The sequence below is a fragment of the Dehalobacter sp. genome (assembly GCA_023667845.1).
Classification (GTDB): Bacteria; Bacillota; Desulfitobacteriia; order Desulfitobacteriales; family Syntrophobotulaceae; genus Dehalobacter.
The window spans coordinates 1-57671 of the sequence record JAMPIU010000199.1 but is presented as its reverse complement, the minus strand read 5'-3'; the positions used below and the strand labels follow the sequence as shown (position 1 = coordinate 57671).

53 protein-coding genes (1 of these 53 running past the window's edge) are annotated in these 57671 nt (G+C 43.0%); 41 read left to right on the top strand and 12 right to left on the bottom strand.

The window, feature by feature from the left end; translation table 11 throughout:
• From NC238_16225 to NC238_16190, 8 genes are all read left to right on the top strand, one after another.
• Positions 1-840 carry the 3' portion of a polysaccharide pyruvyl transferase family protein gene (locus tag NC238_16225; protein ID MCM1567455.1) on the top strand. It extends 321 nt beyond the left edge of the window, so only the last 840 of its 1161 coding nucleotides appear in the window; its start codon lies off the left edge, out of view; it ends in the stop codon at positions 838-840.
• A 1-nt stretch (position 841) separates the two neighbouring features.
• Complete coding sequence (locus NC238_16220; protein ID MCM1567454.1) at positions 842-1789, top strand: glycosyltransferase family 2 protein; 948 nt, start codon at positions 842-844, stop codon at positions 1787-1789.
• A gap of 8 nt (positions 1790-1797) precedes the next feature.
• The gene (locus NC238_16215) at positions 1798-2658 is read left to right on the top strand and encodes a polysaccharide pyruvyl transferase family protein (protein MCM1567453.1); all 861 of its coding nucleotides are present in this window, start codon (positions 1798-1800) and stop codon (positions 2656-2658) included.
• Positions 2659-2714: 56 nt separating this feature from the next.
• Positions 2715-3692 carry a hypothetical protein gene (locus NC238_16210; protein ID MCM1567452.1) on the top strand — a complete coding sequence of 326 codons (978 nt, stop codon included), beginning with the start codon at positions 2715-2717 and terminating at the stop codon, positions 3690-3692.
• A 42-nt stretch (positions 3693-3734) separates the two neighbouring features.
• Positions 3735-4730 carry a glycosyltransferase family 2 protein gene (locus tag NC238_16205; protein MCM1567451.1) on the top strand — a complete coding sequence of 332 codons (996 nt, stop codon included), beginning with the start codon at positions 3735-3737 and terminating at the stop codon, positions 4728-4730.
• A gap of 14 nt (positions 4731-4744) precedes the next feature.
• Positions 4745-5884: an acyltransferase gene (locus tag NC238_16200; protein MCM1567450.1), complete on the top strand. Its 1140-nt coding sequence runs from the start codon at positions 4745-4747 to the stop codon at positions 5882-5884.
• 728 nt (positions 5885-6612) lie between these two features.
• A complete protein-coding gene (locus NC238_16195; protein MCM1567449.1) occupies positions 6613-6972 on the top strand; it encodes a hypothetical protein in 360 nt (119 codons plus the stop codon).
• A 381-nt stretch (positions 6973-7353) separates the two neighbouring features.
• Positions 7354-8457 (top strand): glycosyltransferase family 4 protein, encoded by a 1104-nt coding sequence (locus NC238_16190; protein ID MCM1567448.1) that lies wholly within the window; start codon positions 7354-7356, stop codon positions 8455-8457.
• On the opposite strand, the gene NC238_16185 is transcribed toward NC238_16190, so the two are convergent.
• Both NC238_16185 and NC238_16180 read right to left on the bottom strand, forming a co-directional pair.
• Positions 8452-9501 (bottom strand): glycosyltransferase family 4 protein, encoded by a 1050-nt coding sequence (locus tag NC238_16185; GenBank protein MCM1567447.1) that lies wholly within the window; start codon positions 9499-9501, stop codon positions 8452-8454. The genes NC238_16190 and NC238_16185 overlap by 6 nt on opposite strands.
• Before the next feature lie 12 nt (positions 9502-9513).
• Positions 9514-11268, bottom strand: a complete 1755-nt coding sequence (locus tag NC238_16180; GenBank protein ID MCM1567446.1) for a hypothetical protein — start codon at positions 11266-11268, stop codon at positions 9514-9516.
• Between the two features lie 244 nt (positions 11269-11512).
• On the opposite strand from NC238_16180, the gene NC238_16175 reads away from it, so the two are divergent.
• Positions 11513-12751 (top strand): nucleotidyltransferase family protein, encoded by a 1239-nt coding sequence (locus NC238_16175; GenBank protein MCM1567445.1) that lies wholly within the window; start codon positions 11513-11515, stop codon positions 12749-12751.
• A 49-nt stretch (positions 12752-12800) separates the two neighbouring features.
• Here NC238_16175 and NC238_16170 read toward each other — a convergent pair whose 3' ends face one another.
• Entirely contained in the window at positions 12801-13031 is a 231-nt protein-coding gene (locus NC238_16170) for a hypothetical protein (GenBank protein MCM1567444.1), read from the bottom strand.
• A gap of 175 nt (positions 13032-13206) precedes the next feature.
• Positions 13207-15126, bottom strand: a complete 1920-nt coding sequence (locus NC238_16165) for an ABC transporter ATP-binding protein/permease (GenBank protein ID MCM1567443.1) — start codon at positions 15124-15126, stop codon at positions 13207-13209.
• Positions 15127-15422: 296 nt separating this feature from the next.
• On the opposite strand from NC238_16165, the gene scmD (NC238_16160) reads away from it, so the two are divergent.
• The 14 genes from scmD (NC238_16160) to NC238_16095 all read left to right on the top strand — a co-directional run bounded on the left by scmD (NC238_16160) (position 15423) and on the right by NC238_16095 (position 29833).
• Positions 15423-15695 (top strand): SynChlorMet cassette protein ScmD, encoded by a 273-nt coding sequence (gene scmD / locus NC238_16160; GenBank protein ID MCM1567442.1) that lies wholly within the window; start codon positions 15423-15425, stop codon positions 15693-15695.
• A 1-nt stretch (position 15696) separates the two neighbouring features.
• Positions 15697-16797 carry a SynChlorMet cassette radical SAM/SPASM protein ScmE gene (gene scmE, locus NC238_16155; GenBank protein MCM1567441.1) on the top strand — a complete coding sequence of 367 codons (1101 nt, stop codon included), beginning with the start codon at positions 15697-15699 and terminating at the stop codon, positions 16795-16797.
• Between the two features lie 14 nt (positions 16798-16811).
• The gene (gene scmF / locus NC238_16150) at positions 16812-17927 is read left to right on the top strand and encodes a SynChlorMet cassette radical SAM/SPASM protein ScmF (GenBank protein ID MCM1567440.1); all 1116 of its coding nucleotides are present in this window, start codon (positions 16812-16814) and stop codon (positions 17925-17927) included.
• A 983-nt stretch (positions 17928-18910) separates the two neighbouring features.
• A complete protein-coding gene (locus NC238_16145) occupies positions 18911-19096 on the top strand; it encodes a hypothetical protein (protein ID MCM1567439.1) in 186 nt (61 codons plus the stop codon).
• 203 nt (positions 19097-19299) lie between these two features.
• Positions 19300-20241 (top strand): SynChlorMet cassette protein ScmC, encoded by a 942-nt coding sequence (gene scmC / locus NC238_16140; GenBank protein ID MCM1567438.1) that lies wholly within the window; start codon positions 19300-19302, stop codon positions 20239-20241.
• Positions 20242-20288: 47 nt separating this feature from the next.
• Positions 20289-20978, top strand: a complete 690-nt coding sequence (locus NC238_16135) for a signal peptidase I (GenBank protein MCM1567437.1) — start codon at positions 20289-20291, stop codon at positions 20976-20978.
• 169 nt (positions 20979-21147) lie between these two features.
• The gene (locus NC238_16130) at positions 21148-21420 is read left to right on the top strand and encodes a hypothetical protein (protein MCM1567436.1); all 273 of its coding nucleotides are present in this window, start codon (positions 21148-21150) and stop codon (positions 21418-21420) included.
• A 48-nt stretch (positions 21421-21468) separates the two neighbouring features.
• The gene (locus NC238_16125; protein MCM1567435.1) at positions 21469-23862 is read left to right on the top strand and encodes a hypothetical protein; all 2394 of its coding nucleotides are present in this window, start codon (positions 21469-21471) and stop codon (positions 23860-23862) included.
• A gap of 5 nt (positions 23863-23867) precedes the next feature.
• Complete coding sequence (locus tag NC238_16120; GenBank protein MCM1567434.1) at positions 23868-24857, top strand: GldG family protein; 990 nt, start codon at positions 23868-23870, stop codon at positions 24855-24857.
• An 8-nt stretch (positions 24858-24865) separates the two neighbouring features.
• Positions 24866-25843 carry a MoxR family ATPase gene (locus NC238_16115; GenBank protein ID MCM1567433.1) on the top strand — a complete coding sequence of 326 codons (978 nt, stop codon included), beginning with the start codon at positions 24866-24868 and terminating at the stop codon, positions 25841-25843.
• A gap of 11 nt (positions 25844-25854) precedes the next feature.
• Positions 25855-27291 carry a DUF58 domain-containing protein gene (locus NC238_16110; protein ID MCM1567432.1) on the top strand — a complete coding sequence of 479 codons (1437 nt, stop codon included), beginning with the start codon at positions 25855-25857 and terminating at the stop codon, positions 27289-27291.
• Between the two features lie 49 nt (positions 27292-27340).
• On the top strand, positions 27341-28135 hold the full coding sequence (locus NC238_16105) for a hypothetical protein (GenBank protein ID MCM1567431.1): 795 nt from the start codon (positions 27341-27343) through the stop codon (positions 28133-28135).
• 2 nt (positions 28136-28137) lie between these two features.
• The gene (locus tag NC238_16100; GenBank protein MCM1567430.1) at positions 28138-29082 is read left to right on the top strand and encodes a DUF1616 domain-containing protein; all 945 of its coding nucleotides are present in this window, start codon (positions 28138-28140) and stop codon (positions 29080-29082) included.
• Positions 29083-29164: 82 nt separating this feature from the next.
• Complete coding sequence (locus NC238_16095) at positions 29165-29833, top strand: signal peptidase I (protein MCM1567429.1); 669 nt, start codon at positions 29165-29167, stop codon at positions 29831-29833.
• Between the two features lie 59 nt (positions 29834-29892).
• Here NC238_16095 and scmC (NC238_16090) read toward each other — a convergent pair whose 3' ends face one another.
• The 5 genes from scmC (NC238_16090) to scmD (NC238_16070) all read right to left on the bottom strand — a co-directional run bounded on the left by scmC (NC238_16090) (position 29893) and on the right by scmD (NC238_16070) (position 35067).
• Entirely contained in the window at positions 29893-30783 is an 891-nt protein-coding gene (scmC, locus tag NC238_16090) for a SynChlorMet cassette protein ScmC (protein MCM1567428.1), read from the bottom strand.
• 148 nt (positions 30784-30931) lie between these two features.
• Positions 30932-31792, bottom strand: a complete 861-nt coding sequence (gene scmC, locus NC238_16085) for a SynChlorMet cassette protein ScmC (GenBank protein ID MCM1567427.1) — start codon at positions 31790-31792, stop codon at positions 30932-30934.
• A 115-nt stretch (positions 31793-31907) separates the two neighbouring features.
• Positions 31908-33107 (bottom strand): hypothetical protein, encoded by a 1200-nt coding sequence (locus tag NC238_16080; GenBank protein MCM1567426.1) that lies wholly within the window; start codon positions 33105-33107, stop codon positions 31908-31910.
• Between the two features lie 493 nt (positions 33108-33600).
• On the bottom strand, positions 33601-34710 hold the full coding sequence (gene scmF / locus NC238_16075; GenBank protein ID MCM1567425.1) for a SynChlorMet cassette radical SAM/SPASM protein ScmF: 1110 nt from the start codon (positions 34708-34710) through the stop codon (positions 33601-33603).
• 81 nt (positions 34711-34791) lie between these two features.
• Complete coding sequence (gene scmD / locus NC238_16070) at positions 34792-35067, bottom strand: SynChlorMet cassette protein ScmD (protein ID MCM1567424.1); 276 nt, start codon at positions 35065-35067, stop codon at positions 34792-34794.
• A gap of 620 nt (positions 35068-35687) precedes the next feature.
• Between scmD (NC238_16070) and NC238_16065 the strand changes: the two genes are divergently transcribed.
• From NC238_16065 to NC238_15985, 17 genes are all read left to right on the top strand, one after another.
• The gene (locus NC238_16065) at positions 35688-35873 is read left to right on the top strand and encodes a hypothetical protein (GenBank protein ID MCM1567423.1); all 186 of its coding nucleotides are present in this window, start codon (positions 35688-35690) and stop codon (positions 35871-35873) included.
• Positions 35874-36421: 548 nt separating this feature from the next.
• Positions 36422-36901: a dTDP-4-dehydrorhamnose 3,5-epimerase family protein gene (locus tag NC238_16060; protein ID MCM1567422.1), complete on the top strand. Its 480-nt coding sequence runs from the start codon at positions 36422-36424 to the stop codon at positions 36899-36901.
• Positions 36902-36962: 61 nt separating this feature from the next.
• Positions 36963-37865 (top strand): dTDP-glucose 4,6-dehydratase, encoded by a 903-nt coding sequence (gene rfbB, locus NC238_16055; GenBank protein ID MCM1567421.1) that lies wholly within the window; start codon positions 36963-36965, stop codon positions 37863-37865.
• Positions 37862-38647, top strand: coding sequence for a dTDP-4-dehydrorhamnose reductase (gene rfbD / locus NC238_16050; protein ID MCM1567420.1), 786 nt, complete (start codon positions 37862-37864; stop codon positions 38645-38647). Before rfbB ends, rfbD begins: the two co-directional genes overlap by 4 nt.
• Complete coding sequence (locus NC238_16045) at positions 38648-39373, top strand: sugar phosphate nucleotidyltransferase (protein ID MCM1567419.1); 726 nt, start codon at positions 38648-38650, stop codon at positions 39371-39373. It begins immediately after the preceding gene.
• A gap of 45 nt (positions 39374-39418) precedes the next feature.
• On the top strand, positions 39419-39970 hold the full coding sequence (locus NC238_16040; GenBank protein ID MCM1567418.1) for a metal-dependent hydrolase: 552 nt from the start codon (positions 39419-39421) through the stop codon (positions 39968-39970).
• Positions 39971-40069: 99 nt separating this feature from the next.
• On the top strand, positions 40070-41053 hold the full coding sequence (locus tag NC238_16035; protein MCM1567417.1) for a ParB/RepB/Spo0J family partition protein: 984 nt from the start codon (positions 40070-40072) through the stop codon (positions 41051-41053).
• A 434-nt stretch (positions 41054-41487) separates the two neighbouring features.
• Entirely contained in the window at positions 41488-42210 is a 723-nt protein-coding gene (locus tag NC238_16030; GenBank protein ID MCM1567416.1) for a hypothetical protein, read from the top strand.
• A 5-nt stretch (positions 42211-42215) separates the two neighbouring features.
• The gene (locus tag NC238_16025; GenBank protein ID MCM1567415.1) at positions 42216-43301 is read left to right on the top strand and encodes a DegT/DnrJ/EryC1/StrS family aminotransferase; all 1086 of its coding nucleotides are present in this window, start codon (positions 42216-42218) and stop codon (positions 43299-43301) included.
• 1 nt (position 43302) lies between these two features.
• Positions 43303-44283, top strand: a complete 981-nt coding sequence (locus tag NC238_16020; GenBank protein ID MCM1567414.1) for a UDP-N-acetylglucosamine 3-dehydrogenase — start codon at positions 43303-43305, stop codon at positions 44281-44283.
• 20 nt (positions 44284-44303) lie between these two features.
• On the top strand, positions 44304-45866 hold the full coding sequence (locus NC238_16015; protein ID MCM1567413.1) for a glycosyltransferase: 1563 nt from the start codon (positions 44304-44306) through the stop codon (positions 45864-45866).
• Positions 45867-45894: 28 nt separating this feature from the next.
• Positions 45895-46680, top strand: a complete 786-nt coding sequence (locus NC238_16010) for a hypothetical protein (GenBank protein MCM1567412.1) — start codon at positions 45895-45897, stop codon at positions 46678-46680.
• Between the two features lie 21 nt (positions 46681-46701).
• Positions 46702-47343, top strand: a complete 642-nt coding sequence (locus tag NC238_16005) for a PHP domain-containing protein (GenBank protein ID MCM1567411.1) — start codon at positions 46702-46704, stop codon at positions 47341-47343.
• Between the two features lie 7 nt (positions 47344-47350).
• The gene (locus NC238_16000) at positions 47351-48487 is read left to right on the top strand and encodes an ATP-grasp domain-containing protein (GenBank protein MCM1567410.1); all 1137 of its coding nucleotides are present in this window, start codon (positions 47351-47353) and stop codon (positions 48485-48487) included.
• A 16-nt stretch (positions 48488-48503) separates the two neighbouring features.
• Entirely contained in the window at positions 48504-49751 is a 1248-nt protein-coding gene (locus NC238_15995; protein MCM1567409.1) for a glycosyltransferase, read from the top strand.
• A 1-nt stretch (position 49752) separates the two neighbouring features.
• Positions 49753-50913, top strand: a complete 1161-nt coding sequence (locus NC238_15990; protein MCM1567408.1) for a glycosyltransferase — start codon at positions 49753-49755, stop codon at positions 50911-50913.
• A gap of 1399 nt (positions 50914-52312) precedes the next feature.
• The gene (locus NC238_15985; protein MCM1567407.1) at positions 52313-52675 is read left to right on the top strand and encodes a hypothetical protein; all 363 of its coding nucleotides are present in this window, start codon (positions 52313-52315) and stop codon (positions 52673-52675) included.
• Between the two features lie 173 nt (positions 52676-52848).
• Here NC238_15985 and NC238_15980 read toward each other — a convergent pair whose 3' ends face one another.
• The 3 genes from NC238_15980 to wecB all read right to left on the bottom strand — a co-directional run bounded on the left by NC238_15980 (position 52849) and on the right by wecB (position 56939).
• Positions 52849-53958, bottom strand: a complete 1110-nt coding sequence (locus NC238_15980) for a hypothetical protein (GenBank protein ID MCM1567406.1) — start codon at positions 53956-53958, stop codon at positions 52849-52851.
• Between the two features lie 152 nt (positions 53959-54110).
• Positions 54111-55622, bottom strand: coding sequence for a nucleotide sugar dehydrogenase (locus NC238_15975; protein ID MCM1567405.1), 1512 nt, complete (start codon positions 55620-55622; stop codon positions 54111-54113).
• A 291-nt stretch (positions 55623-55913) separates the two neighbouring features.
• Positions 55914-56939 (bottom strand): UDP-N-acetylglucosamine 2-epimerase (non-hydrolyzing), encoded by a 1026-nt coding sequence (wecB, locus tag NC238_15970; GenBank protein ID MCM1567404.1) that lies wholly within the window; start codon positions 56937-56939, stop codon positions 55914-55916.
• A gap of 301 nt (positions 56940-57240) precedes the next feature.
• Between wecB and NC238_15965 the strand changes: the two genes are divergently transcribed.
• Entirely contained in the window at positions 57241-57498 is a 258-nt protein-coding gene (locus NC238_15965) for a hypothetical protein (GenBank protein MCM1567403.1), read from the top strand.
• Positions 57499-57671: the final 173 nt, after the last annotated feature.

Below are 57671 nucleotides of genomic sequence, written 5' to 3'. Positions count from 1 at the left end.
CTCGATGATTTTGTCAATAAGCGAAGTAAACCAATTATCCTGTGGGGGGTATCGGTTGGTCCATTCACAGCGATGCCTCGTTACGAGCAGTATATGAGTGACCATTTACGAAAAGTAACGGGAATCTTTGCAAGAGAATCGATCACTATTAGTTATCTCAATAATATTGGTGTCAAAAAAAATATTCACAGTTCTGCAGATCCTGCGTTCCTTTTAGATCCGGTAAAGCCCAATGGCATCGATGATTTAGTTCCTATGAATAAAGACGCAATCGGCATTAATCTTAGTCCACTCATGGCAAAATACATCACTTCTGGAGATCAAGAGCAATGGATTAAACTTTCATCACAAATTATACAAACTATAGCATTAAAAACCGAAATCCCTGTTTATTTGATTCCACACGTAACTGAAACAGGGACAAACAATAATGACTACATCTTTATGAAAAAGGTTTTATCCCTAATTCATGAAAATAAGAATATTGTATTAATCCCACCAATATTTAATGCGGCCGAGACTAAATGGATTATTAGCAGGATGACGATCTTTGCCGGTGCCAGGACTCACTCAACTATAGCTGCTTTATCATCGTGTGTTCCCACTTTGAGTTTTGCCTATAGCATTAAAGCTCAAGGAATTAATAGAGATATTTTTAACCATGCTGACTATTGTCTAGATCCTAAAGACATAAATGTTAATGGAATATATAGCTTGGTTACTTCAATGCTGAACCAGCATACATCAATTAAAAAAGAACTTGAGGAACGGATCCCGATGGTTCAGAGAAAAGCAATGAACGCCGGAATGATGCTGAAACAAATTATTGGGGAGTGTTAAGGTGCCGGCTCTCTCTGTCGTTATCCCGCTCTATAACAAAGGTTCCTATATTGCACGAGCAATTAACTCAGTACTCACCCAATCATTTCAGGACTTTGAAGTGGTGGTTGTGGATGATGGTTCAACCGATAATGGTGTAGAGGTTGTCAGGAGATTCGGTGATCCCCGGATACGTTTGATTGCGCAAGAGAATCAGGGAGTCTCAGCGGCTAGAAATAAAGGAGTCCACGAAGCAGCTACTGAGTTTATTGCATTTCTAGATGCCGATGATGAGTGGACGCCTATTCATTTAGAAACTATTCAGAGACTAAGAGAAAAACATCCTGAAGCAGGCATGTATTCAACAGCCTTTAGAATATTAACATCCGATGGTAAGCTACATTTGAATAAATATAGATGTATGCCCGAACCACCCTGGGAAGGGATAATCCCGAACTATTTTAGATCATCAACTATTGGATATACCCCAGTAAATTGTTCTAGCGTATGCATGCCTAAAAGAGTGATTGTTGAAGCCGGAGGGTTTCCTCAGGGATACTGGTGGGCGGAAGACCTTGATTTATTCGGGAGAATTGCGTTAAAACATCCAGTTGCCTTTAGCTGGCAGTTAGGGGCTATATACCATCTGGACGCTATAAATAATATTTCTTATAGAGGGTGCCCGATAGACTACGAAGAGCCATTTGTTAAGACTGCCCGTAGTGCTTTGAACAGAGGTGAGGTTTCACCAGAATTCATCGAGCCCCTCAATGAGTATATTTATGGAAGAGAAATCAGGAGAGCTATAAGAAACGTGCTTTCTGGAAATGGTAAAACTGCAGAGGCAATATTACGCCAATGTAAAACAAAACGATTTTACCGACTAAAGATGCAATGGTTAATACTAGCTAAATTACCGTATCCATGGCTATTATTCTTACAAAAGCAAAAGAACAGATTCCTAAAATAGGTTAAATCATGGTTCAAACCCGGTATGTCAGGAGTCAAATAATTAATAGTATAAAGGCTACATTTAGTGATGATTCCAATACTATCTGTGCTTTCTGGTGGGAAAGTAATAAAAACTGGGGCGATGCGCTTAATCCAATAATTATCCGGCTATTGTCAGGAAAAGAGCCAATATTGATGAATGAAAGTTCTTTTAATTTGCGTCAACGACCAGTTTATGCTGTAATTGGTAGTATATTAGATATTATCGGCGCATCTAACCGATTAATAAAAAACACTATTGTATGGGGACCAGGCTTTATTTCCGAATCAAGCAAGCTTTCGGCAACGCCAAAAAAGATTAACGCTGTCAGAGGTCCTTTAACCCGCAGTCTTTTATTAAATCAGGGTATTAATTGCCCTGAGGTTTATGGTGACCCGGCATTACTGTACCCAAAATTCTACAATCCAGAAATAAAATCCACCCATAAACTAGGGATCATACCTCACTACGTTGATAAAAGAAACAATTTTATCAACGATGCTGTTAACTATCCAGAGATAAAAATAATAGATATCGAGAGTTCAATAAACAATGTTGTTGACCAGATTTGTAGTTGTAAATATATTGCATCTAGTTCTTTACATGGGGTAATCGCTGCTGATGCTTATGGAATTCCGTCGACTTGGATAAAACTATCCGAAGGTGTAGGAGGCAATGACTTTAAATTCTGGGATTATTTTGCATCTGTAGGAAGAACTGATGAAGAACCTTTATTGATAAAAAATAAAACTACAATCGATACAATCCTTAACTCGTTCCATAACTATAAGATTGATATTGACCTGGACATGCTTCTGGAGTCTTGCCCATTTCATAATGGAAAATAAAGGGATAGATTATATTGTCTTTAGTGTAATGATTAGAATTATCTGGATTCGATAAAATGTCAGGCTATTTAAAGAATATTCTATCGCAAATCAACGACCTTAAACGGGGTCATATAAATAAAAACAATAAAATGGCTTCAGTCGATCAAACGATTACACAAAGAACTGGCAGCCTGTCCAATGCCTTTAATCACCTCAACATTTCGACCTATGACGGTAGTGGACAATGCATACACCCTTGCGTTATATGCGTGGATAGCCTCTGGAACGACTATCGTTATATTATGGTTTATACGCCCTTTCCAGACGGCGATGATCACTTCGAGAATCCTTCATTACGAGGGTCCGATGACGGTGTTGAATGGTATCAATGGGCGGACCAGCCAGACCCTATAGTACCCCAACCTTCTGTCGGTTTTCATTCGGACCCTAATATTGCATTTGCTGGCTCAACTTTATACCTATTTTATCGATATAATGATCGGCCATCACGTAGATTTTCACGTACTTTAATTAATAGAATATATTTTATTACATCGACTCATCCGGATTCCTGGACTACGCCCATATTAACTGATTTGCCCTGGATTCGATCACCATCATTCCACTTTAATGAGTTTACATGGGAATGTTGGGGACATGACATGAAAACCGGGAAAATGTTACATTTCACATCTGATGATGCCATTCACTGGATAGAAGATGGTACTGTAACATGTTATATCGAAGGCTATCGTCTCTGGCATTCGGAAATAAAAAAGATCGATGGCATCTATCAAATGTTAATGACCGCTAACACCCCGCAGGATCTTTATGAACTGTTTTTCCTATCCTCTAATGATGGGCTAAATTGGGCACTCGCTTCTTCCGATCCATTACTAAGTCCATCAATATCCGGATGGGATAATGGTAAAATATACAAATCCTCGTTTGTTAAAGTCGATGATAAATATAAAATATGGTATAGTGCCATGAGTCGTAACAACCTCTGGAATATTGGATTAGTAGATAACGTTAAGTTAGAGCCAGCCTGAATGCATAGTAATTAAATATGTAGCGATGATTATTTTCTCGAATTGACATATAATGAAGCAGGTATTATGCCACAAGTCTCTGTTATTATTCCGCTATATAACAAAGGCGCGTATATCAAACGTACACTGGACTCGGTCTTAGCCCAGTCTTTCCAGGATTTTGAAGTAATAATTGTGGATGATGGCTCGACCGATAATGGTGTCAAAATTGTCGAGGAGTTTGACGACCCTCGCATACGTTTGGTTAGGCAAGATAATCAGGGTGTATCAGCTGCGAGGAACAGAGGCGTTAATGAAGCTATAACCGAGTTAATAACATTTCTTGATGCCGATGACGAATGGACACCCATACATCTTGGAACGATTTGTACATTACGGGAGAAATTTCCTGAGGCCGGTTTATACTCGACGGTTCTGATGATGTCAATGCCTGACGGAAAAATGAAAATGAATGATTACCAGCGCATCCCCGGCCCACCATGGGAAGGGCTTATCCCCAATTATTTCGAATCCTCTGTGTATGGGGCAACTCCAATTTCTACTTCAGCCGTTGGTGTCCCTAAAAAAATATTTTTTGAAGCGGGGGGGTTTCCCAGAGGATACTCGTTTGGAGAAGATCATGATCTCTGGGGAAAAATTGCGTTGAAGTACCCAGTTGCCTTCAGTTGGAAAGTGGGTGCTATCTATCATCGAGAGTCTACGAATCGTTTATGTGAAATGAGGCCTGTTATTGATCGTGAAGAACCTTTTGTGATAACAGCCCGAACTGCCTTAGGCTCAGGATCTGTTTCGCCAGAGTTCGCCAAACACCTGAGTGAATATATTTTTAAAAAAGAAATCTTGAGGGCAACGAGGAATGTTCAATATGGAAATGGGCGGGATGCCCGAATAATTTTAAAAAATTGTAAAACAAAAACAAATTTAAAGTTAAAAATTAAATGGTATTTACTATCACTGCTGCCATATCCAATGTTCTGCTTTATAGATGAACAAAAATTTAATATAAGTACGTTTTCACATAGAATAATAGGCAACTAATTAGAAGTGCTAAATTGGCGGATTTATCATCGAAACAAAAAATATGGTTGCATGAGATTGATGTATTAAGAGCGATCGCGATCGTTATAATATTATTTCATCATCTATACAACTATCTTATAGATAAAAATAGTTTTATTTATTATTTTATTTTCAATTTTGAGCCCTATCTAAGAACCGTTGGTCTTGGATTATTTTTCTTTGTATCTGGCTATGTTCTGTATCATAATAATTCTAAATTTGATGGCATTAGTGATATTATTAAATTTTATAGAAAGAGAGTTATCAGAATTTTCCCTCTATATTGGCTTGCTATTTTATCTTATGTCATAGTTTTTGGATACCTCAAGTATTTTTACTGGATATCCCCCGATTCTAACTTTAGTTTTACTACCATTATTATTAATTTATTAGGTCTACAAGGGATACTCAGGCCCGGTTTGCCAATTATGTGGTTTATCAGTGTCATCCTTATATTTTATATAATGTACCCTATTATATTATATATATCAAAAAATACTAAAATATTGGTTATATTAACCATTATTATAATATTTTTAATGATGATACTTTATGCAATTTTCCGGGCAGATTTTAATTTAATGTATGAATTCTTTGGTATATTTATGACAGGGATTATTGTAAGAAAAATAAGTCTCTTTTACGATAGTAGATATGAAAAATATATCCCAATTATATCAATATCTTTATTTTTGTCCTTATTAATTATGTTCAAATTTTTCAACGGTGGCACTCCTGAAACAGTTCATACAATAACTATTGTTAATGTATTGAATGGATTATTATTCATATTAATTAATTATATATTCTTAGTATCTATCTGTTTAATTGCCTATTGGTCTGTAAAACAAATAGTACCGGCATTAAAATCTAAAAAAATACAAATATTTAACCAAGTTTCCTATGGCGCTTATTCCACTTATCTTTTTCATATAGTATGGTGGGAATTCTTCATCGTTAGCTTAAATAAACTTGGGATTAATGGGTATTATTCCGATTTACTAATGTTAGTAATTGCATTACCATTGGCTTTTATTATTGGTTATTTCCTTCAAAAAATGGATGATTCAATAAAATTGTTTTCAAAGCATAAAGTCTACAATGACACGTCGAGTAACCGTGATAATATATAGCATTGCCAATATAGACAATAGAGCTAGCTTAGTTCATTAAGTAAAATATTATAAGGTCTTGTAATAATTGTATTGAAAATGGTTACTTAAAACGTATTTAATGAATAGATATCTTGCAAATAACTGTATTATTAATTGCTCCACATGTTAATTTTTTTTCACATGAAATATTTGATTTTTAAAAAAAACAAATCATTATTTATAATAATAAACGCCGAGTCATACATTATAATCGATTCAACAATATGGTAATCACTGGATGTAATGGAAAACTTACGCTCGAATTAGAACATACAAGGCTTTAATTGATCAATGCTGTGCTGAATTTTATAATGGCTTGTAGTGCGGATGTTTGTAAACAAAATTGAGATATTTAAATGCGAATGATGTTTTTTGATGATATCTGAATGGTGGGGGGTAAAATGTATGTTGATAACCAGGATTGAAGCGGGTAACCAGAAGCTTGTCGAACGGGGAGCGTTTTTACTTGACATAGTATCTTCGATATATTGAAGACGAGTATTGACCATATGAACGTTGGAAAATACCGGGGGCTTTCCAATTTTTGGACGAGCTTGTCTACTGGGCGTCGATGCAGCACTTAGTCCTGGGCATGCCTTACAGACAGATACAGGGCAACCTTAAACAGCATTATAGGCCAGCAACATCAAAGTGTCTGAGTATAACGTTGTTCATACGTATCAAAGCCTGAGCTTCGACAGGAAGTCATGATTAAAAGGTTGTTTTGGCAGATGGGGGAAGCTAATTCAAAGTCTCTAATTGTGGCGAATGTAGCCAGGATTGACATGGCAGTAAGAGGCATTGTTGGATCAAGCTCCACGTTACCATCGATGAAAAGACAACAGACCTTATCCTTCCAGATCACCGACGAGCATGCGCATGGCAGTGAACTGTTCATACCATTGTTAAAAGAGATCGACACGAGGATCGGCCCTGGCCGCATTAAAAAGGCTCTTAGTGATCGTAGTTTTGATAGTAAGTCAAACTATAACTACTCGGAAAAAAGGGGATCATACATAAGATACGGCCGAGGATTAACGCCAAGCCTGACACTGATCAACCTTTGACAAGAAAACGAGATGCAAAAGCAATACGCCGAAACAGCTTTAAAAAAGGGGCAAAAAGACTAATATGATATCAGGTGGGCGGTAGAAGGCTTTTTCTCATCTTTCAAACGAATCTTCGGAGAATTTTTGAGAGCAACAAGCTCGCAGGGAATGCTTCGCGAACTCATCATGAAACTGCACTTCTACAACCGGCTCATAAGCTATAAAGAACCAAGCAACAGCCGATAATCAACACAGCAACGAAGATTTAATAATTATTTAATAGTGTTTACCAACAAAATTATAAATAACTAAAATAAAATATAATTATTCATTGCAATATATATTATTCAATCATGCTAAACGCTATATAGGAATCCTGCATGATTCTACTACTGCATTATGGATAAATCTAAAATATTAATGATTGGCGGATTTGGTCCAACCCATATAGCTATTGGTGGAGGTCAATTAATTGCTTATAACCTATTTAAATCACTTCGCAACCAGGGGATATATGTAGACTATCTGGCAATTGACTCAGAATATGATAATTTATTGAAACCATACAATGTAATTAATAGTAATTCTATAACATACAAGCAGTTGAAAGCTTTTTTAAAAACTAACTTAGATGAATATAATATTATCCATATACACAGTGCGAATGAACTACAAGGGATATTAATCGGATTAATCATAAAAAAAATAAAAAAGCCCCGTTTGAAAATCGTTTTAAGTATACATTCTCCTGAAACATATGTCCCCCCAAGGTCATCAGTTGAGTTATTTAACATAATCCTCTCTAGATTCTCAAATCAGGTTTTTTCTCTTTCTCAATATTCAAAAAAATCTATGTGTAAAAATTATGGAATCCCAGATCATAAGATAAAAGTCACCTATACGGGTGTAGACGATTTATATCTTAGCCATTCCAAAAAGAGTGATTATTCTTTCAGTAACAAATACAAGCTACTTTTTGTAGGACGTTATGGAGATAAAAATCAACAAAAAGGCCTTGATATACTAATAAATGCACTTTCTCTTATTACCAAGGAGTTAAATGTTGAACTGAGAGTGATAGGGCCAGGTAAGCCTGATTTATACTATCCGCTAATCGATAGGTTAAATTTACGGGAGCACATAAAATTTTTGGGTATTAAGCGAGGAGATAGTTTAATACATGAATATTTGGATTCGGATCTCTTTGTGTTGCCATCACGACGAGAAAGTTTCGGCATAGTACTAGCAGAGGCAATGTCTCTCGGCTTGCCTGTTGTTTCTACTAATGTAGGTGCTATACCTGAAGTAGTAAAAAATAATGAAACTGGTTTATTAGTGCCTGCTAATGATCCAGTAACTTTTGCAAATGCAGTTGTTCATTTATTAATATATCCCAATATTCGTGAAGAAATGGGGAAAAAAGGTATCTCTTGGGTATATGAACGATATACCATGAATACGATGGCTGACAAGGTTATAGAATATTATAAAGAAATATTATAAAATTTTATTATAGACGTCTATTGTTTCATTCACCATTTTATCCCAAGTGAACCGATTACTATATTCAATACCCATTTTCGAAATGTTATGATATTTTTCATTATCAGTTAATAGTTCGTAAACTTGATTTGCAATCTCTTTTTCATCTTTACATTTTAGGCAACATTCTGATACCTCTGCAGGAATATGGACATTTTCTCTTATTATTGTTGGAATGCCACATTTTTGTGCTTCGAGGATTGGAATACCAAATCCCTCCCATTCGCTTGGAATAATTAGGACATCAAACGAATTATATGTCTCATTTAGACAATCGTCAGGTACAAAACTCCTAAATTCTATAAATTTTATAACATCTAAATCACGCGCCATTTTAATTATCTGTTCATGATATGATGTTTTTTTTCCGCAAATCACTAATCTTATATTTAATTTTTCATAACGTTTTTTAAATATTTTCAATACTTTTATTAAATAATCTACCCTCTTCCTTGGAGATATAGCACCGACATATCCTATAATAAAATCATTTTTATGATTTTTTTGATTTTTTTGAATTGGGAAAAATTTATCATCGACTCCAAGGTTAATTACAACGATTTTATCTTGAGGGAAATTTAAATATCTTACCAGCTCTTCTTTTGTTTGAGTTGAGTTGCTAATTACTGTATCACAATATTTTCCTATTTTATAAAAATATGGTGCTAGGGTTCTTACATGTTGTTTAGCTTCAGGTTGGTATAAAATTGATGCTAAATCATGATATGTAATAATTTTTGGTTTATTTGTTAATGGCAATCCTATACCAGTGATCGGAGAATTGGCGTGAAAGATATCATAGTGAGACCTGTTTATAAATATTTTATATGGAAGCTTAACCGTATGGCCAAACATACCCGCTACAGGATCTTCAGGACGATTAGGAAAAATACAATCAACATCGAATCCAGATTTCTGTAACCTACTGATTAAATTGTTAGAGTACCTAGCAATTCCCGTGCCTTTTTCTATTGAAAGCGTGTCTACAAGAAATCCAATTTTCATAATCGTGACACCTTAAGATTCTTTCATAGACTTGACAAGTAACATTCTAACTTCACCATTTGTATATATGAAGTTTACACTTCTATCATTTCCCAGCTTAATATAATCCTCATTATAAAAGCCTGGCAAAGCCCAATTATTATTCAAAGTTGAACTATTTAATATTTGGTTTTTGTTAACCAATTTTTGTCTTGTTTCTCCATAATAGATTAAACTGTCTTCATATAAAAAATCCCCTAATTGGTGATTTGTATCATAACCAAAGTGTGGAGGTATATATGGACCATATTGTATATCTAATGGGGTTATTACTCTACCCCAAGGTGAAGCGATGATTCCTACCACAATAGAACCAGATTTATGCATACTTTGCCAATTTTTAGCAAAAATATCATGTTTAGTGACATGCCAGTTGGGTTGGTAGATCCAATCAGATCTATAAATATTCATCATACTTAATAACAATATAATAATAATAACAATAGATACAATAGATAATTTAATTTTATTTCTATCTTTTATTGTGAATATAAAAGTTGAAATTACGGGCATAGCCCAAACACCATAATTGGCACCAAAAAACCTACCTATCGTAGCCTTTCCTGAAGTTAAAAAATATAATATATATATTAAAGCGCTTATTAACAGGATTGCCGAAAGAACTAAGCCGTAGCTAATGTCTTCTTTTCTTTTACGGTAATATGCGACCATTACTGCAATTGATATAAGTGTGATAATCGTTAATACGAATTGGTTCCCATACATTTTTAAAAATAATTCAATAAAATTTTGCTGGCCAAGATTGACTGCATTCGCAACCTCATGGGCCCGGGGAATAGCTTCCGATTCTCCGACAAGCCAAATATATGCTTTGCTCATCTCACCAAAGACAGAGTAGGAAGACCACCATATAAAAAAAACAATCAAAGATATTGCTGCAGAATTGAATGATATATTAAATTTTATGCTAGGTTTGATTCTATTAATGATAATTTTTATTATTTCCGCACCACATAAACATCCGAAAATTATCAAGGTTGGAATGACATGAACAAACGCCTGTAAAACTAACATAATAGTAAGTAAAATTTTATAATTAGGACTTTTTGAATTAAAATATAGGTAGAATATTAATGGAAGCAATAAAATTGCTATTGCATGAGGATACAATACAACATGATAATATGAATATAAGGGAATTAGACTTAATACTGCAGCCATTACTGAGTAATCCTCTTTCTTAAAAACAACTTTTGCTAGATAATAAGAAAACAGAACATAAATTATAGAAAATATTGGTGGTATAATTTGAACAACGATCGAGGGATTGTCGCTCTTACAAAATAATAATATTACTGCCCCAAGGATATGTACTATTGGATAGTAATTATCTCCAATGCTTCCTGAATTTAATATATCTATTATCCTATTATAATGGCCCATCAGATCGCTACTTCCATATAAAAAATATTCTCTAGAGATAGGTAGTGTTAAAATTACAAAGAAAGATAACAATAAGATAAATAATATATAAAAAAAATTGGTATAATCCTTTTTATAAACTTGGTATACTAATAACATAGTAGCTATTGATATAGCAACAAAAATTGACCCCCAGAATAAAGGGATAGAACTATAGATCGATAACTCGTAGCCAGTCACAGGCGAGTTAGTGTAAAGGAAAACCAATGCCAGGATGATAGCCAAATACGCTATTATTGTCGCGATTTTCACTTTCGACAGCGGCTGAGCATTTTTATTTTCCATAAATTCATCCCGAAGGTCGCTAGCGATGCTATTTATAGCTTCCTTATATAAATCGTTTATAGTATTTAACGTTATTAGCTATAGTAATTAAGCAGAAATAAATGACACCTGTAATGGCAATTGGCTAATTGATAATATTATACAATGGAAACAGAACAATGAAAATATATCAATAACTAATTACAAATAGATGTAGCGCAATCTGATTATTCCGGTAACTCAGTGCGCCCGGGTGGCATGCAAAATGGAAATCTCCGTTAATTCCAATTACCACGATCCCTCGGATTTGAGGTTAATTGATGATGTAAATGTTTTGCATGCCGATAATGTGCTGTGCGCCGTTTCAAGCGATACTGTCGATATCACCGGTGACAAGCTGCTGTTTATTCTTTCGGTCTTGAGAAAAGAGCCGGTAAAGCTCCCGACGCTCTCGGCCGATGAATGGAAGGACCTGCTATATTTCCTCGATATTCACGGGATTTTGCCGTATTTCTATAAGCAGCTGACAGCCCGGCCGACTCCCTTGATGCTCCCTCCGCCTGAAGCTATGGGTAGTATGAGGAGAAATTACCTCCAGACCGCTAGTAAATCGGTCGTGGTCGAAAAGGTCGTGAAAAACGTCATGTCGGCTTTTAAGAAGGAGGGCATCGATGTACTATTGCTAAAAGGTCCTGCATTCGCCGTATATTTATACAACAATCCTGGCGTGAGGCCATATAGTGATATTGACCTGCTGGTCTATCCGGAAGACGTGCCCCGGTCCTGCGAGGTATTAAAGGGCCTTGGCTACTTGTATTCGGAGACGATTGCCTGCTCGCTGGAAGAAAAAAGGATCAACCAGGAAGCGTTCATCCCGGGCGATTCCCGCAGCGGGCCCTGTATCGAGCTCCACTGGAACTATCAGCCGTTCAGCATGATGAACGAGCAGGCGGACATGAAACCGGTCTTTGAACGGGCCATCACGGTTAAAATGGCCGACGTCTCGTTTAAGACGATGCACCCGGCCGATGCGCTATGCTTCGCCGCTTCGCATCTGATATACCAGCACGATAAAGGGCTCCGGCTTATATGGATTCTTGACATTGCCCTGCTCTGCGAGCACCTCGAGTCGCCTCGTGATTGGGAGTTAGCAAAAAAGCTCAGCGTGGAAAACCTGTCGAGGGTCGCGCTGGAAAAGTCAATTCAGATGGCCAGGCTCTGGACCGATCTGCGGATACCTGAAGATGTCGACGATTTCTCCAGGTGGCCGAAGGCTTTGAAGAGGGAGACTCATTTTTACGCCTATCAGAAGACGCGCAATCCGATAAGCGGATTCCGGTTAGCATTATCCGGAGACGGGAAAAATGGCAGCATCGTTAGCCGTATGTTAAAGCATGCATTTCCTTCTTCAGAGTTCATGAGAAAACGATATCCCGAATTAAAACGATGGCCACTTCTCGTTTCGTATTTCCGGCACTGGGTTTACTGGTTAACGCATAAATAAAACAACTAAAATCAATAATATACAAATTTATTAGTAAATTTTCAAATCATCATTTTTTTAGCCTTTTTCTTAAAACCATCCCAATAATCCATCCTCCAGCAAGTGCAAGAATACCGAGGCATATAATGAGCATAACAGGATGAAGAGGGCGTCCCGATTTAAAAACCAGAAAGTCGATCGTGCGGATGGAGTAGTGCCAGTAGAGCCTGATCCGGTATTCGTACGGGATGAGGTGGTCGAGATCAACCGCCACACCGCATAGCCCGCCAGCAAGGAACACAAGCCCCCAAAAATAAAGTGTTGGCCTCCATAATAGATTACGTCTTCCCAATACATCACGACCACGACTTCAGGATGATTCGATGAGCGTTAGCCCGATTTGTAATGTTATATACGCTAATCAATTGTATTCTTTTTCCTCGGCGACCACTTGAAAATGTATTCGGAATACATTTTCAGCCCGATTCTTCAGGTGTTGCGATCAATCGTTGATACAGTCCTTCTTTCTTTTTAAGCTCTTCATGGGTGCCCATATAGGCGATCCCGCCTTCGCTGATCACCAGTATCTTGTCCGCGATATCGGTGAGCATCATATGGTGCGAGATGATGATCGTCGTCGTGCCCTTGATCAACGTCTTCAGCGATTCTTTCAGGTGTTTCTCCGTCTCGACGTCGAGGGCGGACGTGGGCTCGTCCAGGATGAGCAGCGGCGGGTTTTTCAGGAAGGCCCGGGCGATCGAGACGCGCTGCCGCTGGCCGGTGGAGAGCTTGATGCCCCGCTCGCCGACCACGGTGCCGTACCCGCCTGGGAGCTGCATGATCTCGTCGTGGATATGGGCGATCTTCGCGGCTTCGATCACCTCTTCCTTGCGGGCGGTAGGCCTGCCATATTTTATATTGTTCTCGATCGTGTCGTCGAAGAGGAAGATGTCCTGCGACACGATGCCGATCTGTTTCCGGAGCCAGGTCGTGTTGAGGTCCTTCAGGTCGCTACTGTCCAGGTAGATGGCGCCGTTTTGCGGCGTGTAGAACTTGAGCAGCAAATTGACCAGTGTAGTCTTTCCGGCTCCGCTCAGGCCGACCAGTGCGACGGCCTCCCCGGATTTTATGTCAAAGCTGACGTTGCTCAGCACCGGCTTGTTGACCTCGTAGGAGAACGTGACGTCGCGATATCTGATATCCCCGGCCAGCTTCTCGGGCTTGAGCCCTTTCCGCTTTTGCTCGTCCCTTTCGTACTCGGGATCCGTCTTGAACAGCTCCATCAGGCGGTCGAGCGACGACAGCACGGGCTGCATCATCAGGTAGGTGTTGAAAAGGTTGCTGACTGAGCCCGACAGCATCAACATGTATGAGAGGAAGGCGACATAGTCTCCGACCGTCATGTTGCCCCGCTCGACCTCGTGGGCCCCGAACCATAGCACGATGATCAGCACGCCGTACTGGATGGCCCGGGTCATCGATCGCGAGGCCGACGAGACTATCATGGACTTGATACGGGTGTTCATCAGGGTCTTCAGCCTGTTAGAGACCTTCTCGACTTCCCGGTCTTCCGTGGTATGGGACTTGACCACTTCGACCCCGGAGAGGATCTCCTGCATGTCCTTCCCGACCTGGGCGTAGGACTCCTGCTCGATGTAGCCGATCGCCCGGATCCGGCCGGAAAAGAAATAGTTGACGACGAGATAAGCGGGGACTGTACAGGCGACGATAATGGCGATATTGACGTTGAGGGCCATCAGGATCAGGACGCTGAAGAGCATGAAGAAAAAGTTTGAGATCGTTCCAGTGATCATACTGGACATCAGGTATTGCAGGACGTATACGTCGCTGGATATCCGCGATACCAGGTAGCCCGTCTGCTTGCTTTTCAGGTACGAGAGAGGAAACCTCAGGACGTGATCGAACAGCCCGAGCTGCAGGTTGTACGTGAGCTGTTGCTCGTATCGCATCGTTATATAATTCCTGATTGCCTCAAAAAAAGCGTAAATGATGCCGACGGCGATCATGATAAGGATGACGTATTCGACCGTCTGCAGTATATTGACCACCGTGGGGGTAAACGACTGCATCCCCGCGAAGGATAGTATTGAATATACCTGGTTATAGGCTTGCTTTAAAATGACAAAGTCGATAAAAATTTTTGAGCATAAGGGCACGACGGACCTGATCAGAGAAAGCAGGATGGCCATAGCAAAGCTCAAGATCGCGATCTTCCAGACTGGCTTGAAAAACTGAAGGAAAAAGGTAATGTCCCTTGCTCTGAACTTATTTTCTTTCGGCTCCGGACGTTTAAGGGATTCCTTCACCAGATCAAAGTAATGATTGATCGGTTTGATGGTATCGATGAATAATCGCTTAAAGTTTTTTTTACTCATAGGGAGCCTCGATATGGTCAGGCATAGGATGTGATAATGAATTGCCAGCGTTAATAATAGGTAACGATTTATATTCAAGTTTATCGTTCATTTATTCTAAGTAATTAATAAACTTGCTACTTAAATTTTAACTCTAATTTTAAAAATATAATTACAAATTAAAATTTACTATATATTTATTATTTATTAATAAGTTGGCCTTTAAGTTGTATAAATATCAATTAATATCCAAATTAATAACCAAATATAACCTATTTATACTTTAAGCTTTAATATAGCAGGGGGTATCTGATAAAATGTTAGAGAAACCGATCATAAACCCTGCGGTGGTACTGAGAGAAGAGTTCGACGACTGGGCATTGCTTTATGACCCCCGGAGCGGACAGGTTTTTGGTATTAATCCAGTGGGCGTTTTCGTCTGGAAACTTCTGGATGGAAAGCATTCGATAGAAGATATCATTAACGAGTTGCGTAAAAACTGTAACGACTTGCCCGAACAGGCAAGGGGTGAAGTGGAAAGTTTCGTTCAAGACCTCAAAAAGAAGGGTTTAGCCGGATCTGAGGTATAGTATGGCGCCTGTTCCGCCGGTAATGAAAACGCCCCGTTCGTTGACTATCGAGATTACCAGCAATTGCAATCTGAGATGCCTGTATTGTTCTCATTTTTCCAGCCCGGGCGAGACGGCAGATCTCCCGAAAGAGGAATGGCTCCAGTTCTTCGGCGAGTTGAACAAATGTGCAGTAATGGACCTTACCCTCACGGGCGGAGAAGTCTTCGTAAGAAAAGATATTAAAGATATTATCGATGGCATCGTCCAGAACCGGATGAGATATTCCATATTGAGTAATGGCACTTTAATTACCGATGACATGGCAGCATATCTGGCTTCAACGGGCCGCTGCTCTTATGTCCAGGTGTCCATCGACAGCTTTGATGCGGCGGGTCACGATGCCTGCCGTGGGAAGGGCAGTTTCCAGAAGGCGGTCAGAGGCTTAAAAAGTCTGATAAATAATAATGTGCCGGCTACTGTTAGAGTAACTGTAAATAAAAATAATGTCAATGACCTGGAAAAAATCGCCCGGTTTTTGTTAGATGATATTAAAATACCGTCTTTCTCCACAAATGCGGCTTCATACCTGGGGACGTGCCAGGAAAACAACCAGATTCAGCTGAGTGTCCAGGACCGCACGATCGCGATGGAGACGCTCCTCAAGCTAAGTAACGAATATCCCGGGCGTGTCGTCGCCCAGGCCGGGCCTCTGGCCGAAGTCAGAATGTGGCGGGAAATGGTTAAGGCAAGTAAAGAAGGGACCGCTTGCAGTCACTCCGGAGGCTACCTGATTGGCTGTGGCTGTATATTCAAAGATCTCGCGGTAAGATCGGATGGTGTCCTTATACCTTGCTCTTATCTCAGTCACATCGAGCTGGGCAGGATTAACAAAGATGATCTGAAAGAAGTGTGGCAAAACCATCCCGAGCTTAAGCGAATGAGAGCCCGGCGTTCGATTCCCCTGAGTGACTTTGAGTTTTGCCGGGACTGCAAATATATGAAATATTGCACGGGCAACTGTCCTGCGCTATCGTATTCGGTGCAAGGTGACATGTACAGTCCGAGCATGGATGCCTGCTTGCGACTGTTCCTGCAGCAGGGTGGAAAGCTTCCTACATAAAAAGATGTGATGATATGGTTTCTGATGATTTATGTGAAAAGGCAGAAAGGAAATATCCTTTAAACCAGATATACTTCTATCTCACCGCAGACTGCAACCTCCGCTGCCGCCATTGCTGGATAGCCCCGGCGTTCCAGTCCAGCACGGTGTCGAACTCATATATACCGGTCGATCTCTTTAAAAAGATCGTGAAGGAAGGGAAACCGCTGGGCCTCTCTAACGTGAAATTGACCGGCGGCGAACCTTTGCTTCATCCCCGGATCCTTGAGATACTCACGTTTATTCGCGAGGAGGGGCTATCGTTAGGTGTTGAGACGAATGGCGTCCTGTGCACGCCGGAAGTCGCCCGGGCTATTGCCGCCTGTGGCAACGTTTATGTCTCGATAAGCCTCGATGGTGTCGATGCGGAAACCCACGAATGGGTGCGCGGGGTAGACGGCTGTTTCGAAGATGCCCTGGCAGGCATTCGCAATCTTGTCTCGGTAGGAATTCGCCCCCAGATCATCATGAGTGTCATGCGGAAGAACCGCGACCAGATGGAACCGATGGTCCGGCTGGCAGAATCGCTCGGTGCCAACTCGGTCAAGTTCAACGTTGTGGTCCCCACCGAACGGGCCGAACAGCTGTACGAGGCCGGTGAAGCTATGGGCATTGAGGATTTCGTTAAGCTAGGCCATTGGGTAGAGCACACGCTCTCGAAATCGTCGAGTATTCCCCTGCATTATTCTCATCCGATCGCGTTCCGTTCCCTGGGCAATATGATAGGTCGATCGTATGGTTGCGGGATATGTAATATCCTCGGCATTATCGGTGTCCTCGCTGACGGCACTTACGCTTTATGCGGTATCGGTGAAAATGTTCCGGAGCTGACCTGTGGTAACGCGGCGAATGTCAGCCTCAAGGATGCCTGGGAAAATGCGTCGTTCCTCTGTGAGTTGCGTAAGGGCTTACCAGATCGCCTCGAAGGCGTCTGCGGCGAATGTATCAATAAAAAGACGTGCTTCGGCGGGTGCATCGCCCAGAACTACTACCGGAGTAAGAGCTTGTGGGCGCCTTACTGGTATTGTGACGAGGCCATGAAAAAGGGTTTGTTCCCGGCGAGCAGGCTCCTCAAATCATTCACATCTTAATGCCTGATCCAGGTACTTTTTCTTTTTAATTTTTTCTAATATTATATTAATTATATAATTACTAATTCATTCGCTTTTTATACTGATAAACGGCAAATGGAAAATCCATCTCAACTTTGCGCGTTAATTATTTATCCTGATAAAAGAGACTATTATATCAATTACCGTATGGACAGTAATCGAGATCTTGTCTGGCGGTCTCTCGAGAGGCTGTTGGATGAGTTCTTGGATATGTACCATAATGATGAGCGTTCATCACGTGCGTTTGGGGCATCATTGTCTCGGCTGTGATGTTGCTTGTATTGGGGGGTACTATCTTAGGAATTACTCAAAAAATTCCTGCGGTATGTGCAAGCATTGAATATCGTATAGGAGATGATGATGAATGCAATATGAAGCGCCGAAACTGGTAGCAATGGACGAGGTATCCGACCCTGTTGCCACCTGTCACAACTGTACAAATGGTTATGACGCGAACTGGGGGAAGGACTATTATTGTGCAACTGGCTACGTTGCTAATACTGGTACCTGCAGGTTTGGCTGCCAGGCAACGGTCCAGATCAGCGGCCCGACTAATAGCATAGGTCAACGTTAAGTTCGGGTTAAAAAGTCCCCACGGTTTTTTAATTTTTCATTATATTATTTAATAAATATTTACTATGCTAACGCTTTATATATTGTTAAACGGCATAGGGAAATTGTATCTATTTTTTTACCCGATAATTATTTAACCTAAAAGGAATTATTAAAGCATAATTACCGTTTGGACAGTAATCGAGATCTCGTCTGATGGTCTCTTAAGAGGCTATTCGATGGGGTCTTGGATATGTACCATAATGATGGGCATTCGTCACATGCGTTTGAGGGGAATGATTCTCCCGACCGTGATGTTGCTTGTATTGGGGGGTATATATCTTAGGAATTACGGAAAAAATTCCTGCGGTATGTGCAAGCATTGAATATCGTATAGGAGATGATGATGAATGCAATATGAAGCGCCGAAACTCATAGCGATGGACGAAGTCGTTCACACTAGTGAATGTGCGGAAGGCATCAGGGCCGCTGACAGCAACTGTTCTTCCGGTTACTGTGCAACCGCAGGAACATGTGCCTTTGGTTGCCAGGCTTTAACGAAATACAGCGGGAACTTCGATTTCCAGCTTAAGTAAAATAATCTCAAAAACAATTTTTTAATTTTTCTATAACTGTATTCTTATTTCTGCTTATTATTTAGCTTTATCAACCTGAATTATGTTTATTTAAGTATAGTAATTTTCTCTGTATTGAATATTCAATATGGCATTAACAATTAATTTATATGTAAAGAAATCCATTACATATTAACCATAATAAAATGATTAGGGACCTTATTATGAGCGAAACCATTGGCCCGGAAGGATACTCTTTAACGCTTGCGGATGGCCAGCAATGGTGTATCATACATGAAGATGAGGCTTCAGAGCCGATTGTTAAGCGATTGGTATCCATATTTGGCCTGAAAGCCGATAACGGTAATGGCTCGACAAAAATCATCGTCGCCAAGAGGTGCTTTGGTGCTGAAGGCGACATTGTCAACGATTCCCGGTCATACTCGCGGTTTAAAGATTACCCCCGTGACGGATGGCTAATGGTCAGACAGGATCCGGTCAGGATATGGCATCATCCCGATATACCGGATATGGTCTGTGAGCTAATGGATTATGATAAAGAGAAGCTCCATATCGAGAACCTGGAATATCTTGATTTTCAATACATGGTGGGTACACTGTATCCTATTTACCAGCGTGTTATAGATCGCGGTGGGATCATTATGCACTCGGCTATGATGGAGTTAGGTGGAAAGGGCGTTGTGCTGGCCGCGGAATCGGGGACGGGCAAATCGACCTGTTATCGCCGGATAGAAAAGCCCTGGCGTGCAGTGACGGACGAGGAGGCGCTGGTCGTAAAAGTGGGCGATCGCTATATCATGCATCCGATGCCCACCTGGAAAAACTATTACGAGCTGGGGATGAAGGAGGCGAGCAATGTACAGCAACAGATACCCCTTCACGCTATATTTTTCCTGGAGCGGGGCGAGAAAGATCGGGCGTTCCCGGTCGGTAAAGGAAAGGCGGCTTTATTGATTTATCAGTCATCGATTCAGTTGTTGGGCAAGTACTGGTTGTTTATGAGCATGCCCGAGGCAGCAGCCTTCAGGAAAAAGTTGCTGGATAATGCGTGTAATATTGCCGCAAGCGTTCCCGCGTATACGTTGCAGGCCACGCTGACGGGTCGGTTCTGGGAAGAGATGGAAAAGGCCCTTTCGGATAAATAGATCAGTGTATCCCATCGGTCATTAGTGTAAATACGAGTGTTTCGACTATGGAAAATGAGAAACAATTGCCTGTGGTCATCGTCGGTGAAAGCATGTATCCGACGCTGAGGAGCCTCGACGTCATCACAGTCACGCCTTATAACGGGCAGAAGGTACGGCGTGGCGATATTATAGTATTTATTTCGCCTAAAGTTAGCAATTTAAAGGTTGCGCACCGGGTAGTAGCAATTAATTCAAACGGAATAATCACCCGTGGCGATCATAGCAAGGAGAACGATGCGTGGGTTTTACAGGATTTTGATGTCATTGGTAAGGTCGAATCTGCGCGGCGTAACCAAAAGCTGATTAAAGTAAAGAATGGGGTGGCAGGAGAGTTAATCGGACTTGTTCACCATATTAAAATTCTGTGTAAACTCTTTACCCGGGAAAGGATTTTCGTCCCGATCAGTCCGCCGTTTGTTTTTATTTATCGATTTTTGAGTAAATCGGGCATATTCAGGATATGGATCCCGGGGCCATGGAAACCCCGGCTCATGACTTTTAGCAAGCCAAATGGTATCGAAATGAGGCTGTTAATGGGAAAGCGTATGATCGGTATATGCACTCCTTTCTCTAAAAAATGGATTATCAAGAAACCGTTCCTGTTGTTTGTTGATGAATCGTTGCTGCCACCACTGCCTCAAGACCCGGATTACTATACGACGCAAAACATTGGTAATAATGTTGATAGTCATTAATTCAAAATAATGGCATTATTTTCTTGTGGTTCTTTGCCATGGATATCCTGTGTGTACGATGACATCTCCTCTTTTCTATCGATGTTATAAATATATAGCTTGTTTAATAGATGGTTATCCTCGGAAAAGCTATATATCAACGCATCACTACAATTTAAGGCAAATTTATATGTGGACAAAAATTCAGGGCCTGGTGATCCTATTTAGTATATGGATATTTATTACGCTGATAGCCATGGCTTTATTGGGAAACCTGGACCCGACGATGTTCTTCATCTTATGCCTGTTAGGGTTTTTGATCATTTTCGACATCACCGGGCCGTATACGGTCAGGCCTAAGTGGAAGTCTCGAGTGTGGATACTTACAGCGGTCGGTATTGGAATATTTGTAGTAATCGCAGCTCAAAAGATGATAGAATTGATCTTACCGAGATTTCTGTGATCCGATGCTTGAAGCGGGATACTATAAAATTTGATGGGTGTGTAAAAAATGTCCGGGCAAAAATTAAAATCAAACATTTTTTTTATCGTTATAATCCTTTTGCTTTACGCATCACAATTGACGATAATCCCTTGCTTTGCCCAGGCAGCCCGGCCGATAAACCACGAGAATCCGGATACCGTTGAGCCTATCATTACCTATAAAACCGAGATTGAATTGCAGGTACAGCTTATCGTAATGATTCAGACCTCTTATAGTACAGTTAAATGTAGTTACGATTCTGATTTTAATTTATCAAAATCGCAACTGGGTATTTATAAAAATTCCTATGATAATTATAAGGAGCTTATACCAGGTGCGAAATTATCCAGTTCCAAATATTATGTCCTTAATCCGATAATGGCAGATTGTCAAAAAGACCTCGAGATATGGATAAAGGATTCGGAGAGTTATGCGAACAATTATCGAAATTTTGAATATTTCATCGCTGCGGAAGATATCAAGAGTGCCACTCCCTATGCGCTCCTGCTACGGGATTCGTACCATAATCTCAGCATTGCACGTAGCTCTTTTTCGAACAACACGATGCTCGTCACGCAATTGCTTGATAACCAGTTAAATACGAGTTACCTCAACATGAGTTCCTCGTTAATGGATAGACATTTAAAAAATTTGAGTGAAAAAGAAAAGGCCGTGGACGATCTGCTTGACCGGACGAGCCTCAGCCTGGCCGCCGACAGATATGCCGTCCGTAACGGGGAGACGATCAACTTTACGATTTTGTTGAAGACGGATGGAAGCGTCCCGGTTGAGGGTGAAAACGTCAACCTGTACGTCAACGATCGGATAGTAGCAACGAAACCCCTTGATTTTAACGGTGCTTGCACCATTTTCTATGTAGTCCCGGAAGATACTGTTAATCGCCTGAAAGTGCTCGCCGAGTTCCGACCGGAAGACAGGTGGCTGGTGCCTGTGAACAGCAGCCGGCTGGAGCTGCTGGTCGACGAGAAAAATACCTATATTACCATGCATGTACAGCCCGATGCGGCTTCTTATGGAGACCAGATAGAGATCAAGGGCCGGCTGCAGACGATCGAGGGTGATGCGGTCCCACATAGAAAGATTATTTTTACCGTTAATGATCAAAACGTGGGCAATGCGACTACGATGGACGATGGGTCATATCGCTACCTCTATCCGGTAACCTCGCAGACCCCGGGTGGTATTTGTAATATCCGTGCCACTTATACCCAGGACACGGTTGGCGGTGATATATTCTTGGGCTCTCGTTCCTCCGTTTACCCGGTGACGGTCCTGACGCAAGATACATTGTTAACGTTCACATCCTCCCATAATAGCCTGATAGGCGGAGATAGCAGCGAATTTTATGGCCAACTGATGACCAGGGGTGGTGTGCCCGTCAAGGACGCGATCATCAGCATCTTCGATGGTAACCGTCAGTTAATAACGAATACGACGGATAGCGATGGCATGTATCGGGTCGGCTGGGTTGTGCCCGTTGACTACTTCGATGGTACAAATCGCAATCATTCGCTTTACGCATCTTTTTCAGCGCAGAATAAATCGCTTAACAGTGCATCCAGCAGCAGAATTATGGTCTCGTTTGGTGAGACAGGGCCCGTGATCACGGCCAATAACATGTCGGCGGTGTTGTTCGTCAATGATGTTTTTTACGTCCGCGGATCGGTGCGTAACAGTAACGGTAATCCATTGGCAGGGCAGCAAGTATCTATTAAGATGTCCAACGAGACCATAGTTCAGGTGACGACCGACTCCGATGGTCATTATAATTATATGAAAAAGATCACGATGCGGGATTCCCTCGGGCTGCATCCGGTCGAAATTTCTATACCCGGTTCTACCCATTACGCCGGAACTACCCTGGTCATCCCCTTTAATGTGATCGCCCTGGCGCTTATTATTATCATAGTTCTCCCCTTCATCGTATACGTATTCCTGAAGCTTACCGGCCTGAACCGCCTGATTCTTGTGAGGATGAGACGGAATCAGGCTGCCACATTAAAGAAGAAACGGGTTTCGAAGGCCGGAATCATTAATACTCCGGTCCTTGAGCAGTTGCCAAAGGTTGAAGCAGTGAACTTAGACGCTGAGATGGCAACGATCAATCGGCTGGTGGAGTCGGGGGATATAAAAAATGCACTATCGCATATTTTCCTGGTCATCAAGAAAATTGCGGCGTACAGGGGCATCGACGTTAAGGACTCGATGACGCACCGGGAAATTTGTCGCATGGTGTCATCGAGATACGTGGCGATCTCCCGGCCCCTGCGTGCGTTCATCGGCGAATACGAGATCGTGAACTATGGCAACGTGGAACCCGACAGGAATGAGATGGTTCGCTCGATAGAAAGCTTGAGCGATATATACAAGGGCGTATCATCCCAGACCGGGGAGGAGTAGGTGCCATGAAGCTCAATGTATTGCTTATCACTTTATTTCTTATACTGGTCATTGTGTTAATATCTTCCCGGCTCTATTTTTCCGAAGAGAGCCATAGTACTACCAATATATTATGGAACGGTATTAGCCAATTTTCCTCGTTTTATAAGACTAATAACCTTTATGATCTGTCGGACCTCGAGGTCATGGATCAAGACACTGCGCTATTAATTGTGTATCCGACAAAAAATTTCACGACTGACGAGTCTTTGCTTATCGAAGCCTACATGGAACAGGGCGGTAATGTCATCGTTATGGACGATTATGGTACCGCCAACACATTACTCGAAAGCATTACTTCCCCCATCTCAATTTATCAGTTACCGGTATGCCAGTACGACAGCTATCATATAAATCCAAATTTTCCGATAATAAAGAACTTCACGAGCCCGGGCTCGATATACCGGGTGAACTCGCTTATACTCAATCACCCGGTATCGCTCAACGTTTCTGGCGACGCGATTGTGCTGGCTACAACGTCCCGCCAGGGCTGGATCGATACCGACTTTGATGGTCTCATCTGGACAAGCGAGCCTTTTAATGCGTATCCACTGATGGCCAGCGCGACCTATGGGAAAGGTACATTGACTGTCATAAGCGACGCCGATATCATCACTAACGGGATGATCATCAGGGGCGATAATCGCATGTTCATCGCAGCGCTGCTGAAGAGCAACGCTGTCTATATTGACATGACTCATGGCCATGAGGTGCCACCGCTGGCCCGGCTCCTCGAGATCATCCGGTATGACCTGGCGGCACAAGTTGTGTGCCTAATCATTATTCTCATGTTTGGCTATGTCTTCTATCGACGGGCCGGTATCATCGCTCTTTTACGGCCCCAGCCGAAGGACGAGGAGGTATATATGGATAAGAAGGAATCTATAATTAGCTATATGAAGTCTAAGCTCCCAATAAAGGAGAACGAGCTAAACGAGTTTGAAAAGAAATTGTAGGGGATACCATGGAATCCGATCATTTTACCCCGGAAAGTGCCGATACAGCCCGTTTCAAGGCTATGTCCGACCGCGTGCTCGACGAGATCAGGAAAGTGATTGTCGGCAAAGATGCCCTGGCCAGAGACATGTTGATCGCCCTGTTCTCGGGGGGTAATATTATCCTCGACGGTGTCCCGGGGCTGGCGAAGACGTCCATCGTCAAAGCTTTCACGGCTACGCTGGATCTCGATTTCAAGCGCGTGCAGTTCGTACCCGACCTATTGCCGTCCGATATTACCGGCACGTTCATATTCAACCAGAAGGACCAGAGCTTCACGCTCCGCAAAGGCCCGATCTTTACCAACCTGCTCCTCGTGGACGAGGTGAACCGGGCCTCGCCTAAGACACAGTCCTCTCTGCTGGAGGCCATGGAAGAGAAGCAGGTCACGATCGAAGGCATGACCTATGGGTTGCCTCAGCCGTTCATGGTCATTACGACCCAAAATCCCATTGATATCGTGGGCACGTTCCCGCTGCCGGAAGCCCAGATCGATCGTTTCATGTTCAAGCTGAACGTCGAGTATCTATCGTCCAGCGAGGAGCTGGAGATGATCACGATGAAGGATGCGGAACATGAGCATGTGGTCGAAAAGGTGCTGACCAAGGATGATGTTCTAAGCCTGCTCGATACTGTGAAGCGTGTTTACGTCGACGTCAAGGTCAAAGAATACATCCGGGACCTTATCATGGCATCGCGTTCTCATGAAAAGCTCCTGCTGGGCGGCAGCCCCCGGGCGTCGATCGCACTCCTGAAGGCCTCGAAGGCGCTGGCGGCGATCGAAGGCCGGAACTACGTCATACCGGACGACATCAAGTATCTGGCGCCAAAAGTACTGAACCACCGGCTGATCGTCAAGCCCGAGTATGAGTACGAGAACCTGACGACTATGTCGATCATTGAAGAGCTGCTGGCGAGCGTGAACGTACCAACTTCCTCATCCTGAGCTGTCCACCAATGGCCTTAAAAGACGTGACCATCGTAATTGTCGGAATCGCCCTGCTGGCTGCAGGCGTCATCACATCGGGCGTTATTTTTTATCTGGCGTTTCTGGCAATGTTGCTAATCGCCGCCCTGGATTATTACCAGCTGATGGTCTCGCTGCTCGACATCCGGCTAAAATCGAAGGTCCAGACCGATACACACGGGATGGAATGGCACATGGTCTCGAACGCCGCAGTATCAACGCGGCTCGACTACAAAGGCAGGATAACGTATAAGGCGAAGGTCGCCAGGAAGGTGGACGGTCCGCTGAAAGTGCTGAGCGCTCCTCCCGCGGAAATCGTGTTCGCTCCCGGCCAGTCACATCTGCTTAAAATGGAGTTCAAGCCCCTGTCGACGGGCGAGGTGACGATCAATCCGCTCATTGTTACCCTGGAATCGCGGCTTTTCCGTAAATCCATCAGCTTCGGGGTCACACAAAAAATTAACGTGACGGCAGGCCTTGGTCACTCCCATAACCTCATTAATCCCTCCCGCGCCCGGATACGGAAGCACACGGATATCCTGAGAAACGCAATTTCTGACACCCGTGGTGGCACTGACTTCTATAACATCCGCCCCTACGTGCTCGGGGACGAGCTCAAGAACATCGACTGGGCGCGCTCGAGCCGGACCGGCAAGCTCATCGTTAAAGAGTACGAGGACACACGACTGCTGCCAGTGTTCTTCCTGCTGGACCTCGATGCCTCCATGGGCGTCGGCGACCAGATGTCGGAGCTGGACGCGGCTATCAGCCTGATCGTGAAGCTGGTCAATAAGTTGCTGATGGACAACACGATGTACGGGCTGATCGGCTTTTCCCGGGCTGATGTCGTCACGTTCCGGCCGCTGGGCATGGGGCGGGAACATCTCGGGACACTGAAAAACATCCTGTCGAACGCGAAGCCGGTTGCGAAGACCGATTACAGCCGTTTTATCCCTGTGCCCCTTTATCATGCGGATAACGTCAGCCGCATACTGCGCGATACTGAGGGCTGTGAGGTCCTGGGCTCGATCATGGAGGAGACGCTAAAGGAGCATGTCCTGAATGCCCGGTCCGATGGATTCGTCCGGGCAGTGACGAAAGTGTCGCAATCGACAGGCTCTCCCTGCCAGATCGTCGTCATCACGAACCTGTCCATGGGCATAGCGAACCTGATGAACGGCATACGTATTGCCGAATATTATGGACATACCGCCTCGATTGTCCTGACGCCACACATCTGGTACGAGGATAAAGAGCAAATCGATGTGGATAAGTTCTACGAAAAGTATCGGGAAATTAAAAAGCATATCGCCCGTATAGGGAGCATGAGCAAGGTCAAGGTCGTCGACCTGTACGCGGGCGAACGGGTAGACGAGATCATTTATACGAGCGTATCATACGGCCCAAAGGTCGGTATCAGGAGATGATTTTACGGCAGACAACGATAGCTCAACCCAGTTGAAGGTACAGCGGGACATGCTGAAAAAGACGCTGGAGCGCTATAGTAAATGGGGTGTCAAGCCGACTGCTGTAGGCATTTTCCTCTTAGGGGTCGCTATGCTGGCCACCTGGGTCATCACCCGTGATAATACCAATATGTCGATGCTCCTGCTGCTGGCCGGCATTGCGCTGGTCGCCATCGCGATTATTCTCTATTTCCTGTCGCCTTCCCGCTACATTCGCAGCGATGTTTGCGACGCGATGGCTATTGCGAGCACCGAAGACGTTTACCATATACTATCGTCGCTCCTGGTGAACGCGAAGGGCATATACCTCCCGCCCAGCCAGGCCGGGGCTATGAAACTGTTCATCCCGCTTTCGATCAATGCCAGTGACGAAGACATTGGTAAGATTACCCTTGGCAATAGCCTGATCTTCAACGTTGAGGGAAAGAGCTTAAAGGGGATTGTCATCGATCCCCCCGGGCAAGGCCTTTATCGGTACTCCCGGAAGATCGGCGCGCTCTATACGTTCGAAGGCCTGGACTCGGAGATCAAAGATCTCCTCGAAAACGGCCTGGAGTTGGCCTCAGGCGTTAAAGTAGTCATCGGGAATGATCAGGTGCACGTCAGCATAAAGCGGATCGCCAACGCGGGCATGTGCGCTGAATTGCGCAAGGATAACCCGGCTATCTGCGAGCAGATAGGCTGTCCAATATGCAGCTTATTGGGGTGTATCATCGCGGATGGGACCGGGGAAAAGGTCAGGGCTAAAAGTATTAATGTGCAGGGTAACCGCATAGATGCGTTTTTCGACCTGCTCGGGGATTGAAAATGGCGGCCAAAAATGCGAATATCGATCGAATAGAATCTCCTGAGGTTGACATCAGGCGATACTTCCGGGACATGGCCCTGGACCTCAAGTTGACGTGGGCATTTGTACTGGTGATGCTGGTTTTCATCTACTTCCCATACCTTAACGAGACTCCCGTCAGGTCGGCCCTCGGCCTCGTGATGATCCTTTTCATTCCCGGCTACGCCTTGATTGCCGCGCTGTTCCCTGGCAAGCGCGACCTGGGCCGGATGGAACGCGCATCATTGTCGCTGGGGCTCAGCATTGCAGTTTCTTCCCTCATCGGCCTCGGGCTCAACTTTACCCCGTTCGGCATAAGGCTGGATCCGCTTGCAATCTGTCTGTCCTTGTTTACGGTCATCGGCGTGGCTATTGCCAACAAGCGCCGGCACGATCTCCCGGAGGACGAAAGGCTCTCGGTTAGCTTAAAGAGCGTTAGAACGGCTATTGGCGAAGAGATATTGCCTGCCTCGGCTCGTCGCCTGGACCGCGCTCTGAACCTGATACTGATCGCGGTCGTATTACTATCTGTCGGGTTGACGGTATTCGTTCTGGCAGTGCCAAAGCAGGGTGAAAAATTCACAGAGTTTTATGTGCTCGGTCCGACGGGCATGACGGAAAACTACCCCCTGGAGTTCTACCTCAATGATACGAAACCGATTACACTGGGCATCGTCAATCACGAATATGCGAACGTTACATATGACGTCGAGGTAAAGTTAGGCGATGGTACGAATAGTGAAATATTGTATCCCCGAAGTGTGGTAAGGCTTGCGGCGGAACAGCGCTGGGAACAATCGATTAACCTGACGCCGAGTCTGACCGGCACCGGCCTGAGGCTGGACTTCCTGTTATACCGGGATGGTAACATAAATGAGACCTACCGGGACCTTCACCTATGGGTAAACGTTACAAAGCTTATATAGGGCTCCCTGAAGAATTCATAGAGTTAACATCCTCACTTACTCCTGCTGAAGATTATGGTGGTCATTGAAATATGTGTGATTTATGATTGATACAATAGAAAATACACCTCAAGATAAGACAATTGTCGTTGTAGGCAATAGCATGAGCCCCACCCTGCAGGCCCTCGATGTCGTCACAATTTCAACAAACACGCGAGATATCTGCCCCGGAGATATTATTGTCTTTCCGTCCCCGAAAAACGCACAAAAGGTCATACATAGGGTGACATCGATAACCGCGCAAGGAATAATGACGCGCGGCGATAATAGTATATTTATTGATACCTGGACGGTCAATCCCGGGGACGTGATTGGCAAAGTCGGATATGCCCGACGAGGAGGCCGACGGCTACATATTTACAATGGTATTGTCGGCCAATTGATTGCATGGACACTGTTTGTAGTAAATTTCATTTTATATTATGCCAAACGTCTTATCTATCGTATAAACAGGGCATTCTCTCTATCGGGCATTATCAAGGCCTGTTTACCAAAAATCATGAAGCCTGAGGTTTTATCGTTCAAACGCCCGGAAGGAGTTGAGCTACAGTTGATCATGGGCAGGACGATCATTGGCCAATATCATCCGTCTACAGACAGATGGATAATAAAAACTCCTTACCGCTTGTTTATAGACGAGGAATATCTGGAAAAAATCCGGTTATCCTGCAAAGCACCGCCTACCGAAGCAAGCAGTTGCAGAGAAAAATGAACGCTTGGCTATTTCGCTCAATGGTTCGCAGCTGATGACCTCATGGCCTTGTAACTCGATTATTCCGTCGGCAACGCATCTATCAATTCCCAAAATTTGCCATCAATAGAAACTTTAAGCTCATACGCTGGTACCTTTTTTGACATCTCTAAGGCATTGTTAAAGACCTTTTTAAATATTTTCAGCTGTTCTTCTTTATCCAGGTAAGAAAATATTCGATTACAGGCCGCAATCGCAGCATCATACATCAACAGTGCAGCTTTTCCGGATACAATGGGCTCGATCCGTTCTTGCGGGGATTGCTTGAGGAAAAAGACGGCCTTGACTTCGACATGTTCCTGTACGTTCCACGTCTTCTTTTCGCGGTCCATCATATAATCGCTCCACGTAGGGAACGGATGAGCTTCGTAATGCCCATCGTCGAGTCTGCATATGAGTGCCTCATCATCGCACAGGGCTCGCCATGGAGAGGGTATTCGCCTGCAGCAGGTAGACTTACCGGTGCCGCCCGGCGCGGATAATAATGCGCCCTTTCCATTGCGCTCCACAAGCGCGGTATGGAACGGGAATCCTCCGCTTTTAATTATCTTAATATAGATAGGGCTGAGGGAATAGAACATTTTAAGATAATTATTTTTATTGTTCTTAGTACGTCCGATGTTACACCAAATATCATCCGTTCGATCGTTTTTATGTAAGGAAAAATTATCATCTTCAAAAAAAGACGACCATTTAATAGCAGGTGATTCTTCTTGCATTAAGGGCTCAACACTGTTATCATCGGGAGTAAAAATTATCTTCTGGCAATAGTTCCCCGGGGATTTCCCGAGCCCCATGATTCGGGCAAGATCTTCCAGCCAGGGCTGCGCTTCGCCAGATGCAAAAAGTTGCCAGCATTGGCCGCTCGATAGTTTTATGTTATACCCGTTGAAGTGATCGTCTTTATCCAACTATATCACCGTCTGGAACCGCGTGAATATTTAAATTAACCGTCGTACATCCCCTTTTCTTATCGCTTATACTACCTTATCGATAGAGATCCGGAAGAATAGCAATTAAAGATTAATACTTAACGTTTAATTACTTGATGATACAGTCTTAAATTCCTCGCATTACTCTTTCTATCTCTTCCCAGAACTTACCCTCTTTAGAGACAAGGAGCTTGAAAGCCGGTGTCTTTTGTGCCATACTGCAGATGTTTTTAAAGATCATATCCCGGTTAACAGCGAGGGGCTGGTAATCTGGTTCACGAACGATGTTCATACAACCCCTTAACGCCGAATGATATATCGATAAGGCCGCCGGAGCTCTATTGATCGGTATTGCCTTATCTGCTCCGGATTGCTCCAACAAAAAAATGGCTTTTACGGGAATATGGGCCTTCACGTCCCATGTCGTATCGACGTTGCCATTGACAAAATCGCCGAAAGTAGGCAACGGGTGCGCGTGATAGTTACCATCGTCATCGCCTATCAACAGTGTATTATCGTCGCACCAGGCTTCCCAGGGTGCGGGCACGCGCCTGCAGCAGGTAGATTTACCGATTTTAGGGTGCCCCATCAGTAAAACGCCATAACCATCTCGCACGATCAGTCCCGAGTGGAATGGCGCTCCTCCTGTCTGGATCACCCGTTCGACTATTGGTGCCAGAGAACAGGCCATGCTCTCGTATTCCCTGAACCGGCTTAGTTTCGTACCGATACAACAGACTATATCGGGGGCCTCGTTATGATACAGTAAATGCACAGGCCTCAATTTTCTAACGGCCCAATTCTCTTTGGGGAGATCACCGGGAATGTATGCCCGGAAATCGGCATTGTCCGGGTCACACACGATAAAAGATAGCCCGTGGCAATCGACCTGACCGGTCGTCTCCAAACGCATAATATTTGCCATTTTTTTTAACCAGCGGGCAGCATCGCCAGGAGCAGTAAGCCGCCAACAGTGGCCGTTATACAAGCGTAAATAATACTCCCCGCTGTCGTGTTCTCTCATGTTATGAAAGAATATGGAACTGTATTAAATAACCTTGCTGGTGATAAAAAAGAAAGAAAACACCGGTTTAAACCGGTGTTTACAGGGTATACTCCATGAATGTAGCCCAGTTTCCGGTTTTACCAGCATTGAATGGGTAGTTCAATGATGTGCATTTACCAGTTACAGGGTCCCATGTCGCCTCTGCACCCCAGGCGGTTTCATCCTGGCCTTTTGGCAGAGTTAACCAGATAATGCATGGCTGTCCCTCCGGGTCGTATGGATCAAGGACGACCGCGAGCTTTTGACCTGCCACAGGGACGAAACCCTCACCAGCTTGTGCAAGTTCAACAATTCTGTTGGCTCTGTCTATCGAGTATCCCGGTACGCTTCTTAAGTCAGCAGGGAGCTGATCATCGAGTAACATCCAGATTGCCACCTGGACATCACCATAGGTATACTTCCCGAGAGAACTACCTGAGCTATCTGTGGCATCCGTGTTGACGAATGAAGGCTGGTTGATGATCCAGTTTACCAGATCCATATTCTCATAGTATTCGACGAGAGGGTCTACATTCGCAACGTCATAGCTCGAGTAAACGTTAGCCCAATATCTTGCCGGGTAGGTATTTATTAATGAGTCTGCATCAATACACCAGGCACCATAGTATAAAGGAGGATTATATGTTCCATCTAATACACTTCCACTCCCAACCCATTCATGAATCCCTGCCAGTAAATATACAGGATAATACGGGTCTGAAGAACGCCATACGCTTAACTCGGCCCGGCTTGGTAATACGTTACCTGCTATGTACTCTTCGGCCCCTGGAATCACTGCATCTGCATGCGCAGCGATGTAAATTGTATCGCCATTGTTAGCGCCGGCCGGGATTGGAATAACATATTCATACTCCTTCACATATCCATGCGGGTACTTATAAGGGAACTGGCCTGGGGCAGAACTTGTACCGGCCAGGCTTTCCATCGATACTTTGACCTGAGTAGTCGCCAGATAGAACCTATAATCAGTAATCTGGAATTTTACATGTATATTAGTGCCATCGCTCGTTATGTATACATCTCCAACGTCCATGGCACCATTCAAGCTTCCGCCGCCTGCGACTAAATCGAACCGCTGTTCAGGCGATCCAGCAATTGAAGCCTGCACGGACTGTACAGAAATGACTGGCACATTCTTTTTTACCGGTTTTGCCGCCATTGACGGTACAGTTAATAATGGTACAAGCAATATTGCAATCACTAAGCTTATTATCAATATTTTAATTATACCTTTCATTTAAAGTCCCCCCAAATTGAGGTTTTACCCTGCTTACAATTATGTAATTACTATACTATATATTGTTAACTAAAGGCTATGGCAGGAAGCATTTAATTATTTGAATAATATAATTTATTTGACTTTTTACGAATTGAATTGATTAAATTGTATGTTGTTAACTTAAGAGATCGACAAAATAACTATTCGATAAACTGAAAATATAGAGTCCTGTTCGTTATTATATGGATTAGATTATAATACAAAAGTGATTATAAAATATAATTTTTAAACCCATAATTAATAACAGAAACATACATTAAAAAATAGAAATCGGCTACCACTCTTATACAAGTGGTCGTATGGGTGGCTCAGTTCCGCCCATAGAAGTGCATATTGCAGTCACGCCGATGGCTGAATCCATCTCGATTATTACTGGATCTTCATACTCCAAATAAGTTACCCCCTTTATTTTATTACTAATTTGAAAGTAGGCATTACTCCTTAATATATCTTACTGGAATCGCCTGCTTTTTGGAAAGAGTCCGGCCTTTAACGCTTCATCACAGTACCAGTAAGGCGCCCACAGGTTTTTATTACGATAATAGTTTTGAGCGACGCATCCGCCGCCACATAGTCTCTTGACTATGCATTCTCCACATATGCCTTCTAAACTATCCGGTATCCCTTCACGGACCTGACCCAGGATCTGCGAGTGTTTCCAGACGTCTTCAAGACGGCCCTCTCTCGCATTTCCGAGTACGAGTTCTGGCACTTTCTCCCCCATACCACATAATGAGTATGATCCATCGGCCAGGACGCCTATTGTTCCCTTGATGCCACACACGTGGCATCCATCCCCGTTCCGGCACAACATCTTGCCGAGGGGCTTGAACGCGACTGGATGGCTATAGATAAGTTTTATTTTTGTCGATTTAGCTAATGTAAGTTCTACCCATTCTCCCAGGTTAATGTATTCTTCGATAGTCAAAGCCTGGTTCCTTTCATGCATTACTTTCCCTCTTTCCAGGGGCTGTACAATGTTAAATTTAACCGATGAAGCCCCTAACGATTCTGCAAGCCTGACGACATCCTCGATCTCGTTTTTATTATGTCTCATGATGCTCATGGTAATGTGCGGCTTTATCCCGGCGTCTGTCAGGTTCTTAATGCCCTGTATCGCATTATTAAAACAGCCTTCCACCCCCCTAACCCATTCATGCGTTTCTTTAATTGCGCCATCAAGGCTTACTGACACCGATGGATTTCTGCATGATGCCATTAGCCGGGCAATCTCGGGGGTACAAAGGACCGCATTGGTTTCTACACCTAGTTTAACATTTTTCAAACGAATAAATTCTAAAATTTTATCAATATTGGGGTGAAGAAGCGGTTCGCCGCCCGTGAGCTTAACCGATACAAGGCCTATTGGTATAGCTTGCTTAATAATCGAGTGAAAGAGATCCAAGGGGAGATATGGGTATATATGGCTACCCGTCTGGTACTTAGGTTTTATCCAGCAATGACAGCATCTTAAATTACAGCCTTCCGTCAGGTAAAAATAAACAGTTTTTAGAGGATAATTATCTCCTACAATGTTTACTATATTTTCTTTGGTATGCATAATTTATCTTGCGGCTTTGAGTATTTTTTTAAATTTGTCTGTTCAAATTTAAAAATAATTGTATTTTATACCACGCCTGCTCTAAGAAGCCTTAGTTCCAGCAAGTCCTTTGGTAATTAATGTATCTACAAATTTTAATACCCGATCTCTGACATCAGACGGAACATCCGTAAAAGACGCATTAACCTCTGCAACAAGGTCATCAATAGTATGTTGGCCGTCCAATCTCTTCCAGATGAATGCCCCTATCGGGTTTATCCCAAATGCATACCCAGACCCGGGATCATAAAGCAGAGCCCAATCGTCGAACTCTTCTCTTAGTAAGATCGATGGATTAGAAAATAGCTTTTCATTCACGATCGCTATATAAATACCCCCTTATTATTTATTTTGGAATATTATACGTTTATTTAGATCATCATAACCAATTAAACTACTATTGCCTAATAAATAACGTCAATAGCATTTATTATATATACATACCGCTTGGGTCTAACATACAATTATAAATTTTCATTGTTTAAATTCATCCATATATATATCCAAAATTCAACAACTATAGTATGATGCGGTGAATTTACATATGCTTCAGGATTTTCACTTTCCAGGTGATTGAAAATAATAAATTTTTTCGGAGCCTTTAGTGGCAGTTCCCAATTCGGCCAGATATCACAGTAAGCCAGATATTTTCTTTTTCAAATTGAACTTTAAGGACCGTTCCATTTTCGGCCACGTAAACACTATTTCTTATGTAACACCAGCCATCATGCCACAACCTAATCTCGTATGTCCCGATTTTTTCGTATCGATGGGTTGGGCTTTCTTCAAAGACATTCGGAGTATTATCGCCAAAGTTCCACACATAGTCCGCCGGGCCAGGAGTTATTACCGGTGTTGGCGCTACAGGGCTTGGCGCAGTTGTCGGAGCTGGCGCCGTGGTAGGTGAAGGTGTGGGAACGGGTGTGGGTGGCGTTGTGGTGCATTGTGGCGGAGTTTGTGTCGAGGTTAAAGTCGCAGAAGGGCTGATAGTTGGTGTAATAGTGGGAGTAGGTAAAATTGTCGGAGCTAACGTAACGATTGGTGCTGGATCAGGATGTTCAACTTGCGCGGACGGTGTTACCGTAGGCGAGGGAGTCGCAGACATCTCCATGGTACCTATATAACCGCATACCAGTACAATTACCGCTATTATGGCAACCGAAAATATAATCGTTTTACTTTTCATTTTGCTCCCCATTTTTTAGTTAGTAAGGGTTTATCCTATAAATACATTCGATAGCTTTCTCGATTATGACCAAGGGCTTGAACGAGATCCGGCGGAGAAGGTTCCCGGGGTTCGCGTAAGCTATTGTGCCGAGTACAGGAGAACCGAAGGGCTTCAGGGAGATCAATGTTGAAGTTATCTGCGATGGACAGACTTTCGGCCGGTCGACTGGGTGATCGGGGATGATGATGGCATGGTGATCGTGACGAAGTGGGCATACAAGGTGCCGCGACACACGCTGAAAGTTAAGAATAATAAAATCAGATGCGCGTGAAGATCAACCGTGAAAAGACGCTGGCACAAGTCGTTGATCTGTATAATTGTGAGAGAAAGTAGATTATCGCTAGTCATTTTTAGAATTACCATAAAGCAGATTATTTATCCGCCCATATGACAATAAATATAAGTTTAAAGTTTTGACATTATGTAGCGTTACAGGTGGGTTCTATGCCTCAGACACTAATCGACGGAGTACATGTAAAACAGCAGCGTCTCAACGCCGACGAGCGCGGCTTTCTCATGGAGATCATGCGGCCGGACTGGGACGTTTTCCAGAAGTTCGGCCAGGTGTACGCGACATCCGCCTATCCGGGCGTGGTGAAAGCGTGGCACTATCACAAGAAGCAGTGGGACCACTTCACCTGTATCAAGGGAATGATGAAGGTCGCCCTGTACGACAGCCGTGACGGCTCGCCGACAAAAGGCATCGTCAACGAGTTCATCATCGGGGAGCGGAACCCGGTCATGGTGAAGATACCGCCGTTCGTGTACCACGGATTCAAATGCATCGGCACCGAAGAGGCCATCATCGTTAACGTCCCCACCGAGACCTATAACTACGCCGAGCCTGACGAGTACCGCCTGCCTGCGGACACAAAGGAAATCCCCTACGACTGGGGCCTGGCGCCGGGCCTGAAGCACGGGTGATGCCTTGAAAAACCTGCTCGTCACCGGCGGCTGCGGCTTCATCGGCAGCAACTTTATACGGATGATGCTGGAGAAGTACCCGGACCTCCGCATTATCAACCTCGACAAGCTCACCTATGCCGGCAACCCGGACAACCTGAAGGATATCGAGGACGACCCGAACTACGGATTTATCAAGGGAGACATCTGTGATCCGGCCGTCGTGTGCGCGGCCATGAAGAAGGCCGATGCAGTCGTGCATTTCGCTGCAGAGAGCCACGTCGACCGTTCAATCGAGGACGGCTCGGTCTTCGTGCGGACCAACGTGCTGGGCACGAACACGCTGCTGCAGGCCGCCCATGAGCTTGGCGTGAAAAGGTTTCTCCACGTCTCGACCGACGAGGTCTATGGCAGCATCAGTAAAGGCTCGTTCGTCGAGACGGACATCCTGACCCCGTCCAGCCCGTACTCGGCCAGCAAGGCGGGCTCTGACCTGCTGGCGCTGTCCTATCATACCACCCATAAGCTCCCGGTCGTGGTCACCCGGTGCACCAACAATTACGGGCCCTACCAGTTCCCGGAGAAGCTCATCCCGCTCTTCGTCACCAACCTGCTCAAAGGAAAGCGCGTCCCGGTCTACGGCGACGGCCGGAACGTCCGCGACTGGATCTACGTCCTGGACCACTGCAAGGCGATCGATTTCGTCCTGCAGCACGGCGCCGACGGCGAGGTCTACAATATCGGCGGCGGCGCGGAGAAGACGAACATGGAGATCACCCGCGCTATCCTTAAGCTGCTCGGCAAGGACGAGCACATGATCGAGTACGTGCGCGACCGGCCCGGACATGACCTGCGCTATTCGCTGGACTGCTCGAAGCTGAAAGCCATGGGCTGGCAGCCGGAGCATCATTTCGAAGAGGCCCTGGAGCTTACCGTGAAGTGGTACACGGATAACGCCTGGTGGTGGGAGAAATTAAAACGTTGATCCTGGGTGCCGGGGGCATGTTGGGGACTGACATGCGAAAGGCATTCCCTGATGCCATGGCGCTAACCCATCACGACGTGGATATCACCGACCGGGAACAGGTCCTTCAAGTGATCAAAGACCTGATGCCTGGCGCAGTCATCAATGCCGCCGCCTACACCAACGTGGACGGCTGCGAGGACGAGCAGGAGCTGGCCTTTGACGTGAACGGCCGGGCACCGGGTTATATCGCCGAGGCGTGTGCGGCCACGGGGGCCAGGCTGGTCCATTACAGCACCGATTACGTGTTCGACGGCGCGAAGAAGGAATACCGCGAGTCGGACGCCACTAATCCGATCAACACCTACGGGAAGTCCAAGCTCATGGGCGAACAGCACATCGCCCGGGCCATGCAGGACTACCGGATTATAAGGACGTCCTGGCTCTTCGGCCGGCACGGGAAAAACTTTGTCGATACGATGCTATCACTCTCGAAGCAAATGGATAAGGTGAAAGTGGTGAACAACCAGGCGGGAAAGCCCACCTATACGGTCGATCTCGCGGCGAAGACCGGAGAGGTCCTCGGGATGCCGCCGGGCATCTACCACCTCACCAACGAGGGCGTATGCACGTGGTACGAGTTCGCCAGCGCGATCATCCCTAACACGACTCCCTGCACCAGCGAGGAGTTCCCGAGGAAGGCGAAGCGCCCGAAGTATTCGGTGCTGGTGAACACGAAAACATCGCCGATGCGTCACTGGCGCGAGGCGCTTGCCGATTATTTGAGTAAGAAGGTGGACTGAATGAAGGGTGTCATACTCGCGGGAGGCACGGGGTCGCGCCTATTTCCGCTTACCAAGGTTACCAATAAGCACTTATTGCCCGTCTATGACGAGCCAATGATCTATTACCCGCTGAAAACGCTCATCAATGCGGGCATCCGGGATATAATGATCGTCTCCGGAAAGGGCCACGTCGGTCACTTCCTGGAATTGCTGGGCTCCGGCTCCGAGTTCGGGGTAAGGTTTTCCTACGAAATCCAGAAGGAGGCGGGAGGCATCGCCCAGGCCCTGAGCCTGGCGAAGGACTTCGTAGACGGCGACAGTGTTACTGTCATACTCGGCGATAACATCTACGAGGATAACGTAAAGGCACACGTCAGGACGTTCCGATCAGGCGCCCGCATCTTCCTCAAGCCGGTGCCCGACGCACACCGGTTCGGCGTGGCCGAGGTCGACGAGAAAGAGAACCGGGTCCTCGGCATCGAGGAGAAGCCCAAACAGCCCAGATCGAACTACGCCGTGACGGGACTGTACATCTATGATAAAACCGTTTTCGACGTGATCAGCACCCTCAAGCCATCGGGCCGGGGCGAGCTGGAGATCACCGACGTCAACAACTACTACGTCAGGCAGGGCACGCTGTCGTTCTCGGTCCTCGACGGGTACTGGAGCGACGCGGGCACCTTTGAGTCGTTGTTCAGGGCCAGCGAGCTGGTCCGGCTGAAGAAAACGAAGGAGCGGGAATAGTCGCAGGAGAAAGTATTAAACTACTGACATAAGCATTACGTCCGTATGATCTTCTTCGGGCATATCGGCGTAACGCTCCTTTTCGCCTTCATTATCTTTAGCATACTCAGGGAGAAGATCGACTATCGTTTCCTCATAGTAGGCGCAATACTGCCGGACCTGATCGATAAGCCGATCGGCCACTATATCTTCGTGGACACGTTCCATAACGGCCGGATTTTCGGGCACACAGTGCTGTTTGTACTCCTGCTCTCTATGGTCGCCATCTATGTTGAGAGGAAATATCACTTCCTTGGCATCAGCGTCCTCGCGCTGGGCGCGCTGATGCATCAGGTCGAAGATCAGATCTGGATGTCCCCGGGTACGTCGCTCTGGCCGACAATGGGCTGGCAGTTCCCGGCCCTTAGCCTGCACGACTACGCAGGATACATCTTTTATGTACTGCTGAACGAGCCTGACGCCTACGTCCCCGAGATTGCCGGTCTGATCATCATTGCCGGGTTCATTTACCGGTTCAGGCTGTACCGGCTCGACATGATCAAAGCGTTCCTGCATACAGGCCGGACCGCGAAGACAGAAAAGGCAACCGCCACCTGATCGACCCTTTATATATTTATCAGAAAGTTTATCGCCGGTCGCGTCGTGATCTTCTGAGGTAAGGGCAACGATTGGTAAGCCTTTACGGGATATGGTATTATGGGGGGCAAACAGGGTACTACGGCAGACAATCCGCTGACGATCCCGATAGGGCTCGTGCGCTGTGACGACGACCATATTCGCAAGTCGGGCTTTTCTACTGAGCATCTGCGAGACACGATAGCCGATGCCGGGCTGCTCCAGCCGATCCTGGCCTGCCGGGACAGAGATAGCTTCGTCGTGGTCGACGGCGCCCGCCGCCTCATGGCGCTGCGGGAACTCGGCGTGCAGGAGCTCATCGTCGGCCGGGACATCGTCATCGACGTCGATGAGACCGCGGCGGACAAGCGGTTCAAGCAGATCATCGCGAACGTCCAGCGCGAGGACCTGAACGCCATCGAGCTCGGGCAGGCGTTCGTGACGCTGAAGGAAGAGTTCGGATACCGGTACAACGAGGTCGCGGACATCATCGGCAAGACGCCGCATTATGTGGCAGCGAAAGTCGGACTGGTCCGGAGGCTCGATCCGGAAGTGCAGCGCCTGTACCTCGCGGACCTGTCTGCCGAAAAATGTATTCAGAGTACATTTTCCTCAGGGGCCGAGGAGGACACGAATAGAGAGGAACCGGCGAGCTGCTACGTCATGAACGTGAACATCCTCGAGGACATTGCCCGGGTACCGGGGGAAAGCCAGCTGGCCGCATATCGCGAAATCAGGGAGCACCGGATGGATAAAGAAACGGCAATGGCTTACTTGCGCAACCTGAAGCCCGGTACGGATGAGGCCGCGTCGCTTTCGCAGGACATCGGCGTGACGGAGACAGTTCCGGCAGACAAAGGCCTGGAAAAAACCGTCCGGAAATATATCCTCAAGATAGACCGGGATATCCAGCGACTGGCGGAATCGATGCAGGGACAGGCCCCGATGGAGCCGGAGATCGACGCGAAAATCGATGAGCTTATCGAGCGGCTCAACGCGTTGCGCGCGAGGACGAACGGCGGGGATGCGGCCGGGGCGGAAACGGGCCCGAACCAGGCGTATTGATGGATGACTTTTAGTGATTGGACAGCGATTCCAGATTACGGACCATTCACATAACCCAAAATAATTATTAGAAAAGCATCAGCTAAAACGCAGTTTTCATTTTTGTAATTCATAGTTTAGGCCATAAAGCTTAAGCCTTTAGTATTTATATCATCTTTAAGTAGTGGGGCGGAAACTTTCGATAAAAATGCTACGGATTTAATCCGCAGGCCTTATCGAAAAATTGTGCGTTTACAGTTACACGCAGTGGAAACAAGGTCCAGGATTGTGAGGTTGGAAAAATGGTGTCTGAGATTGCCCCGACGGTGAGCGGGAAGCTACTGATCAACATCAGCAGAGTTTCAGTTCTAAAAATTTTAAAATCATCTAGGAATATGGATGCCGAAAATACTGGACTTTTTATCTTTCAATTTATAAAACGGAGAATGTAAACAATGGTATCCAGCGTGATAAAAAGCGATGAGATAATAAAATATAAACATGAACATACAAAATTTGTTAACTGTAATATACATGAAACCTGTAATATTTACGGTATCTGTGAAATCGGCCAGAATTGTACTATATTAGAAAACGTCAAGCTGGGATATCCAAGCAATAAAATTTTTAAAAAAATTGCATTAAAAAAGGCGATAACTGACAGCTATCGATTTAATGGAACTAAAATAGGCGATAATGCTATTATTCGTCCAAATTCAACCATCTATTGTGATGTAATTATCGGTAACGATCTTCGGACCGGCCATAATATTATGGTAAGAGAGGAAACAACCGTCGGGAACAACGCTCTTATCGGCACCAATGTCGTAATAGATGGCTATTCTGAGATCGGAAATAATGTGAGTATTCAGAGCAACGTATATATCCCCACTAATACGACGATCGAAGATAATGTATTTCTTGGACCTTGCTCAGTATTATCTAACGATAAATACCCCATTAGGGTAAAATACAATCTTAAAGGACCTGTTTTAAGAAAAGGCGCTTCGTTGGGCGCAAATTCAACTCTTCTGCCGGGTATTGAGATCGGTGAGGGCGCAATGGTGGCAGCAGGTGCAGTTGTTACTAAAGATGTCCCGCCATGGAAACTCGCTATTGGTTGCCCAGCAAAAATTATCGACTTGCCCGAAATGTTAAAAACGCTCAATAGGATTTGAAAAAAATGATACCAATTGCTAAGCCGTTAATAGGCCAGGAAGAAATTGATGGTGTCATTGAAGTATTAAAATCAGGGACTATTGCGGAAGGTCAGAAGGTAAAAGAATTCGAAGAGGCATTCGCCAGATACATCGGAGTCGAGCACGCAGTAGCAGTAAATTCGGGAACCGCTGCACTCCACGTAGCACTTTTAGCCCGGGGTATAGGTAAAGGAGACGAGGTTATAACAACGCCATTTACTTTTATTGCTACAGCGAACTGCATTATATACGCAAATGCAAAACCGGTTTTTGCTGACATAGATCCGGATACGTATAATATCGATCCCGAGGATATAAAAAGAAAAATTACTAAAAACACAAAAGCGATTATCCCGGTTGACTTATATGGCCACCCTGCCGATATGAAACCGATCGTGGATATTGCTGAAGACTATGGTCTCTCGGTTATTGAGGATGCTTGTCAGGCTCACGGAGCGGAATATGATGGTAAAAAATGTGGCTCCTTCCAGACTGGCTGTTTTAGCTTTTATCCAACAAAAAATATGACCACCAGCGAAGGGGGCATAATAACTTCTAACGATCCCGAATTCGATGAGAGAGCTAGAATGATTAAGTCGCACGGCTCCAAGGTTCGGTATTATCACGATATACTCGGGTATAACCTGAGGATGACAGATATAAGCGCTGCAATAGGATTAGCTCAGTTAAAAAAGGTAACAGCGTTCAATGAAAAGAGAATTGAAAACTCAAAATACCTTACCAGGCGATTAGAGGGTATACGGGGTATTAAAACCCCAGTTATAAAACAGGGGTGCAAGCATGTATTTCACCAGTATACAATCAGGATAACCAAAGAATTTAACAACGGTAGAGATGAAGTCGTTACGAAATTAAATAAGGCGGGCATTGGTACAGGTATTTATTATCCTTTGCCTGTACACATGCAAACTCTTTATGAAAATAATGGCTATGACGAGTCCTATCCGATCTCAGAGCAAGCGGCTGGCGAAGTCGTATCGCTGCCGGTCCATCCTTCAGTGACTACCGAAGATATTGATTTTATCGCAGAGACATTAAGGAGCGTTTAACATGAGAGTTGGGGTTATTGGTGCAGGTGCAATGGGCCAGAACCATATCCGCATTTATGGACAGATGCCAGGAACGGAACTTGTCGGTATATCTGACATCGATAAAAAGCGCGTAGATAAACTTTCTACAGAATATGAAACGGAAGGTTTCACTGACTATAAAGAACTGTTAAAGCATGATCTTGATGCTGTCAGTATTGTCGTTCCGACGACTATGCATAAAAAAGTGGCACTGGATGTCATCAATTCTGGTACAAGCTTACTGGTCGAGAAACCCATTGCAGATACACTGGAAAATGCGGATGACATCATTGTGGCCGCGAAAATGGAAAAATTGACCCTAATGGTCGGACATATTGAGCGGTTTAATCCTGCTGTCATTAAAATGAAGGAGATAATCGACAGCGGTGGGCTCGGTAAAATTGTATCCATCTCGACGCGCAGGGTAGGCCCGTTTAATCCCAGGATCAGGGATGTCGGAGTTATACTGGACATCGGTGTTCACGATATAGATATCATATCTTATTTGTACAACTTGCCGGCTATAGAGGTTTACGCCGTCGCCGGAAGAGAAATCCACGCCTTCGAAGACCATGCGTCTATCTTGATACGCTTCGACGATGACAGGGTAGGCGTGGTAGAGACGAACTGGCTTACCCCTCATAAGACCAGGAACTTTACCGTTATTGGCACCGAAGGCGTTGCTTATGGCGATTACATAGAGCAGAAAGTCGTTATCCACGAAAAGGACTGGATCAAAGAGGCTAAGGTCGACAAGAAGGAGCCGCTCCTGAACGAGCTCGAGAGCTTCTTGAAAGTCTGCAGAACAGGGGGAGCCCCTGTAACTCAAGGCGAGGATGGGAAGCATGCTCTTGAGGTCGCTCTGGCATCCATCGAGTCCTATAAGACCAGGATGCCCCAGAAGGTCGAATCAGTCCTGGGGTCCCACGGGATAAGCAAGGGAGACAGGGTTCTGGCGTAGTAACCCGGAGTGCTATTACCATGAGTTCGGAAATAAATCCTGAATATTTAATGAGTACTAGCACGTTCAGGCATAATACGCCAGTCAATTGTATCGCAATAATCCACCACAGGGTGAACTACCTTACAATTGGCAGCATTATCACGATAACTAAAAAATACGTTGATAAGGTCTATGTAATACTCGATAATTACGATGAGCGAATTTATGGGATAACTAATCCACTCGGAGCGGAAGTAATCAATGCAGGCAAGACCAACTATGCCACGGTACTAAACCGGATCAAGGCAGAGAACGATGCCCCCGTTATAATAACGCTTTATGGAGATGGCACGCATGATCCCGGGAAAATTTCTGAGCTCTTGAAAAACATCGAAGAAGGCTACGACATTGTTATTGGCTCATCCAATATCGACTACAATTCAAGGGCTAATGAGATCATTATGTTCCTTAATAATAAGAAGCCTAAGAACTACCAGAAAGGCTTCATCGCATGTACATACAACTATTTCGATGGGCTGAACTTCGATGCGCTGAAGATAGACCATGGCAAGGATTTTACTGAAGCGGTAATAACACATTCCAAGAATAATGGTAAAAAAATTAAAAACCTGTATTTTGATGAGAAGAACTTCGGTATCTTTAACATGTATAAGATAGGGATAGTCGTGCCTTCTTATAACGAAGAGCTTCTTATTGGAGAAACAATCAGAGGCATTCCCAATTACGTGGATAAAATTTTCATAATCGATGATTGTAGCAAGGACAAGACTCCAAAAATCATAGAAGAGATGACCGATCCCAGGATCGTTAACATCAGGCACGAAGTAAACAAGGGAGTAGGTGCGGCCATAGTTACGGGTTATAAGCGGGCACTGGAAGATGAGATGGATATCGTCGCCATCATGGCGGGCGATAACCAGATGGATCCGGACCAGTTGCCCAGGCTTTTAATCCCGATCATCGAGGGCAAAGCAGACTACACAAAAGGCAACCGGCTCATCAGCAAAGACTTCCGCAAAGGCATGAGCAAATGGAGGTCCTTCGGCAATTTCATCCTGACTATGCTGACCAAGATCGCCAGCGGCTACTGGGGCGTCACAGACCCACAAAACGGTTACACGGCGATCTCCAGGCAGGCCCTCGAAGCCCTGGACCTCGACGCAATTTATACGTACTACGGCTATTGCAACGACATGCTTGTAAAGCTGAACACGTATGGCATGAGAACCATCGACATACCCATGCCATCAAGGTACGGGCGGGAAAAGTCCAAGATCAAGTACAGCAGGTATATCCGAAAAGTCTCTCCGATGCTGTTCAGGGGGTTTCTCTGGAGGCTCAAGACCAAGTACATATTGCTGGATTTTAACCCGCTGGTATTATTCTACGCGGCAAGCATGCTAATGGTGCCTTTCGGGATCATATTCAGCGCTTACATAGTAATTGAGAAAATTCTGCATCAGCCGGTATCTCAGAACTTCCCGCTGCTGGCAGCGTTCATAACACTGATGGGACTACAATTCCTCATGTTTGCGATGCTGTTCGATATGCAGGCGGATAAGAGCAAAACACAACTATAATAATTTACTATAGTAGATGGGTGGGAAAATGAAGAAAATCATCAGCCAGGACTTCACAATGGATATGTACCGGGAGTTCTGCAAAGCCATCGTATCCTCGAAATATCCTGCCTTAACCTTTAGAGAGTATCTCTCATCGGAAACACCGAAAGATTTCATCATCCTTAGACACGATGTTGATAGAAAACCTTACAATGCTCTCCTGATGGCAGAGTTAGAGCACGAGTGCGACGTTAGATCGACTTATTATTTCAGGACGACCAAAGAGGCTTTTCAGCCCATGATCATGAAAAAGATCGAGGACATGGGACACGAAATAGGATACCATTATGAAACCCTGAGTAAGGCTAATGGGAACTTTGAGAGAGCTATTTATCTCTTCAAACAAGAGCTGAACCGATTTAGGGAGTATGTCAAAGTTGATACTATCTGTATGCATGGCAGCCCACTCTCAAAGTATGACAACAGAGACCTCTGGAAAAAGTACAGTTATAAACAATACGGAATAATCGGAGAAGCATACTTATCCGGAAAAAGCGTGATGAACTATTTCTCGGACACAGGCAGAAGTTGGAACAGCAAAAATAACCTCCGTGATCATATGGGGCAGAAGAAGGCAAATACTAATATCATCCACTCTACAGCCGATCTTATATCTCTTATCGAAAAGGGCGATGTGAGTAATGAGTATATTACCACACACCCGGAAAGATGGGCAATCAATGACTCTGAATGGGTCAAAGGATATATTAAGGATTCAATATTAAATTTTGGCAAAAAAAATATTATATTATTTAGAGAATTGTTCGGGTAACGTTAGATATGAGGTACAAAAGTGTATAGATTCGATCTACACATACATAGCTTATATTCATATGATTCAATGTTATCCCCGGCATTGATAATAAAAATAGCCGTTAAACGCGGGCTTAACGCCATAGCGATTACCGATCATAATTCTATAAAAGGCGGTATCAAAGCAAAAAATATTAAAGATAAAAATATTACTATAATTATAGGTTCGGAAATTAAAACGGATTGTGGAGATTTAATTGGGTTATATTTAAATGATGATATCACAAATTATGGCTTTTTAGATGTGATTGAAGAGATCAGGAAGCAAGATGGCATAGCGATACTTCCCCACCCGTTAAAACGAAAAGTAATGCCTACAACAGATATGTTAAAAAAAGTTGATCTATTCGAAGGTATAAACGGTAGAACAAGTAATGAGCTAAATCACCAGGGATTAGTGTTAGCTAAAAGTATCCAAAAAAGAACAATAGCAGGCAGTGACTCACATTATAGCTACGAAATTGGAAGAGTATATAACAGTATTAGTTATACTTCATCCGAAGAAGACTTGAGAAAAAATTTGTCAAATATGAATATCCAAGTTCATGGTACACCACTCGTAAAAATTTTTAGAGTATACAATACGATCACGGGTGAAGCTATTAAAAGGGTCATAAAATGAGTATCCCATGTCAGCAATAATCACAACAGCAAACAGCTCGAAAGCATTGGTTGTTACTAGAGACCTTGGCCAGCACCATGTTAAGGTAACGACAGCTGACCACCGTCCGTATGCCCTGTCATCGCTATCTAGATACTCTAATCAGTTTTTCAGATACCCAAGCCCAAAACTTGACACTATCGAATTTATCAACATCCTCGCTAAATATGTCGAGAACAATAAACATAGTGTACTCATACCAACACACTCTGAAGATACGTATGTTTTATCGAAGTACAAGTATAAATTTGATAAATTTATCAAATTACCCTTACACGATTACGACATAATGAAGAGAATGGATAATAAAGCTTCAATGGCGCTAATTGCCGAAGAACTAGGCATCCCCGCTCCAAAGACAATACTGATACAGGATTTAGAGGTGCTAAACGGTACTGCAGATAAACTGGAATACCCCGTGGTCATAAAATTAAGAGAGACAAGCAGCAGTAAAGGGTTATCGTATATCAACAATAAAGAAGATTTGATTAGCGCATATAAGCAGACTATAGTTAAATACGACTTAACTCCTGATAACTACCCCATTATTCAAGAATACATCCCCGGAGAGGGCTATGGTGTTTCAATGTTATTAAATAACGGAGATTTGCGAGCGAAATTTTCCCATAGGCGCATCAGGGAATACCCCATAACTGGAGGCCCCAGTACCTGCAGGATAAGTGTGGAACACCACGAAATGGAGAAATACGCAGCCAAAATACTGGAACACTTCAAATGGCATGGTCTGGCAATGGTGGAATTTAAGCTGGATAGCAGATCAAAAAAACCAGTCCTTATGGAAGTTAATCCCCGAATCTGGGGATCGATTAACCAGGCAGTTAGATCTGGCGTGCATTTTCCGTATTTACTGTACCAGATGGCTGTTGATGGCGATGTAAAACCGGTACTAAACTATAAGCTAGGGGTCATTACTAGAAATTACTTTGACGATTCGATGTCTCTGATTAAAACTATAGGAAAAAGTAAAAACTACTCACTGTGTAAAGAATTTGTAAAGTATTACGATGATGATATACTATCGTTACAGGATCCTCTTCCGGTCATAAATTACGTATATACCGGTATTAAGTCCTTAAAAACATGAGCATGAAGGCTAATTTATGAAAAAAAAAATATTGGTGATCACGAGTAATTATCCAAGATTCGATAAAGATAGCTATGGGTGGTTTGTTCACGAACTAAATAGAAGGCTATCCTATAAAGGTATGGAAATAAAGGTACTAGCTCCCCATACGAAATCGGCAAAGTTTACCGACAAGTTGGATGGTATTACAGTGTACAGGTTTCCGTATTTTATTCCACTATCTTTACAAAAACTAACCTACGGTTCAGGTATTGCTTTTAACTTGAAAAAATCTTTCTTAGCCAAAGTTCAAGTCCCGCTATTTTTCGTTATGCAGACGATAAGTACCATATATATCACAATAAAATATCGATTTGATGCAATTCACTCGCATTGGTTGCTACCTCAGGGACTGGTCGGTTGTATCTGTAAAAAGGCACTCGGTGTACAACATATTGTTACTATCCACTCATCTGAAGTAACCTTAGTTAAAAAGATACCCCTTGGTAAAAAAATTACTGAATTTATATTAAATAATTCTGATGCCATAATCTCGGTCAGCTCCCATAGAATAGATGAATTATTAAATTTTATTTCGCCGAAGGTAGCTGACAACGTCTGTAAAAAAGTGAGTATTATCCCAATGGGAGTTCAGATAAAAAAAATTTGTAATAATACTGATTCTGAATCTTTTAAAAGTACCTATGGCATTAACTCGAAATATGTTATATTATTCGTTGGAAGGTTAGTAGAAGTAAAAGGTTGTGAGTATTTAATACGTGCCTTTAAATCTGTCGTCGAGGAACGGGATAAAGATATACAGCTAGTGATTGTTGGAAACGGCCCCCTGGAAGATTCATTAAAAAACATGGCTATCGAGCTAGGAATTAATAAAAATATTATATTTAAAGGGTATGTCGATCATGACAGGATTGCCGACTATTTTGGCTTATCGGATATTGTCGTATTCCCTTCGATAGTGGATTCCTCGGGGTTTCAGGAAGGATTACCCGTAGTCCTTATTGAAGCCTTATCTGCCGGCAAACCAGTCATCGCCACAAACACCAAAGGGGTATTAGAAGTCATAGAAAATGGGTATAACGGCATCATCGTCGAACAAAAAAATGGTCCACAGATAGCTGAAGAAATTGATAATGTCATAAAAGATTCTGAGTTAAGATCCAAACTTTCAGTGAATGCTTTAGAGTATTCTAATAAATTTGGATGGGATAACATATCTGGCCAGTATATGAAAACATTAGAATCCGTTTTAGGAGATAATTAACATGGTAAAACTAAATATGCTGATCACTTCTTTATCTGTCGGTGGAGCTGAGAGGTGTGTCTCGGAACTAAGTTTGAACTTAGACCCGTCAATTGAAAGGGAAATCATTACGATACTCAATAATAATAGTTACCCAGTGAAAGACCCTATTATTTCTATGAACATGAAGATTGGATCTCCTAAAGTATTTTACGTGCTTGTAGCTTTCATTTTTGGCATCTTTAAATATCGAAGAATTATGAAAGAAAGTCAAGCTAATGTTTCAATGAGTTTTTTGGTTTTAGATAATTTTATTAATATAATATCTAATATTGGAAATAAGAATGTAAAAAAGATAATATCTGTACATATTGCCCTTTCAGAAAAGTTCAGTAATAGATATACATATAGTTTTACAAAATATATAATACGGCATATTTATGGAAATGCTGATTCTATCGTAGCAGTATCAGATGGTGTTAAAGAAGAATTGATAACAGAGTATGGAATTGATCAAAATAAAATTGTTGTGATATATAACCCGATTGATATAATAAATATTGATAAACTCTCAAAAGAACTAATTATTGATGATGAATTGTTTAATGGTAAAAATATTATCGTTTTTAATATGGGTAGATTAACTGAGCAAAAAGGTCAGTGGCATTTAATTAGAGCTTTCTCAAAGGTTAGAAAAAGTTGTGATTGTATATTAGTTATACGTGGAGATGGCCATCTAAAAACATATTTAGAATCACTTATTAGGGATCTTAATTTAAGCGATAGTGTTAAGTTTTTAGGGTGGAAAGAGAACCCTTATAAATATATAGCCCAATCAGCGTTGTTTGTATTTCCATCATTATGGGAAGCATTACCTTACGCAATAATTGAATCAATGGCATGTGGATGCCCAATTGTTTCAACAGATTGTAAATACGGGCCCAGGGAAATACTTGGTGATAATAAATATGGTGTATTAATTGGCAGATTTGACAATAAATTATATAACTATTTAGAACCACTAACAATTGAAGAAGAAAGACTTGCAGATGTTATCATACAGTTTTTAAATGATGAAAATTATAAAATGTATTATAAAGGTATGGCACTAAAGAGGTCACAAGACTACAACATGAAAAATAGTTTAAAGTCCTATGAATATTTAATAAATAGCAAAATATAATTTTGATAATATGATTAAGCTATTTAAAAAAAACAGTATATTAAAGGTTACTACGGCGATTTCATTCCTCTTAATCAGTATATCTCTACTATCCATTTATTATAATCCAACTAATGGTTACGAGTTATCAATATACGCATCAACAAATATAATTGTATTTATTGCGATAATTATTGCAATATTAAATGGGACAATATTAATAATATCAAAGTTATATTATAAAATAGAAAAATTTTGGTTAATTGGTTTTTTTCAAATATTGCTTAGTATGCTAATTATGATAATGCTATATTCTCTAAAAGGCTATGTTACATATTTGGGAAGAGGCGATACCCTTTCATATATTGGTTTCTCAAAAGATATTTTAACTCATGGACATATTCTTTATTATAACTTTTATCCGATTTCAACGATTTTCATATCTCAAATTAACATTATTTCTAATATCAATCTTACTATAGTTTGTAATTATATTTCTTCTATATATTATTTTATATATTTTTTATCAATTGTATGTGTTGCAAAATCGTTATATAACAATAGGATTAACATTATATTTACTGGATTAGCCGCATTACCGCTTTTTTTTGCATGGTTTTTTACGTCACCTTATTATGAATTGCTATCTGTGCTTACAATACCCATGTTTATATTTTTATTACAAAATTCACATGATATTAGGTATGTAATATTATGTATTACATATTGCATTTTGTATACGTTTTTTCATCCAATTACATTCTTTTTTGTACTATTATATATGATTATAGGATATATTTACAATAATATAAATAAATGTAAATATTCTAATTTTTCATTATTACTTATTATGACTATGTCAATAACATTTATTATATGGATTTTTGAAAATAAAATATTAATACGCCCATTAAATATAATTATAGATATATTACTTGGATTTTTCACAAACTCGACAACCGTATCAACTTCAACAAGTGCAATGTATTATCTTACAAAACTGGGATTATTTAATGCAGGAAAATCGTTTTTATTTATGGCATATGATGAAATCATATACTGTGTAATTATCATATCATTAATATATTGTATGGTAATAAGCAAAAAAATAATTTTATCACATAGATATAAATTATTATTGGTATGTTTCATTTCTGGCACCATATTTCTAGGCCTTACATTCTTTTTAACACGTATTCATACTGCAGATCGTTTAATTAACTTAAACATAAATATGATGTTAGCATCACCATTGGTCGGATATATACTATATTATACATTTAATAACAAAAAATATATAATAAATGTGATACTCATAATATTAGTAACATCTGCTATATTAACTACTATTTTTTCGTTGTACCCTTCCACTATGGAAATTCGCCCAAATCAGCAAGTAACTAAGTGTGAGATTAATAGTATGTCATGGTTAATAGGTAATAAAGAAATTAATTATAAAGTAATTGACATTGATACTCCTGTAATTAGATTTTCAGATTACTTATACGGTACTGATTATGGATTACACAGAAAAGATTTACAAAAAGATTTCATCATATCAGATCATTTTGGAATAAATCAATCAACCGACATATACCCTTCAGAGAGTAATAAATATCTTATAATTTCAAGATTTGATTATATTGCATATGCAGTAATTTATAAAGATATAAACAGATTTAATGAAGATGATTTCCGAAAAATTGATAATTGCATAAATATCAATAAAATATACAATAATGGAGAAGTTAAAATAAACTATATCACCGCATCACAGTCATAAACTCATATCCAAGCCTATAATTTTCGTTTTTTCACTAACATGTATCGGTAGATAGAGACACGTAGCGATCACATATATGACCGATGAACTTGAACATTAAGTGATATTTTTGAGGCCTGATAAAGAAAAATCTTATTTCTTAATGTTTACACGCGAAGTAGGATTAGTCCTATTTAAATCATATTTTTCCAGATCAATACAATCGTTACGCATATGCCTAAAAAGACCTCAGATATTAACCAAGCAATCGCAACACCAATTACCCCAAAAATATTAATTAATATCAGTGATAGAGATACGATTAGCAAGCAAGAGACGCCTTTTATTAGGTTTATCTGCTTAACATTTTTAATAATCTTATTTATCGATAGATAGATATAGATAGGCAATTCAAACAAACTCGATATTGCCAGAATTTTCAGAATGGTAAAGGATTGTTCGGAAAATTCTTTGTTGAAAATTAATAGTATTGTATCCCCAAATAAGTATATTACGATAATTGCCGGAATCAGAAGAAGTAGCGAAAAGACAATCGCCTTTTTCGCATTCTTTTTAATCGGTACCTCATGCGACCCTTCAACAAATAATGACATAGAGATGGAGGAAGAGATCATAAAGAGCGGTACGTATATTGAGTACGCTATGTAGAAATAGGCAGATTCCGAGGCTCCAGCTAACGATATGATGATTAAGGGAACAATACTGGTCGGTAATATATCTAATATGGAATAGGTAAACGTTCCAAGCGAATATTTAATAATATCATTTTTTTCTTGTAATTTAATATCATTACAATAGTGTATATCGATACTTTTTAACAAGTACTTTCCCACGATGACAGAAAGTAAAAATGTAACATCATAGATTATAAAAATGCCCAGTACACCAAGCGAAGAAAATACTAGCAATAAAGGTACTCTTATAATTAATGAAATATTTTGTAAAAATGACAGGTAGGGTTTTCGCAAAGCTATCAGTGTAATGTTTTGAATTGAATAAATCACGCTGACAATAATATACAATATATAGAATATTGATATCCACTGACCAAGTAAAAATTGTAAATCATCGGATGTAAAGTATATAATAAATAAAAATACGGTTGCACAAATAAGTGAAAACATTAAAACGATTACCGTAACAAAGCTATACAGTATGTTCCTTTTTTCTGCTGTAGGGATGTACCGTACGATTCCTGAGTCTAAGCCGAATTTAGAAATCGTTATGATTAATGATGCAGCGGAAGTTGCAGCTATGGCCAGTCCAATATCAGAAGACTGCATGGTTCTGGCTGCTACTATCCAGAATAGTAGTCCGAAGATAGCATTTGATGCATAATTAAGATAAATTGCTATTGAATTCAGATATATATGCTGGTGATATCGTTCCACAAAATGCATCATTTAGAACCAAATACGTTTTATCGCTAATAACACTATTTATAAGTCTTCAGACCACCACTTGCTCTAGTGCGTGTGCACACTCTTCGCCAGCCTTCATACTGGATTCCCATTCCAAGATTTATATCATGACTGTTTTTATCTCCTCTTCCAATTCCTTTATAAACAAACCCATGACTAATGAATGCCTCTGGGTCAACAATATTTCTTCCATCCACAATAATTGGATTGTTTTGATAGGATTGTTTCTTTATGAACTCTGGGCTATATGATTTATACAAATCATGCCCGGCGAATATTGCTATTGCATCTGCATCCTTCAAAGTCAAGTTTATATCGTGACCAATTTCGACTCCGGGATAATCCATTACATATGGATCATGTACATCGACCAGCGCACCGGCTTCTAACATTAAGTCCCTAAACAACTCTGCTGGAGTATTTCTCGCATCATCCGAGTTCTTTAAAAAGGCCCATCCGAGCAAAGCCACCTTAGATCCGGCCGGTTTCTTTTCGACCCTGGCCAGTGCATCAACAGTCAGGTTAAACATATGCCTGGGCATAAAGTCGTTTACGTTCCTGGCTAATACGAATATCGAATCCTTGCCTTCAGGATAGTCAAGCTTACCATTTAAGATTTTCACACCTCTCTCGAGGTGATACGTATCCTTAGTGAGGCAGTGACCACCTACGCCAGCGCCAGGATATAAAATTGCCCGAGTAATGCCATCGCCTTTAAGACTGTCGATGCCTGCTCTAACGTCATAGAAGTTGATACCCATAGCTTCGCAGTACAGCGCCAGCTCGTTGGCCGCAGCAATCTGCAGGTCCCGGAACGTATTCTCTGCGGTCTTGGTGACCTCGGCGGCCGTAGCGGTCATGGGAATGATTTTTCCCTTCGTTAGCACCGGAGAGTATAATTCAATAGCCCGGCTGGTGCTGACATTGTCGATGCCACCGACAATGCGATCGTGCTCCCGAATGTTTTGAAGAAGTCTTCCGACCATCACCCGTTCCGGCGCATGTGCCAACGCAAAGTCCTCGCCCGCGGTCATGCCCGACTCTTCTTCCAGTATCTTACGGGCCATTCCTGCGGTCGTGCCGGGCGTAATTGTAGACTCCAGGACAACCAGTGTGCCGGCAACCATATTTTGCCCCACCAACCGTAAACCCTCGGTTAGTGCACTAAAATCGGGTATTAAATCCTTAGGATCTTTAAAAGGGGTTTGGATCGACAGAGTAACGGCATCTAATTCAGAAATGCGGGAAAAGTCACAGGTGCATTTGAACTTATTAGCTGTAACGACTTTCTTGATAAGGTCCTCAAGTCCGGGCTCTTCACCCTTTAACGGGCTCTCGCCACGGTTAAGCATATCGATCTTATACCCGGAAGTCCTGGAAGCTCTCTGGAAGCCATAAACAAAATCGAATTTCGGGGAATCGGCAAATAACATTGCTGCTGGTATACCTACATAGCCCATGCCAATGACACCGATTTTTTTTATAGGCCCTTTTATCTGAAGCATTTGTTTTAATTTCCCGCTCATAATCTCAAACCCAAAAGATCAGTGCCATTAAAGGCAGTACGTTTTTTATCTATGGTTCAATTTATCAATTGCTTAGAACGCAACACGAAATAAGTTTTTTCCTGTTTGTGCTAATATCGTATACCATTTTTATTCTAATTTACTTTGCTACTTTTAGTCAAAAATGTAGGTTATAAGCTCTTAATGATAAAATAGATAAAGTTCACATAGGGTATGTACTGTATAATGCATTTATTATACGTTTTCTTGCGAATGTAGTAATATGGCTATCAATGACCAGTGTTTTGGCTATTACTGGTGCGAGATATCAATAATCATTTTCCCGGATTTTCCATCTCCGAATGGATTTGTCCACTTTTTATCCATGCATGACATAGCCCTCGATGCCCTGATGATATCATCATGCTCAAAGCCGGCAATAACATTAGCTCCAACCTCGACGGTCTCCGGCCGCTCCGTATTCTCCCTTATCGTCACGCAAGGCACCCCCAGGATACAACACTCCTCCTGCACCCCGCCAGAATCAGTAAGCACCAGCCTCGCATTAGACTCCGCCTTCAGAAACTCCATGAACCCTAGTGGATCAATAAGCCTTACCCCTGCCGGTATCTTAATGTCAAACGTCGCCAGCATCTTCCGCGTCCGAGGGTGCACAGGCAAAATCACAGGCATCCCCGCCTCTTCCGAAACCATTCCCAGGCCCTTAAAAATCTCCGATAACCGATGCTTATCATCGGTATTCTCCTGCCGGTGTATCGTAGACAACAAATAACCCTTAGGAACGACCCCAAGCTTCTCCAGGATATCCGAGTCCCGGGCGATCTTCAGGTTCTCGTTGACAGCGTCGACAATCGTGTTCCCGGTCACGAAAATTTTACTTTCCGGTATTCCCTCTTTCAACAACAGCGCCTTTGCATTTTCCGTCGGCGCAAACAGCAGGTCCGAGATATGATCAGCAACAACCCGGTTGATCTCCTCCGGCATGCTCCGGTCGAACGACCGCAGGCCGGCCTCTACGTGCCCAATCCGCACATGCAGCTTCGACGCGGCCAGGGCCCCCGCCAGCACGGTGTTGGTATCCCCCTGCACATACACGATATCCGGCTTCTCCTTGACCAGAATATCCTCAATGCCGGCCAGCATCTTCCCGGTCTGGTGGCCGTGGCTGCCCGAACCCACGTCCAGGTGATACCGCGGAAGCGGCAGCTTCAGCTCCTCGAAGAAGATCCGGTCCATGTCATAGGAGTAGTGCTGCCCGGTGTGAATGATAAAATAGTCAAGTCGCTGCTTCTCGCATTCGCGGATGATCGGGCTCATTTTGATGATTTCGGGCCGTGTCCCGAGGATGACGCAAAATTTCATTCGATCACTCGTTATTCGTGGTATTATGACTTAATAGATAAATAACTTAATAGTTAAAAAAATAATTCTTTCGGAACTGAAATGCGTCTATAGATGATTTTGCCCTATTTTGCCCTATTATGAATTAAGAAGAAACATAGAGAACGTCGATAGCAAAAGAAATCACCCGCTTCTTCCTGACCTTCGCGCGTTCCGCTGCCACTCGCAGGAAGTAATACTTTCATAGTGAACTGTTTTCTTGTAGTTAAGTGCCTATATGACTTTATACCCGACGAAACATACGTATAGAACTGGTCAGGTCGGTGTCGAAGTGGAACTTTTACTGGTCTCCCTGTTAGCAATCGTGCTATTATGGATTTCTATGGTAGCGTATATGATCTACAAAGACCACGGCATCGTCGAGTATATCGATGGAGTGCCATATAAAGATTTGATCTCGATTAACCTGCCGAAGAACGGGGAGCAGCTTAATCTCCGCAAGCGATGGAGAGCGCGTTTTAAGCGTGAACGATAGATCGCCGGCATACTGTTGAACGTTGTTAGCGTAACATAGTCTGGATAAGAGCCGCGAGGTGATACAATGGATCGGATCACAGATCGAAACGTCAAAAGCTGGATAGAGAGTTTCGTAGCGGCTATCATTGATAAGTACGACCCGGAGAAGATCTTATTGTTCGGCAGCAGGGC

Bases quoted from the DNA above. Each gene is read 5' to 3' on its own strand.
- NC238_16215 (MCM1567453.1), top strand. From the start codon at position 1,798: ATGGTTCAAACCCGGTATGTCAGGAGTCAAATAATTAATAGTATAAAG.
- NC238_16210 (MCM1567452.1), top strand. From the start codon at position 2,715: ATGTCAGGCTATTTAAAGAATATTCTATCGCAAATCAACGACCTTAAA.
- NC238_16195 (MCM1567449.1), top strand. From the start codon at position 6,613: ATGATTAAAAGGTTGTTTTGGCAGATGGGGGAAGCTAATTCAAAGTCT.
- NC238_16190 (MCM1567448.1), top strand. From the start codon at position 7,354: ATGGATAAATCTAAAATATTAATGATTGGCGGATTTGGTCCAACCCAT.
- NC238_16185 (MCM1567447.1), bottom strand. From the start codon at position 9,501: ATGAAAATTGGATTTCTTGTAGACACGCTTTCAATAGAAAAAGGCACG.
- NC238_16180 (MCM1567446.1), bottom strand. From the start codon at position 11,268: ATGGAAAATAAAAATGCTCAGCCGCTGTCGAAAGTGAAAATCGCGACA.
- NC238_16175 (MCM1567445.1), top strand. From the start codon at position 11,513: ATGGAAATCTCCGTTAATTCCAATTACCACGATCCCTCGGATTTGAGG.
- NC238_16165 (MCM1567443.1), bottom strand. From the start codon at position 15,126: ATGAGTAAAAAAAACTTTAAGCGATTATTCATCGATACCATCAAACCG.
- scmD (MCM1567442.1), top strand. From the start codon at position 15,423: ATGTTAGAGAAACCGATCATAAACCCTGCGGTGGTACTGAGAGAAGAG.
- scmE (MCM1567441.1), top strand. From the start codon at position 15,697: ATGGCGCCTGTTCCGCCGGTAATGAAAACGCCCCGTTCGTTGACTATC.
- scmF (MCM1567440.1), top strand. From the start codon at position 16,812: ATGGTTTCTGATGATTTATGTGAAAAGGCAGAAAGGAAATATCCTTTA.
- NC238_16145 (MCM1567439.1), top strand. From the start codon at position 18,911: ATGCAATATGAAGCGCCGAAACTCATAGCGATGGACGAAGTCGTTCAC.
- scmC (MCM1567438.1), top strand. From the start codon at position 19,300: ATGAGCGAAACCATTGGCCCGGAAGGATACTCTTTAACGCTTGCGGAT.
- NC238_16135 (MCM1567437.1), top strand. From the start codon at position 20,289: ATGGAAAATGAGAAACAATTGCCTGTGGTCATCGTCGGTGAAAGCATG.
- NC238_16130 (MCM1567436.1), top strand. From the start codon at position 21,148: ATGTGGACAAAAATTCAGGGCCTGGTGATCCTATTTAGTATATGGATA.
- NC238_16125 (MCM1567435.1), top strand. From the start codon at position 21,469: ATGTCCGGGCAAAAATTAAAATCAAACATTTTTTTTATCGTTATAATC.
- NC238_16120 (MCM1567434.1), top strand. From the start codon at position 23,868: ATGAAGCTCAATGTATTGCTTATCACTTTATTTCTTATACTGGTCATT.
- NC238_16115 (MCM1567433.1), top strand. From the start codon at position 24,866: ATGGAATCCGATCATTTTACCCCGGAAAGTGCCGATACAGCCCGTTTC.
- NC238_16110 (MCM1567432.1), top strand. From the start codon at position 25,855: ATGGCCTTAAAAGACGTGACCATCGTAATTGTCGGAATCGCCCTGCTG.
- NC238_16105 (MCM1567431.1), top strand. From the start codon at position 27,341: ATGCTGAAAAAGACGCTGGAGCGCTATAGTAAATGGGGTGTCAAGCCG.
- NC238_16100 (MCM1567430.1), top strand. From the start codon at position 28,138: ATGGCGGCCAAAAATGCGAATATCGATCGAATAGAATCTCCTGAGGTT.
- NC238_16095 (MCM1567429.1), top strand. From the start codon at position 29,165: ATGATTGATACAATAGAAAATACACCTCAAGATAAGACAATTGTCGTT.
- NC238_16080 (MCM1567426.1), bottom strand. From the start codon at position 33,107: ATGAAAGGTATAATTAAAATATTGATAATAAGCTTAGTGATTGCAATA.
- scmF (MCM1567425.1), bottom strand. From the start codon at position 34,710: ATGCATACCAAAGAAAATATAGTAAACATTGTAGGAGATAATTATCCT.
- NC238_16060 (MCM1567422.1), top strand. From the start codon at position 36,422: ATGCCTCAGACACTAATCGACGGAGTACATGTAAAACAGCAGCGTCTC.
- rfbB (MCM1567421.1), top strand. From the start codon at position 36,963: ATGATGCTGGAGAAGTACCCGGACCTCCGCATTATCAACCTCGACAAG.
- NC238_16045 (MCM1567419.1), top strand. From the start codon at position 38,648: ATGAAGGGTGTCATACTCGCGGGAGGCACGGGGTCGCGCCTATTTCCG.
- NC238_16040 (MCM1567418.1), top strand. From the start codon at position 39,419: ATGATCTTCTTCGGGCATATCGGCGTAACGCTCCTTTTCGCCTTCATT.
- NC238_16035 (MCM1567417.1), top strand. From the start codon at position 40,070: ATGGGGGGCAAACAGGGTACTACGGCAGACAATCCGCTGACGATCCCG.
- NC238_16030 (MCM1567416.1), top strand. From the start codon at position 41,488: ATGGTATCCAGCGTGATAAAAAGCGATGAGATAATAAAATATAAACAT.
- NC238_16025 (MCM1567415.1), top strand. From the start codon at position 42,216: ATGATACCAATTGCTAAGCCGTTAATAGGCCAGGAAGAAATTGATGGT.
- NC238_16020 (MCM1567414.1), top strand. From the start codon at position 43,303: ATGAGAGTTGGGGTTATTGGTGCAGGTGCAATGGGCCAGAACCATATC.
- NC238_16015 (MCM1567413.1), top strand. From the start codon at position 44,304: ATGAGTTCGGAAATAAATCCTGAATATTTAATGAGTACTAGCACGTTC.
- NC238_16010 (MCM1567412.1), top strand. From the start codon at position 45,895: ATGAAGAAAATCATCAGCCAGGACTTCACAATGGATATGTACCGGGAG.
- NC238_16000 (MCM1567410.1), top strand. From the start codon at position 47,351: ATGTCAGCAATAATCACAACAGCAAACAGCTCGAAAGCATTGGTTGTT.
- NC238_15995 (MCM1567409.1), top strand. From the start codon at position 48,504: ATGAAAAAAAAAATATTGGTGATCACGAGTAATTATCCAAGATTCGAT.
- NC238_15990 (MCM1567408.1), top strand. From the start codon at position 49,753: ATGGTAAAACTAAATATGCTGATCACTTCTTTATCTGTCGGTGGAGCT.
- NC238_15985 (MCM1567407.1), top strand. From the start codon at position 52,313: ATGTCATGGTTAATAGGTAATAAAGAAATTAATTATAAAGTAATTGAC.
- NC238_15980 (MCM1567406.1), bottom strand. From the start codon at position 53,958: ATGCAGTCTTCTGATATTGGACTGGCCATAGCTGCAACTTCCGCTGCA.
- NC238_15975 (MCM1567405.1), bottom strand. From the start codon at position 55,622: ATGAGCGGGAAATTAAAACAAATGCTTCAGATAAAAGGGCCTATAAAA.
- wecB (MCM1567404.1), bottom strand. From the start codon at position 56,939: ATGAGCCCGATCATCCGCGAATGCGAGAAGCAGCGACTTGACTATTTT.
- NC238_15965 (MCM1567403.1), top strand. From the start codon at position 57,241: ATGACTTTATACCCGACGAAACATACGTATAGAACTGGTCAGGTCGGT.